58 protein-coding genes (2 of these 58 only partly in view) are annotated in these 56792 nt (G+C 66.8%); 47 read left to right on the top strand and 11 right to left on the bottom strand.

Going from position 1 to position 56792, the window contains the following annotated elements; genetic code table 11:
• The 8 genes from KVS71_RS03065 to KVS71_RS03100 form a co-directional block, all read left to right on the top strand.
• Positions 1–541, top strand: the 3' portion of a protein-coding gene (locus KVS71_RS03065; protein WP_217583733.1) for a glutamine synthetase family protein. 848 nt of this gene lie to the left of the window's left edge; the window shows 541 of its 1389 coding nt (coding positions 849–1389); its start codon lies off the left edge, out of view; it ends in the stop codon at positions 539–541.
• Between the two features lie 29 nt (positions 542–570).
• On the top strand, positions 571–1335 hold the full coding sequence (locus KVS71_RS03070; protein ID WP_193599337.1) for an SDR family NAD(P)-dependent oxidoreductase: 765 nt from the start codon (positions 571–573) through the stop codon (positions 1333–1335).
• Positions 1335–2051, top strand: a complete 717-nt coding sequence (locus KVS71_RS03075; RefSeq protein ID WP_193599419.1) for a gamma-glutamyl-gamma-aminobutyrate hydrolase family protein — start codon at positions 1335–1337, stop codon at positions 2049–2051. Before KVS71_RS03070 ends, KVS71_RS03075 begins: the two co-directional genes overlap by 1 nt.
• Positions 2044–3219, top strand: a complete 1176-nt coding sequence (locus KVS71_RS03080; protein ID WP_193599336.1) for a cytochrome P450 — start codon at positions 2044–2046, stop codon at positions 3217–3219. The genes KVS71_RS03075 and KVS71_RS03080 overlap by 8 nt, the downstream gene beginning before the upstream one ends.
• Before the next feature lies 1 nt (position 3220).
• The gene (locus KVS71_RS03085) at positions 3221–3427 is read left to right on the top strand and encodes a ferredoxin (protein WP_193599335.1); all 207 of its coding nucleotides are present in this window, start codon (positions 3221–3223) and stop codon (positions 3425–3427) included.
• Positions 3424–4572: an NAD(P)/FAD-dependent oxidoreductase gene (locus KVS71_RS03090; RefSeq protein WP_193599334.1), complete on the top strand. Its 1149-nt coding sequence runs from the start codon at positions 3424–3426 to the stop codon at positions 4570–4572. Before KVS71_RS03085 ends, KVS71_RS03090 begins: the two co-directional genes overlap by 4 nt.
• A 150-nt stretch (positions 4573–4722) precedes the next feature.
• The gene (locus tag KVS71_RS03095; protein ID WP_193599333.1) at positions 4723–6093 is read left to right on the top strand and encodes an aldehyde dehydrogenase; all 1371 of its coding nucleotides are present in this window, start codon (positions 4723–4725) and stop codon (positions 6091–6093) included.
• 35 nt (positions 6094–6128) lie between these two features.
• On the top strand, positions 6129–7748 hold the full coding sequence (locus KVS71_RS03100) for a sulfite reductase flavoprotein subunit alpha (protein WP_217583735.1): 1620 nt from the start codon (positions 6129–6131) through the stop codon (positions 7746–7748).
• Here KVS71_RS03100 and KVS71_RS03105 read toward each other — a convergent pair.
• Complete coding sequence (locus KVS71_RS03105; RefSeq protein ID WP_217583737.1) at positions 7742–9412, bottom strand: GAF domain-containing protein; 1671 nt, start codon at positions 9410–9412, stop codon at positions 7742–7744. The genes KVS71_RS03100 and KVS71_RS03105 overlap by 7 nt on opposite strands.
• 195 nt (positions 9413–9607) lie before the next feature.
• On the opposite strand from KVS71_RS03105, the gene KVS71_RS03110 reads away from it, so the two are divergent.
• Together KVS71_RS03110 and KVS71_RS03115 are read left to right on the top strand one after the other, a co-directional pair.
• Positions 9608–11050 carry an aminotransferase class III-fold pyridoxal phosphate-dependent enzyme gene (locus KVS71_RS03110; RefSeq protein ID WP_193599330.1) on the top strand — a complete coding sequence of 481 codons (1443 nt, stop codon included), beginning with the start codon at positions 9608–9610 and terminating at the stop codon, positions 11048–11050.
• 21 nt (positions 11051–11071) lie between these two features.
• On the top strand, positions 11072–11773 hold the full coding sequence (locus KVS71_RS03115) for a helix-turn-helix domain-containing protein (protein WP_193599329.1): 702 nt from the start codon (positions 11072–11074) through the stop codon (positions 11771–11773).
• A 47-nt stretch (positions 11774–11820) separates the two neighbouring features.
• On the opposite strand, the gene ppsA is transcribed toward KVS71_RS03115, so the two are convergent.
• Both ppsA and KVS71_RS03125 read right to left on the bottom strand, forming a co-directional pair.
• Positions 11821–14205, bottom strand: coding sequence for a phosphoenolpyruvate synthase (gene ppsA / locus KVS71_RS03120; protein WP_217583739.1), 2385 nt, complete (start codon positions 14203–14205; stop codon positions 11821–11823).
• 22 nt (positions 14206–14227) lie between these two features.
• Positions 14228–15046, bottom strand: a complete 819-nt coding sequence (locus KVS71_RS03125; RefSeq protein WP_193599327.1) for a pyruvate, water dikinase regulatory protein — start codon at positions 15044–15046, stop codon at positions 14228–14230.
• A 198-nt stretch (positions 15047–15244) separates the two neighbouring features.
• Here KVS71_RS03125 and KVS71_RS03130 point away from each other — a divergent pair, with 198 nt between their 5' ends.
• The 12 genes from KVS71_RS03130 to KVS71_RS03185 all read left to right on the top strand — a co-directional run bounded on the left by KVS71_RS03130 (position 15245) and on the right by KVS71_RS03185 (position 25486).
• Entirely contained in the window at positions 15245–15670 is a 426-nt protein-coding gene (locus tag KVS71_RS03130; RefSeq protein WP_193599326.1) for a PAS domain-containing protein, read from the top strand.
• Between the two features lie 17 nt (positions 15671–15687).
• A complete protein-coding gene (locus KVS71_RS03135) occupies positions 15688–16461 on the top strand; it encodes an MBL fold metallo-hydrolase (protein WP_193599325.1) in 774 nt (257 codons plus the stop codon).
• Between the two features lie 31 nt (positions 16462–16492).
• Entirely contained in the window at positions 16493–16915 is a 423-nt protein-coding gene (locus KVS71_RS03140) for a hypothetical protein (protein WP_193599324.1), read from the top strand.
• A 745-nt stretch (positions 16916–17660) separates the two neighbouring features.
• Complete coding sequence (locus KVS71_RS03145; protein ID WP_193599323.1) at positions 17661–19061, top strand: RNA-guided endonuclease TnpB family protein; 1401 nt, start codon at positions 17661–17663, stop codon at positions 19059–19061.
• A 163-nt stretch (positions 19062–19224) separates the two neighbouring features.
• Entirely contained in the window at positions 19225–19545 is a 321-nt protein-coding gene (locus KVS71_RS03150; RefSeq protein WP_217583741.1) for a helix-turn-helix transcriptional regulator, read from the top strand.
• Complete coding sequence (locus tag KVS71_RS03155; protein ID WP_217583743.1) at positions 19535–20896, top strand: type II toxin-antitoxin system HipA family toxin; 1362 nt, start codon at positions 19535–19537, stop codon at positions 20894–20896. Before KVS71_RS03150 ends, KVS71_RS03155 begins: the two co-directional genes overlap by 11 nt.
• A gap of 360 nt (positions 20897–21256) precedes the next feature.
• Entirely contained in the window at positions 21257–21403 is a 147-nt protein-coding gene (locus KVS71_RS03160) for a hypothetical protein (protein WP_193599320.1), read from the top strand.
• Between the two features lie 61 nt (positions 21404–21464).
• Positions 21465–21605, top strand: a complete 141-nt coding sequence (locus KVS71_RS03165; RefSeq protein ID WP_217583745.1) for a hypothetical protein — start codon at positions 21465–21467, stop codon at positions 21603–21605.
• A 760-nt stretch (positions 21606–22365) separates the two neighbouring features.
• Positions 22366–23229: a helix-turn-helix domain-containing protein gene (locus tag KVS71_RS03170; RefSeq protein WP_217583748.1), complete on the top strand. Its 864-nt coding sequence runs from the start codon at positions 22366–22368 to the stop codon at positions 23227–23229.
• Positions 23226–23753, top strand: coding sequence for a hypothetical protein (locus KVS71_RS03175; protein WP_217583750.1), 528 nt, complete (start codon positions 23226–23228; stop codon positions 23751–23753). The genes KVS71_RS03170 and KVS71_RS03175 overlap by 4 nt, the downstream gene beginning before the upstream one ends.
• A 223-nt stretch (positions 23754–23976) precedes the next feature.
• Positions 23977–24477 carry an ImmA/IrrE family metallo-endopeptidase gene (locus KVS71_RS03180; RefSeq protein ID WP_217583752.1) on the top strand — a complete coding sequence of 167 codons (501 nt, stop codon included), beginning with the start codon at positions 23977–23979 and terminating at the stop codon, positions 24475–24477.
• A gap of 4 nt (positions 24478–24481) precedes the next feature.
• Positions 24482–25486, top strand: a complete 1005-nt coding sequence (locus KVS71_RS03185) for a hypothetical protein (protein ID WP_217583754.1) — start codon at positions 24482–24484, stop codon at positions 25484–25486.
• On the opposite strand, the gene KVS71_RS03190 is transcribed toward KVS71_RS03185, so the two are convergent.
• Positions 25483–26061: a hypothetical protein gene (locus KVS71_RS03190; protein ID WP_217583756.1), complete on the bottom strand. Its 579-nt coding sequence runs from the start codon at positions 26059–26061 to the stop codon at positions 25483–25485. The two genes, KVS71_RS03185 and KVS71_RS03190, sit on opposite strands and share 4 nt — an antisense overlap.
• A 281-nt stretch (positions 26062–26342) precedes the next feature.
• Here KVS71_RS03190 and KVS71_RS03195 point away from each other — a divergent pair, with 281 nt between their 5' ends.
• A complete protein-coding gene (locus tag KVS71_RS03195; RefSeq protein ID WP_217583758.1) occupies positions 26343–27128 on the top strand; it encodes a hypothetical protein in 786 nt (261 codons plus the stop codon).
• 179 nt (positions 27129–27307) lie between these two features.
• A complete protein-coding gene (locus tag KVS71_RS03200) occupies positions 27308–27775 on the top strand; it encodes a hypothetical protein (RefSeq protein WP_217583760.1) in 468 nt (155 codons plus the stop codon).
• A gap of 697 nt (positions 27776–28472) precedes the next feature.
• On the opposite strand, the gene KVS71_RS03205 is transcribed toward KVS71_RS03200, so the two are convergent.
• The gene (locus KVS71_RS03205; RefSeq protein WP_217583762.1) at positions 28473–28856 is read right to left on the bottom strand and encodes a hypothetical protein; all 384 of its coding nucleotides are present in this window, start codon (positions 28854–28856) and stop codon (positions 28473–28475) included.
• Between the two features lie 716 nt (positions 28857–29572).
• On the opposite strand from KVS71_RS03205, the gene KVS71_RS03210 reads away from it, so the two are divergent.
• The gene (locus tag KVS71_RS03210) at positions 29573–30196 is read left to right on the top strand and encodes a flavin reductase family protein (protein ID WP_217583764.1); all 624 of its coding nucleotides are present in this window, start codon (positions 29573–29575) and stop codon (positions 30194–30196) included.
• A complete protein-coding gene (locus tag KVS71_RS03215) occupies positions 30193–30885 on the top strand; it encodes a helix-turn-helix transcriptional regulator (protein WP_199399126.1) in 693 nt (230 codons plus the stop codon). The genes KVS71_RS03210 and KVS71_RS03215 overlap by 4 nt, the downstream gene beginning before the upstream one ends.
• 234 nt (positions 30886–31119) lie before the next feature.
• Here KVS71_RS03215 and KVS71_RS03220 read toward each other — a convergent pair whose 3' ends face one another.
• Positions 31120–32334 carry an ROK family protein gene (locus tag KVS71_RS03220; RefSeq protein WP_217583766.1) on the bottom strand — a complete coding sequence of 405 codons (1215 nt, stop codon included), beginning with the start codon at positions 32332–32334 and terminating at the stop codon, positions 31120–31122.
• Positions 32335–32430: 96 nt separating this feature from the next.
• Here KVS71_RS03220 and KVS71_RS03225 point away from each other — a divergent pair, with 96 nt between their 5' ends.
• The 17 genes from KVS71_RS03225 to KVS71_RS03305 all read left to right on the top strand — a co-directional run bounded on the left by KVS71_RS03225 (position 32431) and on the right by KVS71_RS03305 (position 48648).
• Complete coding sequence (locus KVS71_RS03225) at positions 32431–33756, top strand: ABC transporter substrate-binding protein (RefSeq protein WP_259980945.1); 1326 nt, start codon at positions 32431–32433, stop codon at positions 33754–33756.
• A complete protein-coding gene (locus KVS71_RS03230) occupies positions 33753–34697 on the top strand; it encodes a carbohydrate ABC transporter permease (RefSeq protein ID WP_217583770.1) in 945 nt (314 codons plus the stop codon). The genes KVS71_RS03225 and KVS71_RS03230 overlap by 4 nt, the downstream gene beginning before the upstream one ends.
• On the top strand, positions 34697–35575 hold the full coding sequence (locus tag KVS71_RS03235) for a carbohydrate ABC transporter permease (protein ID WP_085605188.1): 879 nt from the start codon (positions 34697–34699) through the stop codon (positions 35573–35575). The genes KVS71_RS03230 and KVS71_RS03235 overlap by 1 nt, the downstream gene beginning before the upstream one ends.
• A gap of 37 nt (positions 35576–35612) precedes the next feature.
• On the top strand, positions 35613–37304 hold the full coding sequence (locus KVS71_RS03240) for a glycoside hydrolase family 13 protein (protein WP_083370948.1): 1692 nt from the start codon (positions 35613–35615) through the stop codon (positions 37302–37304).
• A gap of 64 nt (positions 37305–37368) precedes the next feature.
• Complete coding sequence (locus KVS71_RS03245) at positions 37369–38376, top strand: metal ABC transporter solute-binding protein, Zn/Mn family (protein ID WP_217583772.1); 1008 nt, start codon at positions 37369–37371, stop codon at positions 38374–38376.
• Positions 38377–38432: 56 nt separating this feature from the next.
• Positions 38433–39224 (top strand): metal ABC transporter ATP-binding protein, encoded by a 792-nt coding sequence (locus KVS71_RS03250; RefSeq protein ID WP_157547091.1) that lies wholly within the window; start codon positions 38433–38435, stop codon positions 39222–39224.
• A gap of 23 nt (positions 39225–39247) precedes the next feature.
• A complete protein-coding gene (locus KVS71_RS03255) occupies positions 39248–40093 on the top strand; it encodes a metal ABC transporter permease (protein WP_060923448.1) in 846 nt (281 codons plus the stop codon).
• A gap of 119 nt (positions 40094–40212) precedes the next feature.
• Positions 40213–40629, top strand: a complete 417-nt coding sequence (locus KVS71_RS03260) for a Fur family transcriptional regulator (RefSeq protein ID WP_025102734.1) — start codon at positions 40213–40215, stop codon at positions 40627–40629.
• Positions 40626–41666 (top strand): permease, encoded by a 1041-nt coding sequence (locus KVS71_RS03265; protein WP_217583774.1) that lies wholly within the window; start codon positions 40626–40628, stop codon positions 41664–41666. Before KVS71_RS03260 ends, KVS71_RS03265 begins: the two co-directional genes overlap by 4 nt.
• Complete coding sequence (locus KVS71_RS03270; RefSeq protein WP_217583776.1) at positions 41659–42471, top strand: TIGR03943 family protein; 813 nt, start codon at positions 41659–41661, stop codon at positions 42469–42471. Before KVS71_RS03265 ends, KVS71_RS03270 begins: the two co-directional genes overlap by 8 nt.
• Entirely contained in the window at positions 42461–44308 is a 1848-nt protein-coding gene (locus tag KVS71_RS03275) for a hypothetical protein (RefSeq protein ID WP_254635356.1), read from the top strand. The genes KVS71_RS03270 and KVS71_RS03275 overlap by 11 nt, the downstream gene beginning before the upstream one ends.
• 1 nt (position 44309) lies before the next feature.
• Entirely contained in the window at positions 44310–45032 is a 723-nt protein-coding gene (locus KVS71_RS03280; RefSeq protein WP_368874541.1) for a DNA-3-methyladenine glycosylase, read from the top strand.
• Positions 45033–45223: 191 nt separating this feature from the next.
• Complete coding sequence (gene rpmB, locus KVS71_RS03285; RefSeq protein WP_025102729.1) at positions 45224–45460, top strand: 50S ribosomal protein L28; 237 nt, start codon at positions 45224–45226, stop codon at positions 45458–45460.
• A complete protein-coding gene (gene rpmG / locus KVS71_RS03290; protein WP_017203558.1) occupies positions 45460–45630 on the top strand; it encodes a 50S ribosomal protein L33 in 171 nt (56 codons plus the stop codon). Before rpmB ends, rpmG begins: the two co-directional genes overlap by 1 nt.
• Before the next feature lie 3 nt (positions 45631–45633).
• Entirely contained in the window at positions 45634–45939 is a 306-nt protein-coding gene (gene rpsN, locus KVS71_RS03295; protein ID WP_017829734.1) for a 30S ribosomal protein S14, read from the top strand.
• 326 nt (positions 45940–46265) lie between these two features.
• On the top strand, positions 46266–46553 hold the full coding sequence (locus KVS71_RS03300; protein ID WP_017203554.1) for an HU family DNA-binding protein: 288 nt from the start codon (positions 46266–46268) through the stop codon (positions 46551–46553).
• A gap of 82 nt (positions 46554–46635) precedes the next feature.
• Positions 46636–48648, top strand: coding sequence for a cytochrome c oxidase assembly protein (locus KVS71_RS03305; protein ID WP_144881747.1), 2013 nt, complete (start codon positions 46636–46638; stop codon positions 48646–48648).
• Positions 48649–48661: 13 nt separating this feature from the next.
• Here KVS71_RS03305 and KVS71_RS03310 read toward each other — a convergent pair whose 3' ends face one another.
• A complete protein-coding gene (locus KVS71_RS03310) occupies positions 48662–49732 on the bottom strand; it encodes a hypothetical protein (protein WP_144881749.1) in 1071 nt (356 codons plus the stop codon).
• Positions 49733–49849: 117 nt separating this feature from the next.
• Here KVS71_RS03310 and KVS71_RS03315 point away from each other — a divergent pair, with 117 nt between their 5' ends.
• Entirely contained in the window at positions 49850–51247 is a 1398-nt protein-coding gene (locus KVS71_RS03315) for an AAA family ATPase (protein ID WP_217583780.1), read from the top strand.
• A gap of 12 nt (positions 51248–51259) precedes the next feature.
• Here KVS71_RS03315 and KVS71_RS03320 read toward each other — a convergent pair whose 3' ends face one another.
• A complete protein-coding gene (locus tag KVS71_RS03320; protein WP_060922936.1) occupies positions 51260–51907 on the bottom strand; it encodes a heme oxygenase (biliverdin-producing) in 648 nt (215 codons plus the stop codon).
• A gap of 57 nt (positions 51908–51964) precedes the next feature.
• On the bottom strand, positions 51965–52279 hold the full coding sequence (locus tag KVS71_RS03325; RefSeq protein ID WP_217583782.1) for a DUF2470 domain-containing protein: 315 nt from the start codon (positions 52277–52279) through the stop codon (positions 51965–51967).
• 85 nt (positions 52280–52364) lie between these two features.
• Here KVS71_RS03325 and KVS71_RS03330 point away from each other — a divergent pair, with 85 nt between their 5' ends.
• Together KVS71_RS03330 and corA are read left to right on the top strand one after the other, a co-directional pair.
• The gene (locus tag KVS71_RS03330) at positions 52365–53645 is read left to right on the top strand and encodes a serine hydrolase domain-containing protein (RefSeq protein WP_217583783.1); all 1281 of its coding nucleotides are present in this window, start codon (positions 52365–52367) and stop codon (positions 53643–53645) included.
• Between the two features lie 28 nt (positions 53646–53673).
• The gene (gene corA / locus KVS71_RS03335) at positions 53674–54690 is read left to right on the top strand and encodes a magnesium/cobalt transporter CorA (protein WP_144881756.1); all 1017 of its coding nucleotides are present in this window, start codon (positions 53674–53676) and stop codon (positions 54688–54690) included.
• A gap of 16 nt (positions 54691–54706) precedes the next feature.
• Here the strand turns inward: corA and KVS71_RS03340 are convergent, their stop codons facing one another.
• Together KVS71_RS03340 and KVS71_RS03345 are read right to left on the bottom strand one after the other, a co-directional pair.
• Positions 54707–54916: a hypothetical protein gene (locus KVS71_RS03340; protein WP_062637928.1), complete on the bottom strand. Its 210-nt coding sequence runs from the start codon at positions 54914–54916 to the stop codon at positions 54707–54709.
• The gene (locus KVS71_RS03345; protein ID WP_060922932.1) at positions 54903–56258 is read right to left on the bottom strand and encodes an APC family permease; all 1356 of its coding nucleotides are present in this window, start codon (positions 56256–56258) and stop codon (positions 54903–54905) included. The genes KVS71_RS03340 and KVS71_RS03345 overlap by 14 nt, the downstream gene beginning before the upstream one ends.
• Positions 56259–56429: 171 nt before the next feature.
• Here KVS71_RS03345 and KVS71_RS03350 point away from each other — a divergent pair, with 171 nt between their 5' ends.
• Positions 56430–56792: the 5' portion of an MIP/aquaporin family protein gene (locus KVS71_RS03350; protein WP_144881757.1), read on the top strand. The gene runs 291 nt beyond the window's last position; the window shows 363 of its 654 coding nt (coding positions 1–363); its start codon is at positions 56430–56432; its stop codon lies off the right edge, out of view.

Here is a 56792-nt window from a genome sequence, read left to right on the forward strand (position 1 = left end):
CCCCACCACTCCCGGCGAGCTCAGCAGCATCGGAAACGCCTACCTCGCCGGGCTCGTCGCCGGCTCCCGCGACTTCACCGCTCTGTACCTTCCGACCGTCAACTCCTACAAGCGAGTCGAAGGCGGACAATGGGCAGGATCCAGCGCCACATGGGGTGTCGACAACCGCACCGTGGCCATCCGCAGCATCCCATCGGCGGGGGCTGCAGCACGTGTGGAGAACCGTATCGCGGGAGCGGACGCCAACCCGTACCTGGTCCTCGCCGCCAACATCGCGTCGGGTCTGAGTGGCTTGGAGAAATCGCTCACCCCGCCGGAGGCCGTGACCGGCAACGCGTACGAGCAGGACGGCGATGCCGCTGTTCGTCTGCCGCACACGCTGGAAGCAGCCATCGCTGTGTTTGCGGACAGCGACCTGGCGAAGGAGTACTTCGGTGAGGAATTCGTCCGCCACTACACGGAGACCCGCCAGTGGGAGGTGCAGCAGTTCCACAAGGCTGTCACCGACTGGGAGACGTCCCGCTACCTCGAACACATCTGACCCCCGACAAGCCAAGAAAGAGAACGAATATGGGAAATCGACTTGAAGGACGTTTCGCCGCGGTCACCGGAGCCGCGTCCGGAAACGGTCGTGCTATCGCTGAGAAGCTGCTCGATGAGGGAGCATCGCTCGCTGCCATCGACCTGAACCCGGATGCCCTCGAATCGGTGTTCGGCGGCCGCGACAACGTCATCAACATCCGGGCGAACGTCGCCGATGAGGACAGCGTCCGTGCCGGCTTCGCGAAGGTCGCCGACGAGTTCGGACGCCTCGACGTGCTGGTCAACAACGCCGGCATCGTGAAGTTCGGCACTTTCGAGGACCTTTCCGTCGCGGAATGGGATCAGGTGTTCGCCGTGAACTCCACCGGTCCGTTCATCGTGTCTCGCGAGGCATACGGCCTCCTGCGAGCTGGTGACGGTGATCACACGCGCTCCATCGTGAACATCACCTCGGTCGAAGCGCACATCGTGATCTCTTCGAGCGGCCACCCCCAGATCCACTACAACGCTTCCAAGGGTGCCCTGCTGCAGCTCACCCGCGCTCTGGCTGTCGAGGCCGCTTCCTCCGGCATTCGAGTCAACGCGGTCGCGCCCGGATTCATCGAAACGCCATTCACGGCCGAGGCACTCGGGAAGGAAGAGGTCCGCAACTGGCTGCTCGAGCGCACCCCGATGGGACGCATCGGCAAGCCCGAGGACGTCGCCAACGGCGTGGCATTCCTCGCCTCGGACGAGTCGAGCTGGGTGACCGGGACGACGCTGTTCGTCGACGGTGGTTGGACGATCTACTGATGCCTCGTCCACTTATCGCAGTCACCGCCGACCGGAGCGTGCAGCAGTCCGCTTTCGGTCCGCGGGACTCCACACTTCAGGTGCTCAGCTACGCCGAAGCCGTTGTCTCTGCGGGCGGCCGACCGGCGATCCTCCCGGCCACGGAGACGATCCCGGAGGACCTGCTCGACGGTTTCGACGCGCTTCTCCTCACCGGTGGCGGCGACCTGTCCCCGGAGATGTACGGGCAGGCGCCGGACGAGGCCGTATACGGTGTCAGCCCCTTCCGTGACCGTTTCGAGACGGCCCTTGTGCGTGACGCCCGTGAGCGAGGACTGCCGATCCTGGCGATCTGCCGGGGGCTGCAGCTCATCAATGTCCTGCGCGGGGGCACGCTCATCCAGCACCTCGACGGGCACTGGCAGACCCGCCCGTCGAACGAAGCGGACCACGAGATCGCCGTCGAACCGACATCACTTCTTGCGGGCATCGTCGGAGAGCGGATGGCGGTGAACAGTTACCACCACCAGGCCGTAGCGCGTCTGGGCGAGGGGCTGACCGTCACCGCACGCGCAGGGGAAGTGGTCGAAGCGTTCGAGGACCCGTCCGCCAACCTCATCGCAGTGCAATGGCACCCGGAGCACCTGTACCTGACCTCACCAGACAACCATGCTCTGTTCGACGACCTTGTTCGCCGGGCGAGCGCGTACACCGAAAGGAAACCGGCTCATGTCTGACAACGAAACCCTCGCCGAGTTCGACTTCCACGGCAAGGCACTCGACACGATCTTCGACGACTACGCGCAGATGCACGAGTCGAAGCCTGTCGGCCACAGCTCGAAGTACGGCGGGTTCTGGTACATCTCCAAGAGCGAGGACATCTTCGACGCGGAGCAGGACCCGGAGACATGGTCGGTGGGTCCGTCGATGCTGCTGCCGTCCTTCGGCACGGAGATGCCGCTGATCCCCATCGACATCGACCCGCCCACGCACGCCGGCTTCCGCAAGCTGCTGCTTCCGATGTTCACTCCGATGGCGATCAACAAGCTCGAACCGGGCATGCACTCCACGGCCATCGAACTGTCGGATCAGGTGAAAACCGCGTTCGAGGACAGCGAAGTCGTCGACGTGTCGGCACTCTTCGCCCGTCCCTACCCGACGATCATCTTCAGCCGACTCGCCGGATACCCGGAGAAGGACTGGCCTCTGTTCGACCAGTGGATCGACGACATCATCTACGAGCGGACCAAGTCTCCCGAGAAGGCGAAAGCCGCCGGAGACGACCTCATCGCCTACGTGCAGCGCCTCATCGACGACGGGCGCGCAGGGAAGGCACTCGAGGGCATCACCGGCGAGCTGCTCAACGCGACAATCGACGGACGCCCGCTGACTGATGACGAGTTGGTCTCCTACGGATACCTGCTGTTCCTCGCAGGCTTGGACACCACCGCATGGGCGATCCGCTCCTCACTGTGGTACCTCGCCCGCAACAAGGAAGCGCAGGCACTTCTGCGCCGCGAGCCCGACCGGATCGTGGATGCGGCTGAGGAGTTCCTGCGTACGCTGTCGCCCGTCCAGGCGATGGCGCGCACCGCGAAGCAGGACACCACGGTCCGCGGGCAGGAGATCAAGGCGGGCGAGCGTGTGGTGCTGGTGTTCGGAGCCGGCAACCGAGACCCCGAGATCTACGACAACCCGAACGACATCGACATCACTCGCGAGAACAACCGGCACCTCGCGTTCGGCGGCGGTATCCACCGGTGCCTGGGCTCAAACCTCGGACGCAAAGAGCTCGTGATCTCCCTCGAGCACTTCCTGGCCACCATCCCGGAATTCGAGCTGGCCCAGGAGGAGCCCTGGCATGGTGTCGGGTCGCTGCGGCTGCGTCTGACAGGAGGCGAGTGACATGACGAAGATCTGGGTGGACCCGGCACGGTGCCAGGGACACGCACGGTGCTTCATGATCGCCCCCGAGACCTTCTACATCGACGATGAAGGATACGGGCATGTGGTGGAAGGACGTGAGGGCGCCTTCGAAGAGGAGAACACGCGAAGAGCCATCAGAAACTGCCCTGAGCGTGCCATCAAGCTCGTCGAGACGGAGGACGCGTGAGCGAGTCGCTGGTCGTGGTCGGCGCTTCCGTCGCGACCACGGCGTTTATCGAGCGGCTGCGGGAACTCGGCAACAGTGCGCAGGTCACGGTCATCGACTGTGACCCCGACGCCCCATATGACAGGCCCCCGCTGTCGAAGCACTACCTTGTCGAGGGTGAGGCGGACGATATCGCCGTTGACTGGAGCGACCTGAATGCCGAGCTCGTCCGTGCACGTGCCACGAGCGTGGACACGTCGGCGTCGGTCGTCAGAGTCGAGTACCCCGATGGGCGGATGGGCGCTGTGCCGTTCGACCAACTTGTGATCGCCACGGGTGCGAGCGCCGCGCGGCTGCCTATCGAACCGGAGGACACCACGGTACTGCGGAGCGCCGCGGATGCCCGAAGGCTGCGCGAGCGCACGGCGAACGGCGAGTCTGCCGTGGTCATCGGCGCGGGAGCCATCGGCGTGGAGCTCGCCTCCTCGCTCGCCGCCCGCGGATCGAAGGTCGCGCTCCTGGACCGAGCCGCAGGGCCCCTCGAGCGACTGTTGGCCGGCCACCTGGGCCAGGAGACGTCTGCCTGGCTCGCGGATGCGGGCGTTGCCTGTCATTGGGAAGCCGATATCGCTCGCATCAGCACCACTGACCGCGGCTGGGAGGTGGAGCTCCGAGACGGGCCTGTGCTTGTCGGTGACGTCCTCATCAGCGCCGTGGGCGCCCGCCCTGCCGTCGGGTGGCTGGAAGAGAGCGGCCTCCTCACCCAGGGTGCGTTGCTCGTCGACGACGACGGTCGTGTCGTTCAGGAAGGGGCCGTCGTCCCGCACCTGTTCGGTATCGGTGACGCGGTCACGCGCATGCGCGACGGCGGTCCGGGCCAGCGCACGGAGAGCTGGGCCGAAGCGCGACAGCAGGGTGCACACCTTGCGGAGATGCTCACCGGCGTGAACAGGCAGCCGGCGCCCCCGTCATACTTCTGGACGGAAGTCGCAGGACGCAAAGTCCAAGTGGTCGGGGCGCTGCATCCGGACGCCGTGCCGGTGCTGGAGTTCGAGAACCCAGAGCGCGGAGCGACGCTTCACCGCTATGACGCGCCGGACGGCACAAGCGCGTGGATCGGCGTCAACGCGCAGCCGCGCATTGCGAGGCTGCTGACGGCGGCGTGAGAGGGACACCGCTCGAAGAAAGGGGGCATGTGCATGACGCACATGCCCCCTTTCACTTTCGTACTCCGTGCACGCTGGCTCCGTCCCCGCGTGAGCCAAGGTAAGACAACTGAAGCGGGCGAGCGACCCGTAGACGGCGGAAGAGGAGCGATGACGAACCTGACAATTCCCGTATGGAACCCGGCGACCGAAGAGCAGATCGACGAGGTGCGGGCGTTCACCCGCGCTGACGTTGACATCGCTGTAGAGCGAGCGGTCGCTGCGCAGAGAAGCTGGGCACGCCTTCCTATCGCGCAGCGCCAGCAGTTCCTGTTCGACCTCGCTGATGCGGTGTCTCGCCATCGGGAGGAGCTGGCCAGTCTCGAGTCACGCGATGTGGGAAAGCCGATGACGGCGGCGCTCGCTGAGGCAGACAGCGTCGCTGGGGTGTTCCGCTACTACGCCGGCACCATCGACAAGCTGACCGGTGAGACCATTCCCGTCGACGGGGGCGTAGCACTGACCTTCCGCGAGGCAATCGGTGTCGTCGGGGTCATCACACCCTGGAACTTCCCCCTGCCCATCGCCAGCTGGAGCATCGCGCCCGCCCTCGCGGCCGGTAACGCCGTCATCGTCAAGCCGGCGAGCATGACCCCGCTGTCCACCGTCCGGCTTGGCGAGCTCGCCGCGGAGGTCTCCCCGATTCCGCACCTCCTGCAAGTGGTCACGGGCGGCGGCGCAGAAGTGGGCTCAACTCTCATCGAGGACTCGAGGGTCGGGAAGATCAGCTTCACCGGGTCCACCGAGGTGGGGCGATCCATCCTCCGCTCCAGCGCTGACACCATGAAGCGGGTCACCCTCGAACTCGGCGGAAAGTCCGCGAACATCGTCTTCGCTGACGCCGACATCGCCAAGGCGGCAGCATCCGCGCCATGGGCGGTGTTCGACAACACCGGTCAGGACTGCTGCGCACGAAGCCGCATCCTCGTGCAGCGGCCCGCTCTTGACGAATTCCTTGAGAAGTTCGTCGCCGCCACGAGTGCTCTGCGGATCGGAGACCCGTCGCGGCTGGACACTGACCTCGGCCCCCTGGTGTCACAGGAGCACCGTACGACCGTCGAGTCCTTCCTCGACGACAAGCTCGATGTGGTCTTCAAGGGATCCGCCCCGGACGGCCCCGGCTACTGGATGGCCCCCCACATCGCCGTCGACCAGGACGGATCCACCCGCGCAGCCCGGGACGAGATCTTCGGCCCCGTCGCCGTGGTCATTCCCTTCGACACGGAGGAGGAGGCGGTCCGGCTCGCCAACGAGACGATCTACGGTCTCAGCGGCTCCATCTGGACCAGCAACGTCGGCCGCGCGCTTCGCGTTGCGAGGGGTGTGGAGAGCGGGACCTTGTCCGTGAACTCGAACTCCTCCATCCGTGTGCAGGTCCCGTTCGGTGGCTTCAAACAGTCCGGCATCGGACGCGAGCTGGGGATGGAGGGCGTGCGCGGCTTCACAGAGCCGAAGTCGGTCTTCATCAACACCGAATCATGACCATACAGTTGAGCGTCGCTGAGGGGGAAGCGAAGATGGCCGCGTCAGATGCTGCGGAACTCACCATCCTTTTCGGGAGCCAGACCGGCAACGCGGAGTACCTGGCATTCCAGATCCACGGGAAGGTGGAGAAGGCCGGCAACAACGCGCAATTGGCGTCCCTTGAGGACTGGCTGCACTCCGGAGACCGGCAGCTCCAGCGACTTCTGGTTGTGACCTCCACGCACGATAACGGCCACATGCCGGACAACGCGGCAGAGTTCTGGGACTGGCTGCAACAGCTCCCCGCCGGAGCCTTCGAAGGACTGCCCTATGCGGTCCTCTCCATCGGCGATTCCATGTACGAGGACTTCTGCAAAGCCGGCCACGACATCGACCAGCGGCTCGAAGAACTCGGAGCCGCTCGAATCGTCGAGAGCATCGACTGCGACATCGACTTCGAGTTCAGTGCCGAGCGATGGGCGAAGCCGGCAGTTCAGCAACTGCTCGACACCCAGCCCTGGGACGGTGCGGTCTCTGCCGACTCTGAGGATCCGGGTCAGGCCGTTGCAGAGAAGCACACGGCCTCGGACCGGGACCGGACCGCCAGGGTGGTGGCAACCCAGCAGCTGTCCAAGCCCGGTTCCGCGAAGTACGTCGCTCACTACGAACTCGCGTTCGATGAGCCGTTCACCTACGCGCCCGGTGACTCGCTCTCGGTGTTCCCGAAGAACTCCGACCGTCTCGTCTCTCAGTGGATTGACGTCTTCGGGGAGCAGACCATTGACGGGCGGGCTTTCCGGGACATCCTCAAGCACGACGTCGAACTGCGTCTGCCGCACCCCGGTCTCATCGTCGGTCTGTCGCGGCTGCAACCGGACAACAACTCCGTGAAAGAGATCATCGACCTCATCCAGTCAGGCTCCCGGGAGCGCCTGGACGCATGGCTCTGGGGTCGTGACGTGCTGGACGTCATCACGGACCTCGGCTGCGAGAGCATCCCTGCGGCGGACGTCCTGGCGGAGCTTCGACCTCTCCAGCATCGGGACTATTCGATCTCATCCAGCCCGCTCCTCGATGACGGCAGACTGCACATCACCGTCGCGGGGGTCAAATATGAGCGGGATCGTGGCGAACATCAAGGAACCGCAACCGAGTTCCTGCGCGAACGTGCTGAGGACGGAGCGGCGTTCACCGTCCGCCGCGTACCCGCACACGAGTTCACTCTCCCCGCTGACGACCAGCCGGTGATCATGATCGGGCCGGGTGTGGGGGTCGCACCGTTCCGAGCATTCCTTCGGCATCGCGATGCCTCCGGCGCCTCCGGCAGCAACTGGCTGTTCTTCGGGGATCAGCACCGCGCCTTCGACTGGCTGTACGAGGACGAGTTCGAGGACCTGCGAGCACGCGGCGTGCTTGACCGGCTCGACGTGGCTTTCTCGCGTGACCAGGCGGAGAAGCTCTACGTGCAGCACGTCATGCTCGATCACGCAGATCAGCTGAGGGAGTGGGTGGACGGCGGAGCGTACATCTTCGTGTGTGGGGATAAGACACGCATGGCCGCAGACGTCGACCGGGCGCTGGTCGACATCCTCGGCGCAGGTGACTCGTCCGCCGGAGAGCAGCGTGTGGCCGACCTGAAGGCGGCAGGGCGCTACGTCAAAGACGTCTACTGAGCCGCGACTGAACTGCTCACCCTGGCGCTCGCAACCCGAGCCGCGAGCGCCAGGGGCGACCACGCGGTGCCGGGACCCAGCACGATGCCGAGCACATGCTCGATACGCTGCATCCGCTGCCGCAACGTGTTGCGGTGGATGAGCAGCTCCTTCGCGGTCTCTTGCACAGAACCACCCCATCCCGCGAGAACAGCTAGAGTCTTCACGAGCTGCGTTCCCTGCTTGATGTCGTACTGAACCAAAGGCTCGAGCATGCCGACGAGCGACACGACGGTAGGAGCCAGCTCCCGGACGACATCACTCAACGGCAGCATGCCGCGGACATCCTGATATATCGCCAAAGACACCGGAGATATCTGGCCGTACACGCCGGCCCATTCCAGAGCGCTCCGGGCATTGTCGATTGCTTGACGGATGTCGTCAGGGGTGGAAGTGACCGAACCGACGCCAATCGAGGCTCGCAGCCCCGCCCCTTCAGCGAGTCGCTGGGTGGCCTGGAACACGTGCGAGCTCAACTCAGGTGCCAGCCGGCCTCCGGGCGCATCGGCGAGGACCAAGCCCCACGTGGAGTGCAGGAGCACGACCGCGCGGTTTCCGGCAGCCACGCTGAGAGCATCCTTCAACGCCCGGCTGGCTGTCTCCCAATCGCTCTGCACGCTGTGCACACGGACAAGAATGGGACAGACCGGGCCATCCAACCCCAGCTCACCGAGGATGCTGGCCGCTTCCCTATCGTCCTGCGTGAACCGCAGCCTGGTCGCCAGAGAGGAGCCCACCGAGTTCAGGTCGACAGCTTCGAGAAGTACTCCAAGTTGCATGGCGAGCGCGCTCAGCCGCTCGACGTCTCGGGAGCGGAACCGTGCGGGCCGGTAGCAGGTGAGGATGCCACGAGAGGCGCCGACACCGAGCGCGACAGACATGTGCTCGAGGCCCCCGCAGTGCTGGTCGATGCTGCTTTGAGCAGCGGAACGGGAGTGCGTCGACCATACACGTTGACCTGTGTCAGTTCGCGACGCGAACATGATCGGGGTCGCGGCGTTTTCACGTCTGCTCATGTACTCGAGCATGCACACCTGCCCGTCGATGAGCTCCAGCACACGTTGCGCGGCGAAGTCCAAGGCGGGAACCAAGGACGTCCGGGAAGCGGTCGGAAAATCCAGCAGGAAGTGCGCGATTGCGGACTGATGGTTGAGGTCGTTCACGGTCTCAGCGCGCACGAGGCCCGTGGCTAGTAGGCGGCCGACCTCAACGGCGATGGCCAACTCATCCTCACCGAAGGCGCTCTCCTCTGTGGAGTACAAGGCGAACACACCGCGAAGATTGTTCGACTCGTCCGCAATAGGCGCGGCGAGCACCGAGTGGAACTCCTCCTCCTCGATGCTTGCGAACGGGACGAATCGGGGGTCCTCGGCGGGCGCGCGGTTGATGATGACGGACTCCTGACGCATCGCCGCCCATCCCGCGATTCCTTCGCCGAGACGCAACCGGATCTCATCTATTCCCGTCTGTTGCGGGACTTGGGTCGCCACCCGGAGAACGAGGCGTTCGTCTTCCTCATCCCACAAGTACACGAACACGGCTTTCGTGTCGGTGGCGCGCGCAACCAGCTGCACCGCGTCCTCGGCAAGCTCGACGGGATCACGACCCTGAGCGAACAGCAGCACGAGCTGCGAGAGAACCGCTGCGCGGCGCTCTGCGAGAACATCCTTACGATCCGATGACAACTGCGACACCTTCCCTGATTGGCGCAGACTCCTTCGCCTCGCCCCGCGACTCTAAGACGCCGAAGGCATCATCGCTTGTGCGTGACACACTCCGAGGACGCAGTGAGTGTGCCTGATGCACATAGTAGACCTTCGGTGAACTGGCAGAGTTCTGCTGTTGTCGCCGATGCGGGCGCAACGAGGAGGGTGACCCGGATGCCAACCGATTTGCTGACTAGCGACGCTTCGCACCCACATCTGTGGCGGCATTTCTCCGACATGGGTGGCGCGGCGCCCCAGGTGTTCGTCGAAGGACGGGGCAGCTACCTCATCGACGAGTCAGGCGAGAGCTATCTCGACGCGCTGTCGAACTTGTATTGCGTCAACCTGGGATATTCCTACGGCGCAGAGATGGGCCGTGCGGCCTTCGCTCAGTACTGTCAGCTGGGGTATCACTCGTCATGGGGTTCCACGCACCCGCGGGCGTTGGAGCTCGCGGACCGGTTGGCGAAATTGGCACCGGTTGGCCTGAACCATGTGTTCTTCACCCCGAGCGGTGGGGAATCGGTCGAAGCGGCGTGGAAACTCGCCCGCGCGTTCGCCTTGGCGAACGGCGAGGACCGGTGGAAAGTCATCTCCCGGCAGTCGGCGTATCACGGTACGACGTTGGGTGCGCTCTCGTTGAACGGACTTGACCATCTGAGGGAACAGTTCGCACCGATGCTGGTTCCGAGCATTCGAACGTCGAACACCAGGCGGCTGTTCGGTACCGGCGCGGACTCTGTCGATGACGGCGTGCGTGAGTTGCTCGACGAGCTCGAACAGCAGATCATCGAGAACGATCCGTCCACGATTGCGGCCTTGATCGTTGAGCCAGTGCAGAACCACGGCGGCATGCTCTCTGCCCCGCCGAGCTACTTCGCGGGTCTGCGGAGGCTGTGCGATGCCTACGGCCTGCTGCTGGTGGCGGACGAGACGATCACCGCTTTCGGTCGCTGCGGTGTATGGTTCGCCAGCGCGAGATTCGGACTGGACCCGGACATCATTGTGACAGCGAAAGGGCTGTCCTCTGCGCACGCTGTGATGGGGGCGGTGATCGCCTCAGACCGGGTGTTTGCTCCCTTCCTACGTCCGGGTTCGTCGTTCCTCCACGGGAACACCTTCGGCGGTCATCCGGTGATGGCGGCTGTCGCCCTCAAGAACCTCGAAATCATGGAGCGGATAGACCTCCCCGGCCAGGTTAGGGCACGGCAGACCGCCCTGGAGAAGGAGCTGCGTTCGCTGTTGGATCTCGATGTGGTCCACGATGTGAGAGGCGCCGGGTACTTGTGGGCCATCGAGCTTGTTTCGGCGTCAGCGGACGCCCCGCACGGGAAGCGCATCTGGGGTCCGCTCGACCTTGAGAAGAGATTGCATCAGTTGGGCGTGCTCACTCGGGTAGCGTTCGACGACGACATCGCGATTATCAACGTTGCCCCGCCGCTCGTGGCGGAGCAGACTGAATTTGACATCATCGTCGATGCCTTGCGGTCTGTTCTCAGCACCGTGAGCGCGCAAGCTCAGGAACGGCGCGACCAAGCGGTCTCTACGACGATGTAGGGGCGTACTCGAAGGAGGATCATGCCTGACACAAATAGCGCGCTGCCGCGGTTGACTGGGGCTCGCGATGGCTGGGTGCCTCCGACGGACTACTGCCCCGTCTCCATCGGTGCCCGTCTGATCGCTGACCGTTGGACGCTCCTCATCGTCCGCGAGATGCTTGTAGGAGCGACGCGGTTCAATGCCATTCACCGGGCACTGCCTACGATGTCCCGCACGTTGTTCGCGACGCGACTGCGCTACCTCGTACGAATCGGTGTCGCGGAGCACTCATCGGACACCGGCGAATACCATCTCACGGCGGCCGGCGTTGCCCTGCGTCCGGTTCTCGAAGCGTTGGGTGCGTGGACCCTCGACTGGAGGGTCTCTCCGTCGACGGACGCCGATCTCAATGTCGGCGCGCTTCTGTGGCAGATGCATCTCGGGCTGCAGCGGGACCGTCTTCCCAGCGGAGGTATCGTCCTTGCCTTCCGGTTCCCCGACCAGAACCCGGGCGAAGCGTGGATGTACGCCGACGACCAAGGATCCGGTGCCTGCATCGGAACGCCAGAGAGGGAACCAGATCTGACGGTCATCGTCGACCTGCGCGTGCTCAATGAGCTCTGGTGGGGCAAACGACAGTGCGCGGTGGCTATCGCCGAAGGCGACGTCGGGTTTCGTGGAGCGGAGGCGTTGGCCCGCGCGTACCCCACGTGGTTCCGGCCGCAGAGCCTCACAGCGTGAGCTCGTGATGGACGCCGGCTGTGCCGGCATCCACCACGACATCAGATTCAGGCGGGGACCCACTGCAAGTCGGACATCTTCAACCAGGTTTGCACCACCGTGTCCGGGTTGAGGGACATGGAGTCGACCCCCTGCTCCACCAGCCATTGGGCGAGCTCGGGGTGGTCGCTGGGGCCCTGCCCGCACACTCCGACGTACTTGCCCCGAGCCTTGCACGCCGTGATCGCGAGCGACAGCATCTTCAACACGGCGGGGTCGCGCTCATCGAAGGATGCAGCGACGATGCCGCTGTCTCGGTCCAGCCCCAACGTCAGCTGCGTCATGTCGTTAGATCCGATGGAGAAGCCGTCGAAGAACTCGAGGAAGTCATCGGCGAGTACAGCGTTCGAAGGCAGCTCGCACATCATCATGACCTTCAGGTCGTTCTCACCCCGGCGGAGCCCGTTGCTTGCGAGAAGGTCCGTGACCGTAGCAGCCTCCTCGAGTGTTCGCACGAACGGCACCATCACCTGCACGTTTCGCAGACCCATCTCGTCACGAACGAACCGCAGGGCTTCGCATTCCATGGCGAAGCAGTCGCGGAAGTCGTCTGAGATGTACCGGGACGCCCCGCGGTACCCCAGCATCGGGTTCTCCTCCTTCGGTTCGTAGAGTTCACCGCCGAGGAGGTTGGCGTACTCGTTGGACTTGAAGTCCGACAGCCGCACGATCACGGGTTCCGGAGCGAATGCCGCGGCGATGGTCGCGACACCCTCGGCGACCCGCCGGATGAAGAACTCCCTCGGGGAGGGGTAGGCCGCGATGCGTTCGTCGACCTCCTGCCGGAGAACAGAAGGCAGGGTCTTGTGATCCAACAACGCCTTCGGGTGGATGCCGATTTGACGGTTGATGATGAACTCCAACCGGGCAAGCCCTACACCATGGTGGGGCAGCCGCGAGAACGCGAAGGCCTGGTCGGGTGTGCCGACGTTCATCATGATGCGAGTCGGAGTCGGCGGCATGTGATCGAGTTCTGTCACCTCCTCGTCGAAGTCGATGATACCGGCGTACACGAAACCGGTGTCCCCTTCCGCGCAACTGACCGTCACATCTGTGCCGTCATTGAGCACGGTGGTGGCGTTTCCTGTCCCGACAACGGCGGGGATTCCGAGTTCGCGCGCGATGATCGCGGCGTGGCATGTGCGGCCACCACGATTTGTCACGATGGCCGCAGCTCGCTTCATGATGGGCTCCCAGTCAGGATCAGTCATGTCCGCGACGAGGACATCTCCGGCCTGGAAGTCCTGCATGTCGTCCACGCTGTCGAGCACACGCGTCGTTCCCGCACCGATCCGCTGGCCGATGGCGCGACCCTCGGTGAGGATCTCACCAGGCCCCTGGAGCGTGAAGCGGGTGAGCACGTTACCCGTGGCACGCGACACCACAGTCTCCGGTCGCGCTTGCAGGATGTAAAGGTGACCGTCGATGCCGGCTTTCGCCCATTCGATGTCCATCGGGCGCCCGTAGTGCTCCTCGATGGTCAGGGCGAGGCGCGCGAGCTCTTTGACCTCGGTATCAGTGATCGAGAACTCACGTCGCGCCCACTCCGGAACCGGGACGAACGCCGTGCTCTTACCGGCATCGACCCGGTCGGTGTAGCGCATCGCCGTGGCCTTCTCGCCGACGGAACGTCGCAGGATCGCTGGGCGTCCCTCGCGCAGCACCGGTTTCGACACGAAGAACTCGTCCGGGTTCACAGCCCCCTGGACGACTGCCTCACCCAGGCCGTAGGAACTGGTGATGAAAACGGCCTCGTCGAAGCCCGACTCGGTGTCGACAGTGAACATCACCCCGGATGCACCGAGGTCAGAGCGGACCATACGTTGCACGCCTGCAGAGATGGCCACGTCCGCGCTGTCGAATCCGTGGTGAGCCCGGTAGGCAATGGCCCGGTCGTTGTACAGGGACGCGAACACTGCCCGGATCGCATCGAGGATGTTGTCGATTCCGCCGACATTCAGGTACGTCTCCTGCTGACCAGCGAATGACGCGTCGGGGAGATCCTCCGCGGTCGCGCTGGACCGGACAGCCCAGGTCACCGATCTCGGTTCGGGGTCGGAGGTGACGAGTTCTTCGTACGCTCCCCGGATGTCGTTCTCGAGCTTCTGAGGGAGCGGGTGGGCAAGGACGAGACGGCGGATGTCCGCCCCGATTCGCGCGAGCTCCGTGACGTTGTCGACGTCGGTTCGAGCGATGACATCCGCGATGGTGGCCCCGAGCGATCCGTGAGCGATGAACTCCCGGTAGGCGTCAGCAGTCGTGGCGAAACCGCGGGGCACCCGAACTCCCAGATCGGTGAGGTGCGACACCATCTCGCCGAGTGAGGCGTTTTTCCCTCCCACTCGGCCCAGGTCGGACATCCCGACCTGATGGAACCACAGAACATTGGTCATGCTTGTCTCCTTTGACGGGCTGCTAACGCAGGTTGAGGGTTTGGATCACGACGGCGGACATCTCTTCGACGCTCTTCGCGGAAGAGTTGAGAAAAGGGATGCCCGCGCTGCGGTAAAGGTGCTCCGCTCTGCGAATCTCTGTGGTGCACTGGGTGAGGCTGGCGTAATGAGATTCCGGTCGACGCTCGTGTCGGACCTGACTGAGCCGTTGGGGTGTGGTGGTGAGGCCGAAGCACTTCAAGGCGTATGGGCGGATCTCGGGCGGCAGCTCGTCGCCTGGCAAGTCGTCGTCAGTGAGCGGATAGTTGGCGACGTGGACCCCGTGCTGCAGCGCAAGGTACAACGAGGTGGGGGTTTTCCCGCACCGGCTCGGCGCGATGATGATGACGTCCGCGCGGTCAAGCCTGCGGAAGCTCTGGCCGTCGTCGTGCTCGATGGTGTATTCGATGGCTTTGATCCGAGTGAAGTACCGGTCGGTGTCGGCAAGGGAGTGATACCGGCCTGATTCCGGAGATGCTGACGCCCCGAGCGTTGCTTCGATGCTGGTCAGGTGCCCGCGGAGCAGATCGATGAGAACTGCGGGAACGCTCGCGAAAGCCAGACCGATCTCAGGATTCTTCGCGGTGACGAAGACGATGGGCGGCGGGCCCGACGCGGCGGCCGCTTCTACGAGTTCAACAACGGCTGCGGCTTCCTGCAGGGTCTCCACGAAGGACACCGTCCTTCGCGTGAAAGCAAAGCCAGGGAAGTTCGACAACAGCGCGTTTCCCAGTGTCTCCGCGGTGATCCCAGTGCTGTCGGACACGAAGAACACCGCCCGGGGAGCGGAGGACTCAAGCATGGGATCACCTCGCCACTACCGTCGCTGAACGGCAATCCACGGGTATGTGCGCCGGGCACGCGTTTGTGATGTGCCTTGTGCATCGCAGCCACTTAGGTCGAGTGGTACGAAATCTGCACTGGAGGCGGTGACGCGTTCCGTATTGACTTTCGACACCGCCACACCGATGTGGCCCCTGCCATGACAGAAAGGCACAGCATGACAACGTCCGTCCAGCCGCCTGACTTCGAGCGTCTGTTCAACGCCATCAACGCGCAGTACATCGCCGTCGACCCGGACTTGCGGGTGGTCGCGGCGACCGACTCATTCCTCGCCGCAACGTTGAAGGAGCGCGCGAGTTCCATCGGGAAGCACATTCTCGATGTCTTCCCCGACAACCCGGACGACCCCACCGCGAACGGCACGGAGGTGCTCCGTCGCTCCCTCGAGGAGGTTCTGCACACCGGTCAGTCGCTGGTGCTCCAACCGCAGAGGTATGACATGAAGCGCTCGGACGGCTCGTATGAGGAGCGCTATTGGCAGCCCCACAACGAGCCGGTACTCGATGACGAAGGAAACGTCATCTACGTCCTCCACGGTGCGGAGGATGTCACCGCCCAGACCCTGTCCGCACGCAACAGCTGACCCCCGAGGAGCATCACATGTCCACTTCAGTCACTCTTGTTGGCGGGCCTACCGCCGTTCTCAACATCGGTGGAGTTCGAATCATCACCGACCCGACGTTCGATGCGCCTCAGACCTATCATCACCCCATCGCCGGGCCGGTTGTGAAGAACGCCGCTCCCGCCTTCACGCCAGAGGAGCTCGGGCAGATCGACATCGCACTGGCATCTCACGAGCACATCGATAACCTCGATGTCAGCGGCCGCGGATTCCTCACGATGGTGCCGCTCGCGTATACGACGGAGGAGGTTGCGTCGAACTTCGGGCCGAACGTTGTCGGCTTGGCGGAGCATGAGGCGCGCACCGTGCCACTCCCGGACGGCGGGGAATTGACCATTACTGCCCTGCCGGCCAAGCACGGCCCGGAGGGGGTGTGGGAGGCGCTCGGCCCGGTCATCGGTTTTCATCTGGCCGGCCCTGGGCTTCCGTCCGTGTACGTCAGCGGTGACAACTCGCAGATGGATGTCGTGGACGACATCGTCGACCGGTACGGGCCTGTGGACATCGCTGTGCTGTTCGTCGGCGGGGCAAAGTTCGACGTCATCGCCGACGGGAGCTACATCACACTCAGTAACGAGCTGGCGTTGGAGGCAGCTCAGCGGCTTCAGGCGAAGAAGGTAGTGGCCATCCACGAGGACTCCTGGGCTCACTTCAGCCAGAACGCCGAGCAGATCCGTGAGGTTTTCGCGGCCGCCGGCCTAGGCGATGCCATCGTCGCTCTCCACCCCGGCGATACCGTCAGCCTCGATTGACGCCCATAGGGAAACGATTGAAAGGAATGCCATGAACGCTCACTCGAACGACAACATCGAGGAAGCCCCAATGACGGACATGCAGAAGGGGAACTTCTCCGACCCCTCCGGATACGAACTGATCACCATCGGGCGAATCACCAAGCGCCTAGTGACGCTCGATGGGGCGAGCGCGCTGCTCATCAGGTTCCCCGTCGGATCATCGGTAACCGAAGACGCGGTAAAGACGGGATTCCTCGACACCGACATGTGTCCTCAGCCCCACGTCGCCTACATCCTCAGCGGCACGCTCGGAGTACGCCAGCGAGACGGCGCCGAGCAGACGTTCACTGTCGGCGACGTCATGATGCTCCCTCCGAATCATGAGGCATGGACAATCGGTGACGAGGACTGCGTGTTCATCGAGTTCATGCGCGGCACGAGCGATGTGTACGACTACTGGCCGGAGCACTAGTAGCACCCGACCTCACCTCCTGTGCGGTGTCAGACTCCGATGCGCTGTACGTGCCGGTCGCCGTGGCCGTCAGTCGAAGAGACGACGGCCATCGGGCCTCAGTATTCTCCATGACTCGGTGGAGGTTGACGAAGAACGCTCCGCTCGCAGGGAGCACGAAAGGAGGGGCGTGACGTCCGGTGACGTCAAGGCCACCGTCACCCGTGACCTCACTGACGCCGATGTTCAGGCCCGTATCAAAGGTGAAAGTAAGCCCAGTTCGCCCGTAGCCACTCAGGACGCCGTCCAAGGATCGGCTCGCCGACGTTGTCGCCGCAGGATTCCCGAGAAGCGCCTTGCGCCGCGTACATGGCCATCATGGCCGTCGAGACCGCGCATAGAGGAGGGGTGACCTACCCGGACCTGCCCGATGGCTATGAGCATGGCACCACCCGTGCCTACTCTCATTGCCGTCCTACGTGCGATGCGTGCCGTGCCGCGAACAGTGCCGCGGCCGCCGCGCGTCGTGCGGCTCGGTTGGCCGAGGGCATGCCGGAGAAGGCGCCCGGAACGCCGAGCGGGTACACGTTCTGGAGTTGTCGCTGCAGGCGCTGCAACAAGGTCGCCCGAGCACGGTCGAAGGCCCGCACTCGCGCCGCGCGGGTGAAGCCCGATCTCGGGGTCATGCCCGACGAAGTTCACGGCACGCCGCGGCTACAATCGCTGGAACTGTCCGTGCGCTCCCTGCCGCGCTGCCGGAACCGAGATGCGCGCTGACGCGCGTGCCCGGAAGCGCGGCAAACACGACGGCCCCGTCGCTGTCCGCCGATACAGCTATCGGATCTACCCAGAGCTCGAGGCGGCCGAGAACCTTCGACGTGTGTTCGGATCGTGCCGCTTCGTCTACAACTCGTACATCGCGCTCGCCCGAGAGCGGTACGCCGCAGGCGGAAAGCACCCGAGCGGCTACGACGCGGCGAAGACCCTCGTCACCGAGGCACGGAAGAGCCCGAACACTGCCTGGCTTGCCGAGGTGTCCCACACAGCCCTGTCGGCAGCCGTGCATGACGCCGCCGATGCGTACCGGCGCTTCTTCGATTCGGCAGCCGGCAAGATCCAGGGCCGACGCGTCGGACGCCTGCGGTTCAAGTCGCGGCGCACCTCGCGCAAGTCTGCTCGCTTTGCCGAGGATTCGTTCACGATCCGAGGCGGATGGCAGAACACCCGTCGCGGAGGAGGCGCGCTTCACCTCGCGAACATCGACCAGGACATCCCTGTCAACTGGCATCGCCCGCTTCCCGGGTACCCGAGCGCCGTGACCGTGCGCGAGGATCCCGACGGGGAGTTCTGGGTGTCGTTCATCGTCCGCGTTCCGGTCGAAGCCTCGAAGCAGCCGACCCGTCGTCCTCGGGCGGCCGGCATTGACGTCGGCCTGAACGACTACGCCGCGATCTCCTACTCCGACGGCACCCGCGAGAAGATCGCGAACCCCCGTCATTACCGTGCCGCGGAAGCGACACTGCGTCGCGCCGACAAGTACCTCTCCCGGAAGACTCCCGGGAGCCACAACTACGCGAAGGCGAAGCGAGCGCGAGCTCGTGCACATCGTCGCGTGGCAAACCTCCGTGAGGACCATGCCCGTCAGCTCGCCTCGAAGCTCAGCCGTGAGAACCAAACGGTCGTCATCGAGACACTGAACATCGCAGGCATGGCGAACACGAACATGGCCAAGAGCATCAACGATGCCGGCTGGGGACAGTTCCTCCGGTTCCTCGAAGAGGCGTGCACCCGCAAGGGGGTCGACCTCATCAAGGCTCCAAGGTTCTATGCCTCGACACAGATCTGCTCGGTCTGCTGTGAGAGCGGCGGTAAGAAACCGCTCAACATCCGCACCTGGCAGTGCGACTCCTGTGGGGTCAGCCTGGACCGCGACTACAACGCCGCGACCAACATCCTTGCCGCGGGGCCCGCGGTCTACGCCTGTGGACGAGACGTCAGACTTCAGCTCGCTGAAGCAGTCCCGGATGAAGCAGGAAGCCACCGATCCGAGGCGTCCACGGGCGTATCTCGCAGGCGGAAACGTGCCGCTGGCCGGCGCGTGCAGGCAAGTTCAGATCCGCGGAAAATCAAGGGTTTCCGGGGTGTCGTGGAAAGTCGGGGAGCTTAGCGTGGAATCGCCAGCAATCCTGTTTCACGAGCCCTACTCCCGACTGGAATCGCGGGTTTAGTGAACGACCCAAGCAGACTTTTAGAACTTGCGGATGTCTTTACTTTGACTTTGAAGTGGGTTCAATGCGAAAGTAATGAGTATGAGTAGGAAGAAAATTGTGATGACGGTGCAGGCCGCTGACGCTGCTCGTATCCTCGGGCAACAGATCCGACTCGGTCGGCATGCTCGCCGCATGACAGCGGCTCAGCTTGCGGAGCTCATCGATGTGTCCCCGCGGACAATGACGCTTATCGAGCGTGGCGACGCTGCCGTCTCGCTCGGACATGTCCTCAATGCCGCCGTGGCGGCCGGGGTGCCACTCTTCGACATCACGGACCCGAGGACCCTTGCTCGCACCCGCCAACAGGGCGAGCAGGCCCTTACGCTCATTCCTTCCAACGTCCGAAACCGACGAGAACAGGCAATCGACGATGACTTCTGATGGTCGGGCCTACGTCTGGATGTTCCCCCAGGGGAGCGCCGAACCCGTCGTCGCGGGGGTAGTGTTCCCATCCACCACTACGAAAGGCATGTCGTTTCAGTACGCCCGGTCGTACGTCGAACGCGGAGGAGTAGACCTCGGACCCGACCTTCCCGTCGAGCGGGGCGTCGCTTACCCGCCGGTGCCAATCCTCGATATGCCGTTCACCATTCGTGACGCCATGCCCGACAACTGGGGGCGTCAAGTCATCAATCGGCAGCTCGGGGTCGACCTCGAACACGTTCTTCCCGACCTGAGATACATGCTCGAGTCCGGCTCCGACCGCGTCGGTGCACTTGACTTTCAGGCAAGCGCCACAGACTACGTCCCACGACTCGGCGGCGGCAGGCTCAAGACCGTCGCCGAGACCGCCGTAGCCATCGATGACGACGCCCCCGCCGGGCCGGATCTGGACGCCGCAGTCCGGAACACGCTCACCGCGGCGGGAGGGTCCCAGCCGAAGGCGTTCGTTCGGTTGGACGGTCGGTCGTGGCTCGCGAAGTTCACGACAAACTACGACCGGGTGAGCCCGCTCATTAAGGCGGAACGCGCTGCGATCTACATCGCCGACAAGGCGGGTCTCGACGTGCCCGACGCGCGACTGGTGGACATCGGGGGTCGGGGGCTCACACTCCTCATCGAACGATTCGACCGCGTCGGTGACGAGCGGCGGATGGTCCTCTCCGGTAACACCGTCACCGAGTACGCGTCACCGGACGGGGCGTCTTATCCTCACCTTGTCGAGCGGCTAAGCCGCCTCAGTGCGAGGCCTGCGGAGGTAGGGCCCGAACTCTTCCGACGGTTGGCGTTCCGCATGGCGATGAGAATCGACGATGACCACCTGCGTAACGTCGCCGTGTTCTGGGACGGGACCAACGCTGAATTCACGCCCGCCTTCGACCTCTCGCCCGACCTGAATGCAACACCCGGAGGACTCACCGACATCGGCGGCGGAAGCCGCGAGTTCAGTCTCGAAGCGCTCGTGCGGCGCCACAGCTTCTACCGGGTGAGCCACGCGGACGCCCTGTCCACCGCACGTCACATGATTGACGCCGTCAGAGAACACCGTGAGGACGCGGCAGAGGTAGCTCAGATGACAGCGAGCGAGACACAGCTGCTGGTGCAGCGCACAGCCACCCCGGAGATCATCGGCGCCGTCGAGAGCACACATATCGCCACCCCTGGGCGCCCGTCTGCGGGACAAAGACGCCGAGGAGACCTCCAGCAAGGGACGACTCCGGCTGGAGGGAATCGTGGCAGCTTCGCCTCATCGGAGCATTCGCCGCCCGAGGTTGGGCTCTACGGCGAATAGGCCCTTCCGTGACGTTGCCGGCAGTGTTGTTCGCCGGCGGTGTTGACGGCGTGTTCAGCTCTTCCGCCGGCCCGAGATCCATCGCGGCCTTCGCGACGCCGCTGCGGGGTGGGGTTGTCCGGGGGTAGTGGGCGACGGGCCTGAGCCGGATCGGCTGCATGATGAGGATCATGGACCTTCCCTCGCTCTTGAGCGGCACAATTGACGTGTTCATCACCCTTGCTGAGTTGCTGCGAGCTCCTCCTGGATTCCGACCCGCTTCCGTGTCGTGAACGCATGTCGTCGTGAGCGCATGACGCTGCTTGACGACGCAATTGAACAGGCACCCGACGGTGACGCCGCCACGATGCCCGAAAGCTCATGATCGTCGCGCATCGCCTCGGCGCTGACTCCTTGCTCGCCTGGGTGAAGGCAGAGCTCAACGGCTATAGCGACGTCGCCAGCATTCCCGATTACCGCAGGCCGTTCACCGTCAACGCGCAGGCCGTCATCACTGGTCCGGGCTGAGCAAGGGCACAACCACCCCCGCGAGCAAGGGATCTCGGATGGATTCGACGGGCTGTCCGAAATGAGTTTCAAGGATCCTGTCGCGACGCTGGAAGCGTTCGCCGCATCTGAGTCGGGGATCGCGGTGCCCTGGGATCCCGCCTTCATCCCGTTGTACAACGGGTGGATCGAGGAGGGGTTGGTTCCCTTCATCGAGTATTGAGGGGTGTACAGCGCTCAGAGGGCTTTCCCAAAGGGAGCGCTTCGCGGGATCATCGACGTTGTCAGGACGAGGGCGCTCGAACTGGCGCTGGGCTAAGAGGAGTGGGCTTCTTCATCAAGGCGTTCGTGGTGAGGTTTCGTCAGCTCGGGGTCATCGACGATGCACAGGCGCGGAGTCTCTGCAAACAGATCTCCGCTCGGAAGCGGAACAAGTCTGAACCGTTGGAGGTCGGGAACGAGTCGGCTGTATGGTTCGCCAAGGTCATCGGCAACTCGACCAGGCGCGTCACTAGTGAGACGGGCCTCGGTGAGGCCTACTTCCGGAGATGGGTGGACTGGTCGCCGCGGGAGTTGAAGAGCGCAGGGGCAGTGATGAGCGTGATGCCTCCGTTTCGTCACACTCGGGATGAAACAGTGGAGGGCTCACTCGCCCCCGTGACGCAACTGCCCGTCGCCAACGGCCGATAGCCCGCTAACGGGAGCTCTTGCACGCAGGCCCCCTATCGCTCTCCGCCTGCGCCACGCCGAGACGCCGGGCCACGGACTTGGGCGAGTGCGGGTCTGAGAAAGCAACGGCCTGCGAGCGAGCCCGCCGGCGGATGGCTCTATCCTGGGATCGGGCAATACTAGGCGTCGCATGGCATAGCACCTGGCATCGCATCGGTGAATCGAACGGAGCGTCGCATTATCTGGTGCAAAACGGCAATCCAGGCCACCAGCGCTCTGGGACGAACGCTGACGCTCTGTGGCATGATGAGTCCATGACCACGGAATCGACCGAAGCGGCATCCGGCGAGGAGATCGCAGCCACGTCTGCGGAGACTCGCGCTGAGATGACTCGCCTTGCTGCACGCGGGTACACGCAGCTTCGTCACGTTCTGGTGCAACTCCCCGATGCGAAGAAGCCCCGCGCCTCTACCGCCGCCCGGGCCCTGAGTGCGCGTAAGCATCGAGCGCTTCTTCTCTACATTCTCCTCCTCACCTGCTGGCCTTGGCTCAAGAAGCGTACCTATCCGCTCGAAGCAGACGTCTGGGTGAGGGCGCTCGAATCGAAGACCGGACACACGTGGTCGACGTCTACGCTGTCTCGCGCTTGGGCGGACCTCGTCGAGATGGGGCTTGTGACGAAGGAACGCGAAGGTCGTCTGGTCCGCGTGACGCCCAGGCGAGAGGACGGCGCCGCGGAATATGCCGAGCCCGGCGGAAGAACGGATCGGTGGAACACATACTTCGTTCTCCCCGACGAGTTCTGGAATGAGGAGTGGTTCGCCAAGCTGAGCATGCCGGCCCTGGTCATGTTTCTCGTCATCGCGAAGGAGACGAACAACAAGGACGAGGTGTGGCTGAACTACGACCGGGCTGATGAGTGGTACGGCATCAAGGCGAAGTCCGCGCAGAACGGGTTGACGGAGCTCGTGGCGCTCGGCCTCGCCCACCGGCGTACTGAGCGCATCAAGGCGAAGCTCTCGCCAACCGGCGAGACGGTGCGCATGTGGTACTCGCTGACGGGGGTGTTCGGACACACGTCGAGAGCCGCTCTCCAAACTCGGGCCAAGAAGGCAACCCGCAAGCGTCACGCCGCGGCAAGCAAGAAGGTCTCCGGGGGCGGGAGCGCAGCGCCATGACGTCTCTGTTCATCGACGAGAGCAAGTCGAACGGCTACCGGCTCGCTGTCGCTGTCGTTGACGACAGCGACGTCACCCGGATCAGGGCGGGGGTTGCGTCGCTCCGGCTCGCGAATCAGCAGCGCATCCACTTCACCAAGGAGAGCGATCAGCGGCGTAGACACATTCTGAAGGAGATGCAGAAGCTCGGCATCCGGGCCTACGTCTTCCTCGTTGAGGGCCGTCTGGAGGCGTACGCGCGCGCCTGGGGGCTCGAACAGGTCGCTGAGCTGTGCACCACGGAGCCCGTCCAGAGGATTGTTCTCGAGACGGACGATTCCTTGGTCCGGTCCGACCGCCGGACGCTCTATGAACATCTGGATAAGCGCGGCCTGCGCGGGACGGTTAGTTATGGGCATCAGAGGGCAAGCGCCGAACCGTTGTTGTGGGCGCCTGATGCTGTCGCATGGTCAGATGCGAAAGGTGGGGAGTGGCGTCGCCTCGCGAGGCCGCTGATCGCGGCGGTTCACACACACGGGAGGTAAGAAACGCGAAACTCGGCACGCCGACCGTCCGGAAGGCTGCCGACCTCACTTCGCACCGCTACTGCAGTACGCGTTTCCAGAGTAATGCGTCCGACAATCCAGAGACAATCGGAGGGGAGGACTGTCGAGCGTCCGGGATACACCTTCTCCTACACATACGGCTTGCCGTGCGGCGGAGTGTCGTAGTTTCGGTCTAAACTGGCGATCAGAGGGGAGGGGCGCCATGACACAGAATTCTCAACTATCTACCGCTGCGATCCAGAAGTACGCAGAGAAGATCGCTGAGTTTCATGACATCTTCCCAGCGGAAGGGCAGCCGGCGGACCTCAACACGCTTCTCTTCAAACTCGGCGGGCGAACGGTGGTCTCGGAGAGCTTCTCCGGCGTGGAGGCACTCACTGTGCACGACACAGGCAGCTTCGTCGTGCACCTCCCGCCGATGACGTCTGGGCGCCGCGACCGCTTCACCATCGCGCACGAGCTCGGCCACTACTTCCTCCACTATCGGGAGCCCGGCCACACGGGGTATGCCACGTTCGGCCGTGGTAACCGCAACCCGATGGAAACGCAGGCGAACTACTTCGCTGCGGCATTGCTGATGCCATCAGAGCGGTTCACGCGTGCGTTCCGGCGCCTCGCGGGGGACGTGTGGGCGCTCGCCGACGCTTTCGAGGTTTCTCCGCGCGCCGTCGAGGTTCGCGCACAGTCCCTCGGGCTGAGCTAGACCGGTGGCTGCGGGGGCCAAGGGACGCTCCGTCCTGTTCTTGTCTGCGGACCTCGTCGGGTCGACGAGTTACAAGCAGAAAGAGAAGGGTGTCTGGCAGGGTGTCTTCCTCAGCTTCTACCGGCAGTTCCCCCAGTACCTCAGCGCGTCGTCGCGAGAACACGATCAAGAAGCGGTTGAAGCCCCCGATTTTCGCCTATGGAAGGCGGTGGGTGACGAACTCATCTACGAGGTAACCGTCACGCACGAGCAAGAGGTCAGCCGTGCGATCCGAATCTGGCTGATGGCTCTCGAGCTTTGCGAGACCGACATCCTTCAAGAGGCGAGCCTTGGCCTCAAGGGCAGCGCCTTCATCGCAACATTTCCGGGACCGGACAGCGAAGCGACCATTCCTCGTAATCCGAAGACCGAGAAGTCCGACCTCGGCGTGGTGACTCTCAACGATGCCGCGCTGAAGCCCAAAGGCGGCGTCCGTTCCCACTCGCGCTACCAGTTCGACTACTTCGGCCCGAGCATCGACACCGGCTTCCGGGTCAGCTCGCACGCGAGTCACCGCTATTTCACCATGTCGGTGGAAGCTTCCTGGGCCTTGGCTCTTGCCGCCGCCGGAAACAACACCAATTCCGGGCGGGATGACCATCTTCATGTTAAGGATGTTGTCTTCCGTGGGAACGTACTCTTGAAGGGCGTATGGGATGGCCGCGAGTATCCGCTGTTTGCCATCGACCGGCACTTCCACGACGGTGTGAACAAGAGCGTCGCGAAGCTCGTGCAGACCCCGCCCGAGGCCCAGGACATCATCGACGTTTGTCACGCCTGCAACAGTGATGACAACTGGCCGTGCGCCATCTACCTGCCAGCCTCAAGTAACGTGCACATGCAGGTGGAGCCTGAGGACGCTATGGCCACCCTCCGTGCATCAGAGCAGACCTCGGCAGGCTTCGAGAAACTGACGAAGGGCGCTTCTGGCGGCGGCAAGGATCTGAAAGCAGATCCGCCTCTCAGCTAGCTCAGAGCGTTGAATGCGACAGAGACGGCCACCGAAATGATGGCCGACGACAACAGTCCCGCGAAACCTCCGGTTGCGCGTCGCACCGCGGTGAACTTCGACTCCGCGACGGCCGAGAGCTGGATGGCCTGCTCGTAGGCGTCGATGTATGACGGTGTGGCCGCCGCGTGATCGAGCAGGGCTGCATGATCACTGGTTGACAGGCTGGGCCAGGAGAACCGGTTAAGTTCGAACGAGCGACTCCCGCGAGGATAGATCGCGATGAGTAGCCAGCTCAGAGTGAAGATGAACGTCCCAATGCCAGCGAGGACGAAGATGCCCACCACCAGCGTGTGCACCTCGCCCTTGGTCATCGCAGTCACGATCACTGACGCGTTCGTGACGTACATGGTCGCAACGACTCCGAGCGCGGCCGTGAGAATAGTCGCCTTCGTGTCAGCGAACTTCACCCACTCGGCGGCCTGGGTGAGTGCAAGATAGCTGCCTTCGCGCGAGTGGTCGACGACATGCTCGGGTGCGGGTGTTGTGCTGCGGCGTAGCTTCGCCAGCTGGTTGAGTAGCCGCATGTCGATCATCCGTCCTCACCCCGGTCGTAGGAGGGGCGCGCTCTGAGAGTACCGGGACGACCGCGTCGCTCGCGCACTAGCCTGACAGCATGCCCGATGTCTCTTCCGCACCGAAACCCTCCCGTCGTTCGACCGGCCGGGCGAACGGAGACTAGTAGCAACGAGCGAGCGAAAGAGGTCCGCGGCTCGCAAGCAGTAGCCCGTCGCCGCCTTACGCTGAGATCGTACGCCCAGACGACTTCCTACGAGACGAAGTTACGACCGAGGACGGCTGGACTAGCCGTTCCATCGTGCTCGACATTGACCTCCTGCGTCAGATCCGCGGCGGATCGATCCCCCAGCACCCCGATGAGGAAGTGGGGCTTGCGCTCACGCTCCTCGCCCGCCGGGAGTTCACCGCCTACGGGACCGACTCCGGCAACCTGATCACTGACGAGGGGTCAAGGGACCTGGTCAGGACTCTCGCGGCCGTCGCCCGGCGACTTGGCGTGGAGGAGTTCATGCCTCCTTTCCTCGACTTCCCCGCCTTCCGCACCTACTGGAATCAGCACGAGGGATACGGAAGTTGGCAGGCGCGACGCGACATGGTTGTCACCTGGTTCGAGCCGCTGCAAGAGCGACTTGAAGCCCTGGAAGACGCGAGCGTCGCCGGGGAGCTGGTCGACCCTATTACCGCTGCGCCGCGGATGGGCTGGCCCGCCGTCGATGCGGAGGTGCAAGAGCTTCGACGACACTTCCACACCGCGCGAACCGTGCAGGACTACCGGAACATCGGCAACGACTGCGTGGCCGTGCTCGAAGCCCTCAGTGCAACGGTCTACGACCCGGCGCGACACCTTCGGGAAGGCGAGCTCGAGCCCGCCGTGGCACAGACGAAGCAGCGACTAGAGCGATATGCAGATGTCGCATTCCCAGAGCCCGGGAACGTCGAGATTCGGGCGCTCGTCAGGAAAACCATTGAGTTCGCCCAGGCTGTCAAGCACATTCCGGATGGAACGCGTGTGCGCGCTGGCATCGCTGCCGACTCGGTGATTCAGCTCGCCAACATTCTGCGGCGAATTGCCGACAACGGCTAGCGATATCGAAGAGCGCCCTGTGTCGCGTAGTGACGCGAAGGTAACTCTCGCTCAGCGCGGGAGTGGGGAGTGGCTTGGTGAAACGTTTGAGCGCCTCAGGGCCCCGACCCGCTGAAGGTCAGGGCACCTCCGAGTCTCGAGCGAGCTCGAGGGTAGTTATGCGCAGATAGGGTCAGAGCGTGAGACGCAAGTGGGATTCGAGCACGAGGCGGTACGCGTGGGCCCTCGGCATCGTGTGGGCCCTCATCATCGTCGGGATCTATGTCTACACCGAGGTCCCGAGTGCCGAGCGCGGCACCCAGGCCCTGACGACGACCGTCGTCGCCGGCGACTATACAGAACCGGTGGTGACCATCACTGGTGGCACGCTAGTCTCCTCGCGCCCCTCCGGCATGAGGGGAGAATTGGAGACCTTTGTCGAGTACCAGATGGCAGGTGCCACGAACGCATGGAGGGGACCTCAACTCGTCGCGCGCGTCGTGCATGACTCCGGGGCTGTCATGGTTTGCCGGATGGGGAAGACCTACCTTCTCGACTCCAGCCCGTCCACGTACACGTTGCGGTGCGACCGGACGGTCGACGTCGACAAATTGGGGGAGTGGACAATGGCGGAGCTGTCGCCAATGCGACGGTACCCCGTTCCCTGACTCTGCGGTCGGGCCGCGCGTTACACGACCACAGGCTCGTAGAGCGCAACGGTTGCGGTCTCCCGGCGGGCCGCGACGGAGCCCGCGCCCGGGACGGCGCGCTTAGCCGCGCTGGTGCTGTCGGGGAGCCGCTCCTCGGTGAACCCGGACGCGTTGCGCGCGGAGCTGAGGCGGTACCGTAGCGGTGCTAGTGCTCAGGCGGGCGTCGCGCAGCACGCGGCCGGCGTCCTCGAAAGACATCGGTCCGCCACTCGTGTCCAGCACTGCGTCGGAGATGACGCGTGCGGCATGGCTTCGACGCTTCATCGACAGAGAAGCAACGCCGGGGAAACGCCCAATGGCCCTGAAGAAGTAGGCCTGTGCGGAGAGCCTGTGCCCTGTCACAATTACCACCTACTTCCAAGTCGGGCGAGGAACCCTAAGGGCTGTTTTCTCAATCTTACCGGGCAAAACTTGCATCGGGAACCTTTTCTCATCTCAACCATCAGCCACCGCTGTGCCGTGACCTCGGCCTCTGCGATGAGCTTGTTGCCAGACAAGTGAGCGAGCTCGCGGAGCTCCGTGATCTCGAGTACGTACTTGAGCCAGTGCTCTTCCGCTCGTCCCCACGAACTATGCGACCGTGTCCAGCGTTCGACGAAATCAGCCCAGATCGGACCCTGGGTGCGCAGATCGGCTAGTCGCTGAGCTGGTCGGGTCACGACTGATCTCCGCTGATGATGTCCGGCTTCGTCTTCGCGCGAAATGCTGCCAGCTGCGTGGTGACGATGTAGCCGACGACGCCACCCACTGTGGCAGGAACGGCAAGCCAGCCGACGGCCGTGAGAACCACTGCGCTCAGATACTTGTACCAAACCCTGATCTCTTCTGACGGAGCGCGCACGCCCGCGAGGTAGTCGAAACCATATGCGGGACCCACGACGATCCCCGCGATGATAATGACCACGGCGAGCGGCACGAGGTACTTCCACCCTTTCGAGAGCAGCCACTGCACGAGTGGACTGCGGGCGCTCCGTTGAATCCTCTTCTGAATATCCGCCTCGGTGGCGGATGGCGGTGTCGGATCGAGCGGCTCTGGCATGGTTCGGATGATAGCGGGCATCCTACGTTTGGCCAGAAACTGTCGACATCGCTCACCCTCTCCGTGCTCCAGAGCGCCCGGACCGTCGCGCGGGGTCGGCGACCTCGGAGCGTCGACTCATCGCGGGCGCTACGCCACGAACGAGCATCCGCCGCCAGACATACCTGTCTGAGCGATCATGCCCTCATGAGCGGGTGACGCTCCGCGACGACGTGATCAAACAGGCCTCAAACGGCGACGAGGCTACGCACCCCAAGTTCATCGCCTATCGCTCGGCCCTGGCTCTCTGCTGGCCTGGGTAAAGGCCGAGCTGAGCGGCTACGACGGCGTGCATGACCTCCTTCCTGCCGAGGGCCCTTTCCAGTGACGCGGTACGACGGGTACTTCGCGCCGGTTCCCTGAGCACGGTGGGAACCGCTCACTGCTCGGCAGGTCAATTACGTGCGGGCGCACCTCGCGTCGCGTCGCTGAGCGCCGTTTCGTGGAGCAGCATCCTAAGGAGCAGTGACGGCGTTCGTGGACCCGAGGTCCAGTGTTTCCGGGGGCGCTGCACCGGATCACATAGTTTGACGATCCCGGTCCGACGCGCTCCTCAGCGACTCCAGTGTTTGCCTGGATCAACAACAGCGCATCTGGATCATGTGTCGTCGACGGGTCATACTGAGGGAGTCCACACTTCGGCGCGGCCCGAACGATCGGGTGGCGAGAATGGACGGATGAGAACCACGCGGAGCGTCGACCTGCCGGTGTTGTACTTCGGGACTCCCGTCGCGCTGATCACCACGGTCAACCCCGACGGGTCGTCGAACATCAGCCCGATCTCGTCCGCATGGGCGCTGGGGACGCGGTACATGCTCGGGCTCGGTGCCGAAGGACAGGCGGCCGCGAACATCGAACGGGTCAGGGACCTCGTCATCAACCTCCCCTCCGCCGACCTCGTGCACGCCGTGGAGGCGATCGCGCCGACCACCGGCCGCTCGCCGGTTCCCGCCGAGAAGGTTCCCGCGTACCGGCATGAGCCGGACAAATGGAGTCTCGGGGGTTTCACCCCTGTCCCGTCGGAGGCGGTGATCCCCTTCCGGATCGCAGAATGTCCGGTGCAGATCGAAGCGCGCGTGGCGCAGATCATCCCGATCGACGGCGGCGACGCACTGGCGGTCGAAGCGGAGGTCCTGCAGGTCCACGTGCACGAGGACATCCTGAAGGCGCACGGACCGGACCGCATCGACACGGACAAGTGGGACCCTCTCTCCTACGCCTTCCGCCACTACTTCGCCCAGGGGCCTCGGGTCGGCTCCAACTTCCGCGCGCCGCTCCTCGACGACACCGTCGTGGCGTGATCGTCGATCCCTCATCCGTGTCCCAGCTGGGACACGCGCTCAGCAGCCCGACCCGGGTGCAGATGTGTCTGGCGCTCCTCGACGGCCGGGCATGGACGTCCGGCGAGCTCGCGCGTGCCGCCGGGGTGTCGAGGTCGACGGCGTCGGAGCACCTGACGACGCTCCTCGACGTCCGGCTCGTCGCACTGCGCCGACAGGGGCGGCACTCCTACGTCACCCTCGCGTCTCCCGACGCTGCGCACATCATCGAGGCCGCGACGGCATACGCCGGGAAGGCGGCTCCCGTCTCGAGCCTTCGTTCAGCGACGGCGCGAGACGGCATGGCCCTGGCCCGCACCTGCTACGACCACCTCGCCGGTCGCCTGGGGGTCGCCCTCTTCGACGCGCTCGTCGAGCGGGGGCACCTCACGCCGGACCTCGCGGTGACCGCGACGGGGCGCGACCTGTTCGAGAGCATCGCGGGGCCGGATGCTCTGGTGCCGTCGTCTCGTCGTCCTCTTGTGCGGAGCTGCCTCGACTGGACCGAACGGCGCTCGCATCTCTCGGGCCACCTCGGAGCCGTCCTCCTCCGCGCCGCGCGTGACAGGGGCTGGATCCACGCTCAGCAGACCTCGCGCGCCGTGACGATCTCTCCCGCCGGCACGGCCGCCTTCCACAGCCTCTTCGGTATTCCGCCGACACTGTCCTGACCGCGACCACCCCGTCCGTGCGACGCGTGACACAGGCGTTCGCGCGGGAACAGGCTGCTAGGGGTGGGAGAGCCTGAACTCCCGCGTTCGCCTGAGTGCGCGCGGGGGCCTGTTCTCGCGACAGGGGACCGCGACACAGGCGTTCGCGCGGGAACAGGCTGTCAGGGGTGGAGGGGCCTGAACTCGCGTGCTTGCCTGTTCTGGAGAGGGAGAGGGAGAGGGAGAGGGAGAGGGTCAGGCGGTGAGACGCTGCTCGGCGAGGCGGGGAACGGCCCGTTCCCGGGCGGCCTTCCGGGCGGTCGCGACGGCCCCGGCTGACACGACCTCCGCGCCGAGCGTCGAGGCGAGGATCTCGGGTGCGGGCAGGTGCAGCTCGTCCGGGAGGATCCGGCGGGCGGCGGCCAGCACGGGTTCGATGCTCTCCGCCACGGCGCCGCAGATGATCACGCGCGCGGGGTCGTACATGCTGCCGAGCACCCCGACGACGCGGGCGAGGGTGGCGCCCACGCGCTCGGCGACGCGGAGGGCGTCGGCGTCTCCGGAGGCGGCGAGCGTCAGCACCAACCGGGGATCGACCGGCCCATCCGCCACAAGCCGGCCGATGGGTCCGTCGGCGGCAGCCTCGCCGTCCGCGACGGCGGCCCGGGCGTGCTCCTCCAGCGCGTGCCGCAGCCCCACCGCCGAGCCGACGCCGACGATGTGGTCGAACACCACGCCCTCGCCGACGCCGCCGTGGGCGCCGTGCAGTACATGCCCGTCGACGACGACGCCGCCGCCGAAGCGCTCGCTGGCGAGCAGGGCCACGTAGTCGCGGCAGTCGACGGCGACCCCGAGCGTCCCCTCGGCGATCGCGGCCAGCTGGGCGTCGTTCTTGACCTCGACCACCGGTGCCCAGTCGCGCAGAGCGTCCGCGAGGCCGGGGTTCGTGCGTTCCCAGAAGCCGTCGGGGTGCGGGGGTGAGATGCCGTCGCGGTTCACGGGGGCGGCGACACCGGCGCACACGGCGAGCACGCGATCCGGGGGCACCCCGGCCTCGTCGCGCGCGGTGGCGAGGTGCCGCAGGATCGTCGCCCGGCGGTCGTCGGCGCTCTGCGCGGGATCGACCTCCACGCGATGATGCACGAGCGTGCGGTCGAGCAGATCCGCGACGGTGACCGCGAGGTGCGTGTCGCCGGCGTCGATGCCCATCACCACGCCGAGGTCCGCCGCGAGGGCGAAGCGGCGCGCGGGGCGTCCGGAGCGGTAGTCGCCGATGGCGCGCGCGTTCGGCAGCTCGCGCAGCACCTCGGCGGTGACGAGCGTGTCGATGGCGTCGATGGCCGTGGAGCGGGTGAGCGAGGTGCCGGCCATCGCCTCGGTGGCGGTGAACTCGCCGGCCGTCCAGGCGAAGTCGAGCACCGCGCTCACACTCGCGCGGCCGGTGCCGAGTCCTGTCGAGACCTCTGCCACTCCCCTTGACCTTTCTGTCGCCCAGATGAGACAGTACCTCTAGACGGACTAAATTCGCTCACTAGATTTACTCCGCGGATCTACGAAAGGACGATGGTGTCTGCCACACGATCACGGGCGGTGCGCTGGGCCGCCGGAGCGCTCGGCCTCGTGCTGACCGGCACGGCGCTCACGAGCTGCGCCGCCGGAGGTGGAGCGGAGACCATCCGCTTCACGTTCAGCAAGCGCGAGGCCATCCCGTTCATGACGGAGCTCGTCGCCGAGTACAACGCGTCGCAGGACGACGTGCGGGTGGAGATCGACACGTCCGGCGTCGACGTCGTCTCCGCGAGCTTCGTCCGGGGCAATCCGCCGGACATCATGCTTGCCAACTACAACTACGAGGTCGCCCGGTTCGTGCAGCGCTGCGCGCTCACCGACCTCTCCGACACCGAGGCCGCCGCCGGGATCCGCGACGACCTGCAGCCGCTCATGGACCAGTACGGCTCCTGCGCGGGCCGCACCAGCGCCCTGCCGTACTCGGTCATGGCCGCCTCGGTCATCTACAACAAGCAGATCTTCGCCGAGCAGGGCCTGGAGGTGCCGCAGACGTGGGACGAGCTCCTCGCCGTCAGCGACAGCCTCCGTGAGGCCGGGATCGACCCGTTCTACGCCACCTTCAAGGACGACTGGACGGTCGGGCAGGGGTGGTACGACTACGCCGTCGGCGGCTCGCTCGACGTGCTGGCGTTCTTCGATGCGCTCGCCGCCGAGGGCACCGATGTCGGCCCGGACTCGGAGGTCTCCTTCGAGAAGGACTTCGCGGAGCCGATGGACAAGATGATGGTGCTCGCGGACGAGTACACGAACGAGGACGCCGCGAGCCGGGCGTACGGAGACGGGAACCTCGCCTTCGCGAAGGGCGAGGCCGCGATGTACCTGCAGGGGCCGTGGGCGTTCAGCGAGATCGCGAAGACCGACCCCGACCTCGACCTCGGCACCTTCCCGCTGCCCATGACGGACGACCCCGCCGACCTCGCGGTCCGCGTGAACATGGACCTCGCGGTCATGATCCCGGAGGAGTCGAAGCACCAAGAGGCCGCACGCGACTTCCTGGAGTACCTCTACCTTCCCGAGAACATCGAGGAGTACAACGCGTCGCAGCTCGGGTTCACCCCGACGACCGACGCGGCGCCGCCGGACGACCCGCGCATCGAGGGCATGATCCCGTACTACGACGAGGGCCGGATCTACCAGGGCCCCTCGGTGCTCGTCCCGAAGACCCTCCCGATCTTCAACTACGCGCAGGCCATGGTCCTCGGCGCCGCCCCGTCGTCCATCCTCCGCACCATGGACGCCGACTGGGCTCGCATCGCCTTCCGCGCCCCCATCCCGAGTTCCGAGGATTCCGCATCGGGCGAGACAGAGGAGTCCGCGCCATGAGCACGACCACGACCACCGGCGCCGACGCCGGGACGAGCACCACCGCGATCCTCACCGGCGGGCCGCGGAAGATCCGCCGTCACACCCGCCGCGTCGAGCCGATCTACTACCTGTTCCTCCTGCCGACCCTCGTGATCTTCACGCTCGCGATCACCGTCCCCGGTGTCCTCGGCATCTTCTTCAGCTTCACCGACTCCATCGGCATCGGCGAATGGAGCTTCAACGGGCTGACGAACTACATCGCGCTGTTCAGCGACCCGGCCATCCTGCAGAGCTACCTCTTCACCTTCGGGTTCTCGATCGCGACCGTGATCGTCGTCAACGTCATCGCTTTCCTGCTGGCGGTCGGCCTCACGTCCCGCATCCGGTTCAAGACGGGCCTGCGGACGATCTTCGTGATCCCGATGGTGATCTCGGGCATCATCATCGCCTACGTCTTCAACTTCCTGTTCTCGAACTCGATCCCCGCGGCGGGCGCGGCCACCGGCATCCCCTGGCTGGAGACGAGCCTGCTCGCCAATCCCGACCTCGCCTGGGTCGCGATCGTCATCGTCACCGCCTGGCAGGCGGTCCCCGGCACGCTCCTCATCTACATCGCCGGGCTCCTATCGGTACCGGGTGAGGTGTACGAGGCGGCGAGCATCGACGGCGCCAGCCGCACGCAGCAGCTCACCCGCATCACCATCCCCCTCGTCGCCGGATACGTCGTCATCAACGTGATCCTCGGCTTCAAGGGCTTCCTCAACGCCTACGACATCATCGTCGGCCTCACCAACGGCGGCCCGGGCACCGCCACCCGCAGCGTCGCGATGACGATCATCGCGGGCTTCAACGGCGGCGACTACGCCTACCAGATGGCCAACGCCACGATCTTCTTCATCGTGGCCGTGCTCATCTCCGTCCTCCAGCTCTCGCTGACCCGCGGAAGGAACACGTTCTGATGTCGACGGAGACCCTCACCACCATCCCCGCGGACGGACGCCGGAAGCGCCAGAAGATGGAGCGCGTCAACTGGTCGGGCACCATCATCCTGATCCTGTGCACGGCGACCATCCTCATCCCGCTGTATGTGACGATCTCGATGGCGTTCAAGACCACCGGCCAGGCGGTCGACGGCAACGCGTTCTCGCTGCCGGCGCCGTTCAGCATCGACGGCTTCGTGCAGGCGTGGACGTTGACGAAGTTCCCGGTCGGCGCCGCGATCTCGCTGCTCGTCACGGCGGGGACGGTCATCGCGACGATCGTCCTCGCGGCCTTCGCGTCGTACGCGATCGTGCGCAACTGGGACCGCCGGCTGTTCCGGTACTCCTTCTTCTACCTGCTCGCGGCGATGTTCATCCCGTTCCCCGTCGTGGCGCTTCCGCAGATCCAGCTCACCGGGCGCGTCGGTCTCGACAACCCGTTCGGCGTGATCATCCTCGCCACCATGTTCCAGCTCAGCTTCAGCGTGCTGCTGTTCACGGCGTTCCTGCGCTCGATCCCGATCGAGCTGGAGGAGAGCGCGCGGATCGACGGTGCCACGACCTGGCAGACGTTCTGGCGGCTCATCTTCCCGTTGCTCGCGCCGATGAGCGCCACGGTCGGCATCTTCGCCTTCCTCTACGCCTGGAACGACTTCATGATGCCGTCCTTGATCATCTCCGACCCGGCGCTGCAGACGCTGCCGGTGCGGCAGAACCTCTTCCAGAACCAGTTCAGCAACAACTACAACGTCGCCTTCGCCTCGTACCTGATGGCCATGGCGCCCGCGATCGTCGCCTACCTCTTCACTCAGCGCTGGGTGATGGAGGGCGTCACGCAGGGTGCCGTCAAGGGCTGACCCGACCCCCGCAAGAAACAAGGAGAGCCTCTTCCTCATGACCGATTCGCTGCTCACCGCGACCCGCGAAGACGACAAGACCGCGACCTGGTGGCGCCAGGCCGCCGTGTACCAGATCTATCCGCGGAGCTTCGCGGACGCCGACGGCGATGGCCTGGGCGACATCCCCGGCATCGTGTCTCGCGCCGACTACCTCGCCGAGCTCGGCATCGACGCGGTGTGGCTGAGCCCGTTCTACCCGTCGGAGCTCGCCGACGGCGGGTACGACGTGGCGGACTACCGGAACGTGGATCCCCGTCTCGGCACGCTCGACGACTTCGACGCCATGGTCGAGGCACTGCACGCGCGGGGCATCCGCGTCGTCGTCGACATCGTCCCCAACCACACCTCCGACCAGCACGCCTGGTTCCAGGAGGCGCTCGCCGCCGGCCGCGGTTCCGCCGCACGGGAGCGTTACATCTTCCGTGAGGGCACCGGCCGCGACGGCGCGGAGCCGCCCACCGACTGGGTGTCGGTCTTCGGCGGCAGCGCCTGGGAGCGCGTCGAGGACGGCCAGTGGTACCTGCACAACTTCGCCGTCGAGCAGCCCGACCTGAACTGGGACCACCCGGAGGTGCGCGAGGACTTCCTCACGACGCTCCGCTTCTGGTCGGACCGCGGCGTGGACGGGTTCCGCATCGACGTGGCCCACATGCTGACGAAGGACCTCACCGAGCCGCTGCCGTCGCGCGCCGAGCTCGACGCGATGGACCGCACCTCCGGCACGCATCCGATGATCGACCGCGACGACGTGCACGAGATCTACGCCCAGTGGCGCGCGGTCTTCAACGAGTACGACCCGCCGCGCACCGCGGTCGCCGAGGCGTGGGTGGAGACCCCGGAGCGCCGCGCGAAGTACGCCTCCGCGGAGGGACTCGGGCAGGCGTTCAACTTCGACCTGCTCGTCGCCGACTTCGATGCGGCGGACTTCCAGCGCATCATCGCCGACAACCTCGCCCAGGCGCAGGCCGCCGGCTCGTCGACCACCTGGGTGCTCTCGAACCACGACGTGACGCGGCACGCCACACGTTACGGCCTGCCGCCGCTGCGCGGCCGCGCGGTCAAGCAGGGCACCGAGTGGGTGCGCGCCGGGGGCCCGGAGGAGGGCCTCGACCGCGAGGGCGGCCTGCGCCGGGCGCACGCCGCGACGCTGCTGCTGCTCGGCCTGCCCGGCAGCGCCTACCTCTATCAGGGCGAGGAGCTGGGCCTGCACGAGGTCGCGGACATCGCGCCCGACCAGCGTCAGGACCCCGGGTTCTTCCGCGGCGCGGACTTCGACGGCCTCGGCCGCGACGGCTGCCGCGTGCCTCTGCCATGGACGGCGTCCGGCAGCTCGTACGGCTTCGGAGCCGCCGGCGCGCACCTGCCGCAGCCCGGCTGGTTCGCGGAGCATGCCGTCGAGGTGGAGGACGCCGACCCCGGCTCGACCCTCAACCTGTACCGCGAGGCGCTGCGGCTGCGGCGACTGCTGCAGACCGGGGAGACGCTCGAGTGGATCGACACGGGTCGGGAGGACGTGCTGCGGTTCCGCCGCCCGAACGGGTGGGAGGTCGTGACGAACTTCGGTACCGCGCCGTTCGATCTGGGCGCTGCGGCCGACGACGCCGTGCTGTCGACCGTCGCGTTGGACGGATCCGAGCTGCCGGGCGAGGCCACGGTGTGGGTCGCCCCGGTGGCGCTCGCGAGCTGAGGCAGGATCGATGGGGCGAGGGCCGGTTTGATAATGGTTCTCATTAGCGTTTAGAGTGGGACCCATGAAAAAGCCCGCCCTCGCCCTCACGCTCGCCTCGGTCGCCGCCCTCTCCCTGGCCGGATGCTCGTCGACCTCGGGCGCGGCGGAGGACGACGGCGCGGTGACGGTCGTCGCCAGCACCAACGTCTACGGCGACATCGCCGCGCAGGTCGGCGGAGACCGGGTCGACGTCACCTCGATCATCGACTCGGCCACCCAGGACCCGCACTCCTACGAGGCGAGCGCTCGCGACCGCCTGACGCTGCAGAAGGCCGACCTCGTGGTGGAGAACGGCGGCGGCTACGACGCGTTCATCGACAGCCTCCTGCAGGATGCGCAGGACCCGCACGTCGTCACCGCGGTGGAGTTCTCGCACGACTACCCGGGCAACGAGGGTCACGACGAGGGCGAGGACCACGATCACGCCGATGACGAGTCCGCGACGGACGAGGCGCACGATCACGAGGCCGAGGGGGAGGACCACGCCGGCCACGATCACATCGAGGGCTTCAACGAGCACGTGTGGTTCGACCCGCACACGATGATCCACGTCGTCGAGGCGATCGCCGACGAGCTCACCGATATCGACCCCGACGGCGCCGACACGTTCCGCACGAACGCGGACGAGCTCGTCGCGGAGCTGGAGGGCTTCGAGGGCGACCTCGAGGCGATCAAGGCGGACGCCGCCGGTGCGACGGTGTTCATGACCGAGCCGTTGCCCGGATACCTGGCCACGGCCGCCGGGCTCACCGACGTCACCCCCGAGGGCTTCGCGGAGTCGGTGGAGGAGGGCAGTGATGTCGCGCCCGCCGTGCTGCTCGAGGCGCTGCAGGTCGTCGGGTCCGGCGATGTGACCGCCGTGCTCACCAACGCCCAGACCGGCGGCGCGGAGACGGAGCGCGTGGAGAAGGCCGCGGAGGACGCCGGGGTGCCCGTGGTCGCGTTCACGGAGCTGCTCGAGGACGGATCGTCGTACTCTGAGTGGATGAGTGACGCGATCCAGAGCCTCGCCGCCGCCGTCCAGTCGTGAGCGGAGCCCGTTCACAGGCTCAGCGACCCGCGAGGGAGACCGGTCCGGTCCTCGAGATCGCCGACGGTGCCCTGCAGCGGGGAGACCGCGAGCTCTGGTCGGGACTCGACCTCACGGTGCGGCCCGGCGAGTTCATCGCGGTCCTCGGTCCGTCGGGATCCGGGAAGACGACGCTCCTCCGCAGCATCCTGGGACTCCAGCCCCTGTCCCGCGGCAGCATCCGCGTGGCCGGCGAGCCCGTGCACCGCGGCAACGCCCGCATCGGGTACATCCCGCAGCAGCGCGCGCTCGCGCCCGACACGAGCATGCGGGCCCGTGACCTCGTCGCCCTCGGCGTGCAGGGCAGCCGCTTCGGCTTCCCGGTCCCGCACCGCGGCGACCGGGCGAAGGTCGACGCGCTGCTGGCCGCGGTCGGGGCGACATCGTATGCGGATCGCCGGGTGGGCCTGCTCTCCGGCGGGGAGCAGCAGCGCCTCCGGGTCGGACAGGCGCTCGCCGACGAGCCCGCGCTGCTCCTCTGCGACGAGCCGCTGTCGAACCTCGACCTCGCCAACCAGGTCGCCGTCACCGACATCATCGACAGGCAGCGTCGGGAGCGCGGGGCCGCCGTGCTCTTCGTCACGCACGACGTCAACCCGATCCTGAACCGCGTCGACCGCATCCTCTACATCGCCGGGGGCCGGTTCCTCCTCGGGACTCCGGAGGAGGTGCTGCAGACCCGCGTGCTGACGGACCTCTACGGCACCCCCGTGTTCGTGCTCCGCGCCGGCGACCGGCTCGTCGTGGTCGGCGTCCCCGATGCGGAGCCGCACCATGACCATGACCACGAGCACGGGGGCGCCGCATGACCGCCGCGTCCGCCCTCGTCCCGATGGTCGGCTGGGACGACATCTTCTCGTTCCAGGACTACGGCGAGCTCGTCGCCCTGCTCTCGAACTCGATCATCGCGGGTGCCGTGCTCGGCCTCGTCGGCGGCCTCATCGGGGTCTTCGTCATGCAGCGCGATCTGGCCTTCGCGGTGCACGGGGTGAGCGAGCTCTCCTTCGCGGGAGCGGCGGCGGCGCTGCTGTTCGGCGGCAGCGTCGTGCTCGGATCCCTCGGCGGAGCCCTCGTGGCGGCGATCCTCATCGGGGTCCTCGGCGCCAAGGCCAGGGACCGCAACTCGATCGTGGGCGTGCTCATGCCGTTCGGGCTCGGTCTCGGCATCCTGTTCCTGTCGCTGTACGACGGCCGCAGCGCCAACCGGTTCAGCCTCCTGACGGGGCAGATCGTGTCGGTCTCGAGCCCCGACCTCGGCTGGCTCATCGGCATCAGCCTCGTGGTGCTGCTCGGTCTGCTCGTGATGTGGAACCCGTTGCGCTTCGACTCGCTCGACCCGGAGTCGGCGGCCGCCCGCGGGGTGCCCACCCGCACCGTGAGCCTGCTGTTCATGGTGCTGCTGGGGCTCATCGTCGCGGTGAGCGTGCACATCATCGGCGCGCTGCTGGTGATGGCGCTGCTGGTGACGCCGGCGGCCGCGGCCATGCGGATCACGGCCGGCCCTGTCGCGGTGCCGGTGCTGGCGGCTGTGTTCGGGTTCGTGTCGGCTGTCGGCGGGATCCTGCTCGCGCTCGCCGGGACCCTCCCGGTGAGCCCCTACATCACGACCCTGTCCTTCACGATCTACGTCGTGTGCTGGATCGTGCAGCGCGTCCGTTCCCGCGTCACCCGGGTCTGACCCTGCTTCACATCGCGCACTTTGCTCCATCTCGGCCGCAGATGCCGCCAATCGGGCGATTCGAAGCGGGGAGGGCCGCTCCCAGCCCTCGCCAACCGTCCCGGCCTAGAATCGAAGGCATGGCTCAACGGAACACCTGGCAGCGCGAACGCGTGCGCGAAGCGCTCGCCGACGCGCGCGGTTTCGTGAGCGCACAGAGCCTCCACGCGACGCTCCGCGACGACAACACCGGGATCGGCCTGGCCACGGTCTACCGCGCTCTCGCCGGGCTCGCGGCCGCCGGCGACGCCGACTCGCTGCAGAGTCCTGAGGGCGAGGCGCTCTACCGGGCGTGCACCACTCAGGGCCACCACCACCACCTCATCTGCCGATCCTGCGGCCTCACGGTCGAGATCGAGGCGAAGGACGTGGAGCAGTGGGCGCATCGCACGGCCGCCCTGCACGGGTTCACTGAAGCCGCCCACGTGGTCGACATCTTCGGGCTCTGCACCCCCTGCGCGAACAAGCGCGACGCGGAGAGGGCTGCGACAGCGTGACCGCCCCGGCACGAACGGCCACCCGTCCGGGCCACACGCACCGTCGAGCGCCCTCACCGCGCTCGACGTGGATCACCGTCGGCATCGGCGCCGTGATCGTCGCGGCGCTGTTCCTCATCGACGCCTTCCTCCCCACCCTCTTCCCCGCCTCGCTGCCGACCCGGGCACAGGACGGTCTGACGCTCGCCCTCAGCGTGCTCATCGAGGCGCTGCCGTTCGTCGTGCTCGGCGTGCTGCTGTCGATCGTCGTGCAGGTCTGGCTCCCGGCGGACGTCATCCACCGCTGGCTCCCGCGACGGGCGTGGGCTCGCCGGGCCGTGCTCTCCCTGCTCGGCATGCTCATCCCGGTCTGCGAGTGCGGAAACGTCCCGTTCGCCCGCGGGCTCATGATGCGCGGACTCGCCCCCGCGGAGGCGCTGACCTTCCTCATCGCGGCGCCGATCGTCAACCCGATCGTGATCCTCACGACGCACGCCGCGTTCGGCTGGGACGGCGGCATCCTCGTCGCGCGTCTCGTCGGCGGCTACCTCATCGCGAACCTCATCGGGTGGATCTACAGCCGCCACCCCTCGCCGGAGTCGCTGCTCACACAGCGCTTCGTCGACACGTGCGAGCGCGTCACGCACGAACCGGGGACCCCCGTGCGCCGCAGTCTCACGCAGTTCCTCGTGGAGTTGCGGGCCGTGATGCCGGCGCTCGTGATCGGCTCCGCGCTCGCCGGGGCCGTACAGGTGCTCATCCCGCGCGACGTCCTGCTCACGATCGGCGCCAACCCCGTGCTGTCCATCGTCGCGATGATGCTGCTCGCGATCGTCGTGGCGATCTGCTCCAACGTCGACGCCTTCTTCGCGCTGTCGTTCGCGTCCACCTTCTCCTCGGGGGCGCTGGTCGCGTTCCTCCTCGTGGGGCCTCTCGTCGACATCAAGATGCTCGCGCTGATGCGCACGACCTTCACCACCAGGACGCTCGTCGGCATCACCGCCGTCGTGCTGGCATCGGCCTTCGCGATCGGGATCGGGGTGAACGTCCTTGCCTGAGCTCTCCGCCCGCTCCCGCGCCCTCGCCACCCGGTGGCTGGGGATCGGTCTCGCCTCGGTCGTCGCCGTCGTCACCCTCGGCCTCGCGGTGACCGACCGCCTCAGCCTCTACATCAGCCCGGAGTCGGTGTGGTTCGCATCCGCCGCCGCCGTCGTGACGCTCGCCGGGGCCATCTGGTCGTGCACACTGCCGCTGGGTGCCGAGGAGGACCACGGGCACGACCATGGCCCCGCGGCCTCGCGCTCCGCCGAGCCGGAGGCGTCCTCGTCCGACGAGACCGCGCACTCCTCCGGGCCGTCTCGCCGGCGTCTCGCGGGAGCCGGTGCGCTGGCCGGCGGTGTGGTCGCGACCGGCGTCGTCGTCTCCGCGCTCGTCCTGCCTCCCGCCTCGCTCTCGGTGGAACTCGCGATGTCCCGAGCCGGGGAGGAGAGCGCGCTGTTCGCCGGCGCCGACACCGTCGCCCTCGGGGTCGCGGACACGTCGACGTTCGGTGTGGGCGACTGGGCGAGCGTCTTCGCCGCCGCGACCAACACCACGGCGTACGACGGAGCCGCCGTCACGCTGCAGGGCTTCGTCACGCCCGGCGAGGGGGACGACGTCAACCTCACACGCCTCGTGATCACCCATTGCGTCATCGACGCCCAGACGGCGGCGCTGCCGGTGAGTGTGGATGCCGACGCGTACAAGACGGGTCAGTGGGTCGAGGTCACCGGGACGGTGCGGGCGGACGAAGACGGCTCCCTGCACATCGAGCCGACCGACGTCGTGGCGATCGACGAGCCGAAGGACCCGTATGAGTACTGACGACGAGCGGCCGGAGTCGCCCGACGTCCCACGCACCCGCGCCGAGCTGCGTGCTGCCAGGGAGGCCGCGGAGCGCGCTGCGGAGGAGCAGACCGCGGCGGAGCGCGCGGCAGCCGAACAGGCCGACGCGGAGCTGGTCGCAGAGGAGCGAGCGGCCGTGGAGCGCATGGCGGCGGAGGTCGCCGCCGAGCAGGCAGCCGTCGACCGGGAAGCCGCAGCGGAGCGCGAAGCGGCCGAGCGCGAAGCGGCCGAGCGTGCGGCAGCGGAGCGCGAAGCCGCCGCACGTGCTCCGGAGGAGCCGGCCGCCGGCATCCCCGCGATCCCGCAGGCGCCCGAACCGGTGTTCACCTCCGCGGGCCCGACGTCCGCTTCCCGAGCAGACGGCGTCGTCGAAGACGCGGCGGAGCCGGGCTGGACGCCCACGACCGACCTCCCCGCCGACGACGAGGCGCCGCGGAGCGCCCCATGGTCCCGCCGCCGGTTCCTCGTCACGATCGGCGCCGTCGTCGGAGTGCTCGTGCTCGTCGGCACCGGCCTCGGAATCGTGAGCCTCCTCCAGGGCCCCCGGGTCACCGACGTGCAGGTCGACGCCGCACAGGCCATCGAGTCGTCAGGGAGCCGCGTCATCCTCACGGCGAATCAGCCGCTCTCCGCGATCGATCCCGAACAGGTCACGGTCGAACCGTCGGTGCCGTTCACGGTCGATGCCGCCGGTCGCGGCGTGGGCGTGCGGTTCACGGTGCCGCTGGACGACGACACGACCTATACGGTGACCGTCGCCGGAGTCACGGGCGCCGGCGGAGGCCCGACCGCAGACCTGACGACGTCCTTCGAGACGCCGGCGTCGTCGATCTTCCTCCTGCGCCGCGACCCGGATGGCGACGACATCATCTTCCGCACCGACCTGAGCGGCGAGAACGCGCAGCCGGTGTTCTCCCACCCCCGCATCGACGACTTCCGGGCCACGTCCACGCAGCTCGTGGCCGCTGTCGAGGACGACGACCAGTCGCGGCTCCTCGTGATGGACAGGGACGGCTCCGACCAGCGCGAGCTCGCGTTGCCCGGCGAGGGCTACGTCGGCGCGATCCAGGTGTCCGAGCGCGGCAACCTCGTCGGCTACAGCTACTCCGATCGCGAGCTCAGCGACACCGAGGGGCGCGCGAGCGTGCTCGTCACCCAGTCGCTGAGCGGCGACGACGAACCCCGCATCGTCGAGGTCGGCGACAAGGAGGTGAGCGTCTTCGTGTGGCAGTTCGTGCCCGACAGTGCGGCCGTCCTCTTCATCGACTTCGACGGCGCACTGTCCCTCGTCGACCAGTCGACCGATTCCGGTGTGCAGTCCCTCGGCCTCGCGACGACCATCCAGGGCATCTCCCGCGGCACCTACACCGCCATCGTGGAGCGGCTGGACGGGTCGGTCGTCGAGCTCGACCTCGCGGACGGATCCGAGGAGCCGCTCGCCGCGTCCGAGCCGGATTACGGCACCGCCACCTCCATCACCCCGTTCCCCGGCGGGACGCTGCGCCACGTCGTCGCCCGGGATGAGGGTGGCCTCCCGGTGGGGCAGGCCGTGATCCGCGTCGACGACTCCGGAGCCGCCACGCCGCTGGTGGAAGTGAGTGCGGCCGACTCGATCCTCCAGGCCTGCGCGTCACCGAGCGGGCAGTACGCCGCCGTGGTGATCGCGCCGGACATGGCGGACAACCCGTACGACGGCATGCTGTTGCCGCTGCCGGAGAATCTTGAGACCCACCTCATCGACATGAAGACCGGGGACGAGATCGTCGCGCTGACCGGTTTCGATGCGTCCTGGTGCCAGACGGCGCCGCGGTTCTGACGTGACGGAGCCCGTGACGCTGCGGCGCGCGAACCGCGACGACGTGATGAGTTCCGCCGTCGAGGTGGCGCCGACCCTCCTCGGCGCAGAGCTGCGGATCGTGGTCATCGAGGACGGCCTCCCGGTGGAGGTGCGCGTGCGCATCACCGAGGTCGAGGCGTATCACGGGCAGGGCACGGGGGCGGTGGCCGACCCGGGGTCCCACGCCCGCATGGGGCGCACCGCCCGGAACGCGACCATGTGGGGCGAGCCCGGGCATCTGTACGTGTACCTGAGCCACGGCATCCATTCCTGCGTCAACGTGGCCTGCGGCCCCGAGGGGCAGGGCGACGGGGTGCTGCTGCGTGCCGGGGAGATCGTGTCCGGCGTGGAGGCGGCGGCCCGGCGACGACGTGCGGTCCCGCCGCTCGGCCGCACCGCTCTCCGGGACCTCGCGCGCGGACCAGGGCGGCTCGGACAGGCCGCGGGGCTGCGGCACTCCCTGCACGATGGCCTGGACGCCATCACGGGCGAGGAGCAGAACGGCGCCAGGGCGGAGTTGTGGCTCGCCTCTCCCATGGCGGACGTCGCCCAGGGTCCGCGGGTGGGGGTGGCGGGCATCGCCGGGACGGACGCCTTCCCCTGGCGCTTCTGGATCCCCGGCGACCCCACGGTCTCGGCCTTCCGGTGGGGGCGGGGCGCCGCCGACGCTTCGAATCGCGCGAATGGCGGCTTTTCGGCCTGAGATGGGGCCATTCAGGCGATTCGAACGGCCGGCCGAGGCCGTGCTAGACTGACTCTTCGTCTGCGCACGCTCCTGTGCGCAGTTCGTGTGCTCCCCCTTCTTCCGCCGAGAGATCGGTATGCGGGGCGGCGTGCAGACAAGGGATCTTGGGTGAGGCCGTCCGGTCTCACGGTAATGAAGGAGTCATCATCATGGCAGCAGTGTGCCAGGTGACCGGAGCTGTTCCCGGCTTCGGTCACAACGTCTCGCACTCGCACCGCCGGACGAAGCGTCGCTTCGACCCGAACGTGCAGAAGAAGACCTATTTCGTGCCCTCGCTCGGTCGTAAGATCACGCTCAACGTGTCCGCCAAGGGCATCAAGGTGATCGACGCGCGCGGCATCGAGAACGTCGTCAAGGACCTCCAGGCGAAGGGTGTGAAGCTCTAATGGCCAAGAAGGCTCAGGACGTCCGTCCGATCATCAAGCTGCGTTCGACGGCGGGTACGGGTTACACGTACGTGACCAAGAAGAACCGCCGCAACACCCCCGACCGCCTCGTGCTCAAGAAGTACGACCCGGTCATCCGTCAGCACGTCGAATTCCGAGAGGAGCGTTGATCCATGGCTAAGAAGAGCAAGATCGCGCGCAACGAGCAGCGCAAGGTCATCGTCGAGCGCTACGCCGAGCGTCGTGCCGAACTGAAGAAGACCCTGGTCGACCCGAACGCCACCGACGAGGCCCGCGAGGCCGCCCGCGTCGGCCTGCAGAAGCTGCCCCGCAACGCGTCGCCGGCTCGCGTGCGTTCGCGCGACGTCATCGACGGCCGCCCCCGTGGTGTCCTCACGAAGTTCGGCATCTCGCGTGTCCGCTTCCGTGACATGGCGCACCGTGGCGAGCTGCCCGGCGTGACCAAGTCGAGCTGGTAAGCACCCAGCGAGAAGGGGCGGGGATCTTCGGATCCTCGCCCCTTTTGCATGCCCGGGAACGCAGGCGATCACGCCGGATCAGGCGCATATGTCAGGGAGTGCCTGATCCCGCGCGGGGGCCTGAACCGGCGAGCGTGCGGCCGAAAACCTGTGGCACGAGTGGCCAATGTGACGCGACACGCCGGGAAATAGGTCGAAACCCGCGAAATGACGCGGAAATCCGGGTGGCCGTTGGTACATTCGAGGCGGTCACACGACCAAAGGGGAGCACCCGCTCCTCGTACCCACACACACGATGCGACGGTCCTTCGTCGCTGGAGGATGACATGGCTGACAAGTCCATCACCAAGACCGAGCTCGTCGCGAGCATCGCTTCCGCCACCGGCCAGAGCCAGGCCACCGTCTCCGGTGTCCTCGACTCGCTGTTCGCCACGGTCTCCGACGCCGTCGCCAAGGGCAGCAAGGTCTCCATCCCGGGCTGGATCTCGTTCGAGCAGGTCGACACGGCCGCCCGCACGGGCCGCAACCCGCAGACCGGCGCCGAGATCAAGATCCCGGCCGGCAAGCGCGTCAAGGTGACCGCCGGTTCCAAGCTCAAGGCTGCCGTCAAGTAAGACCGCACCCTTTCGAAGGCCGCCCCCGCTCCGGGGGCGGCCTTCGTGCATCCTCCCTGCTGCGCGCGCCTAGGCTGGAGGGGTGAGTTCCCGCACCGAGACGCCGCGCTCGACGTCGGCGTACCGTCTCGCCGGCCTCGTCATCCTCCTCGCCGCCGCCGGCGTCGCCCTCGTCTGGGCGCTGCTCGTCGGAGGAGGGGCGAACCCGCCGCTGCTGCAGGACCCCGGACCCGTGGTGCTGTGGGGCACACCGCTCGCGAAGCTCGTCATGAACCTCGCCGGCGCACTCATGCTCGGATCGCTGGTGCTCGCCCTGTTCGGACTGCGAGCGGGAGAGCGCACGTTCGACACGGCCCTGAACATCGCCTCGGTCGGCGCCGCCATCTTCACGGTTGCCGCGGGACTCGCCGGGTTCTTCTCCTTCATGGCCGCCTTCAACCCGCAGCTCAGCATCGAGCGCGAGTTCGGCTCGCAGCTCGGGCGCTTCCTGCTCGAGCTCCCGCTGGGGCAGTCCTGGCTGATCACGACGATCCTGGGCGCGGTCATCACGGTGCTCGCGTTCGCCTGGCGCACCTGGACGCCCACGCTGCTCACCGCCCTGCTGGCCGCGGTGTCGTTCCTGCCGCTCGCGACGCAGGGGCACGCAGGCGACCTCGACGGGCACAACATGGCCGTCAACTCGATCCTCCTGCACACGATCGGCGCGGCGGTGTGGCTGGGCGGGCTGCTCCTCCTCGTGCTCCTCCGCGGGCAGCAGGGCCTCGATCTGCCCACGCTCGTCCGCCGGTACTCCTCCCTCGCGATCGCGGCCTTCGCGGTCGTCGCGGTCTCCGGCTTCACCCGGTCGATCGTTGCTGTCGGGAGCTGGGAGGCCGTGTGGACGACCCCCTACGGGCTCATCGTCGTCGTCAAGGCCATCCTGCTCCTCGGAATGGGGCTGCTCGGCGCCTGGTACCGCGCACGTCTCATTCCGAAGCTGAGCGGAGCGCGCGCGTCCCGCTGGTTCTGGGCCCTGGTCCTCGGCGAGGTGACGCTGATGGGACTCGCCTCCGGTGCCGCGGCCGCGCTCGCGCGCACGCCCCCGCCCACCGGCGAGGTCGCGGCGTTCGCGCAGACCCCGGCGCAGATCCTCACGGGATCGCTGCTGCCGCCCGAGCTCACGCTGGAGCGCTGGTTCACGGCCTGGGACATCGACGTGCTGTGGCTCGTCGCGGCGGGCTTCGGACTCTTCTTCTATCTCGCGGGTGTGCGCCGGCTCCGGCTGCGCGGCGACCGCTGGCCGATCCACCGCACGGTGTTCTGGGTGCTCGGCCTGCTGCTGCTGGTGTGGGTGACCGGCGGTCCCATCAACGCGTACCAGGAGTACCTCTTCAGCGTGCACATGCTCGGGCACATGATGCTCTCGATGGCGATCCCGCTGCTGCTCGTCTCCGGGGCGCCGATCACCCTCGCCCTACGCGCCATCCACAAACGCGACGACGGCACGCGCGGCGGTCGCGAATGGATCATGTGGGCCGTCCACTCGCCGTTCGCGCGGGTGGTCACGCACCCGATCGTGGCGGCGGCGATCTTCATCCTCTCGCTCTGGGCGTTCTACTTCACCGACCTCGTGCGCTGGTCGATGTTCGAGCACCTCGGGCACGAGTGGATGGTCGCCCACTTCCTGATCTCGGGCTACCTGTTCGTGATGAGTCTGATCGGCGCCGACCCGGTGCCCTACCGTCTGCCGTATCCCGGCCGGCTCATCACCCTCATCGCCGTGATGGCCATGCACGCGTTCTTCGGGATGGCGATCATGATGCAGGAGGGGCTCATGGTCGCCGACTGGTTCGGCGCGATGGGTCGCGACTGGGGTGCCGACCCGATGACCGACCAGTACGTGGGCGGTGGCATCGCGTGGTCGATCGGAGAGATCCCGACCCTCATCCTGGCCATCACCGTCGCGATCCAGTGGAGCCGGAGCGACACCAAGCTCCAGCGACGCCGAGACCGGCACGCCGATCGCACCGGCGATGCCGAGCTGGAGGAGTACAACGCGCGGCTCGCCGACCTCGCCGCCCGGGATCAGCGCGCGGCGGAGCGCCAGCGCCGCTGACCCGCCCCCGGGTTCACTGCACCGGGTCGTCCGGGGAGCCGACCCGGATCGAGGCCGAGCCGTCCGGGAGGATGGCGATGGAGCCGTTGAGCCGGAAGGGCACGTCTTCGGAGACCGGCTCCACGGACCCGTCGAAGAGAGACTGGATCTCGACCTCGACGTGCGCCATGGCTGCGGTGGTCGGGATCTGCCAGTGGCCGTCGTCGGACGGCGCGACCATGATCTCCGGCTGCTGGGCGATGGACCATTTCGGTGGCGCAGCGATCCTGTTCTCGACACGCAGGCCGAACGGACACGCGGTGGGCTGCAGGACCTCCTGCGTGGTGCACGCGGTCAGGAACTCCTCGACCCGCTCCTGGACCACGTCGACGAACTCCTCCGTCGGCTCGGCCTGCACATCGAGAGGGGTCACGGCGAGCGGCTCGTCGGCGAGCACGCCGTGCCCGGAGGATTCCGCGATCGCGGTGTCGACCGTGACGGAGTAGAGCCCCGGGGTGAAGACCAGCAGGGGCAGAGGTTCGAGGGGTTGCGCCGCGGCCCCGGCGGCGGAGATCTGGCGGCGGTCGACCTCGAACCCGTTCACGGCGAACCGGTCGGCCCCGCGCACCGTGAGCTCGACGACCGCGAGGGGGCTGGTCGTGAACCGCCAGTTCGGTGTGATGCCGGCCCAGCCGTCCTGCGCGACGTGGAAGGTGCTCGTGCCGGAGTGGCCGCCGGCGCGGTAGCTGACGGTCACCGCTGTGCCGTCGCCGGAGGGCTCCTCCGATTTGACCTCGACGTCGCTGAGCGGACCGAGGGCCGAGCGTCGCAGCATCGCCTCGGACGCGGCGGGGTCGATGCCCGCCTCATCGAGGGTCTCCCGGTCGATCGCGACGCCGGGCACGCGGAGGGCGTCGGCGGCCCGCCCCTCAGCGAGCAGATCGAGATAACGGACCACGAACGCCGACGGGCCGTAGAACTGCCGGTAGAGGGTCGCACCTCCCGCGCCGATCGCGGCCAGGAGGAGGACGCCGATGAGCCCGAGGATCGCCAGATCGGCGCCCAGGCGCGACCGCCGGGGCGCGCGCGTCCCGGCCCGCTCCATGCCGGTCAGTCTAGGAGGGCGTCCTGGGGGGACGCCGAGCGTCGGCGGACCCGTGCCCGACGGGGCACGTAGCATGGGGGAGCATCCCGTGTCCGCCCCGCCAGCCCTGTGAGAACCGTGTCCCTTCCCGCCCTGTCCGAGGAGCAGCAGGAGCTGTTCCGGCTCATCGAGGACACCGCGGAGCACGTCTTCATCACCGGACGCGCGGGCACCGGCAAGTCCACGCTGCTGCAGCATTTCGCCTGGAACACGAAGAAGCAGATCGCGATCTGCGCCCCTACCGGCGTGGCCGCGCTGAACGTGGAGGGGCAGACGATCCACTCCCTGTTCCGCCTCCCGATCGGGCTCATCGGGGACGGCGACATCGATCAGAACGACGCGACCCGCCGCATCCTCAACGCCATCGAGACTCTCGTCATCGATGAGATCTCGATGGTCAACGCCGACCTCATGGACGCCATCGACCGGTCGCTGCGCCAAGCGCGCGGACGGCGGGGCGAGCCGTTCGGCGGCGTGCAGATCGTCATGTTCGGCGACCCGTACCAGCTGGCTCCGGTCCCTCCGCGCGGGGATGAGGCACGGTACGTGAAGGACCACTACCGGTCGTTCTGGTTCTTCGATGCGAAGGTGTGGGCAGGTCCTTCGACAGGCTCAGGGGCCCAAGGGGGCGAAGGGGCGCTGTTCGAGGTCGACACCCGGGCCGAGCTGCACGTGCGGGAGCTCGTGCAGATCCACCGCCAGTCGGACGACGGCTTCAAGTCCATGCTCAACGCCGTCCGCTATGGACGCGTCACGGCGGACATCGCCGGGATCCTCAACGCTCAGGGCGCGCGCACCCCTCCGGACCCCGAGCCGGGCGAGGTGCCGATGATCACCCTCGCCACCCGCAACGACATCGTCAACAGCATCAACAGCCGGCATCTCGCCGCGCTTCCGGGCAAGGAGCAGACGGCACGCGCGGAGGTCAACGGCGACTTCGGCCGCGGCGAGGCCTCCCTTCCGGCCGAGTCCGAGCTGAAGCTCAAGGTGGGTGCGCAGGTGATGTTCCTGCGCAACGACACGGCGATGACCGGAGAGCCGCCGCGCTGGGTGAACGGCACCATCGGCACGGTGACCCGCATCCTCGGGGGGACAGTGCGCGTGGAGATCGACGGCGAGGAGGTCGACGTCGAGCCGGCCGTCTGGGAGCGGTTCCGGTACGCCTACGACCCGAACACGAAGAAGCTCTCCCGTGATGTCGTCGCCGAGTTCACCCAGTTCCCGCTGCGGCTGGCCTGGGCCGTGACGATCCACAAGTCGCAGGGCAAGACCTACGATCGAGCGGTGATCGACCTGGGCTCCGGGGCGTTCGCGCCGGGGCAGACCTACGTCGCGCTGAGCCGCCTCACGTCGCTGGACGGCTTGTACCTCTCGCGTCCGCTGCGGCCGAGCGACATCCGCGTGGACGAGGACGTGCGGCGGTTCATGCGCGATGCGTGGCTCGCCGCCTCGACGCCTGAGCTGCCGAGGACCTGAGGTGCTACCGCGTCAGGCGGCGGCGCGGGCGCGGTCGAGGTCTTCGAACAGCTCGGTGTTGAAGCGGTACGCGAGGAGCACCTCGTCGATGACGCGCTCGCGTTCGGCCTCGTCCCACGGGGCGGCGTCGAGCTGCTCGCGATAGACGTCCTTGAAGGCGGAGGGGTCGGCGATGTCGTCGAACAGGTAGAAGCCGATGCCGTTCGTCTCGAAGCCGAAGCGCCGCGCCATCACCCGACCGATGAAGATGCCGCCGGAGAGGTCGCCGAGGTAACGCGTGTAGTGGTGCGCCACGAAGCCACCCGCCCAGGTCGCGCCGACCTGACGGATGCGGTCGACATAGCGCTGTGTGGTGGGCAGCGGGGCGATCCGCTCGCGCCACTCGGGCCCGAGGAGGAAGGCGAGGTCGGCCTCGAGCGCGGGGAGGCGCGTGAGCTTGTCGCTGAGGAACACGGAAGCCACCGGGTCCTGGCGCATGCGCTCGCCGGCGCCCTCGAGCGCGTCGTAGATGAAATAGTGCTGCGCGACCAGCGCGATGTAGTCCTCGCGCGACCCCTCGCCCTTGAGGAGATCGGACATGAAGCCCGCCGTCTCGCTGCGGGAATGCGAACCGGAGGAGCGCTCGCGGAGGGCGGCGGAGAAGGACAGGATCTCGGGCATGGCTTCAGTGTAAGGGCAGCCTAACCTTCGATGGAAGTCCGAGCTCCGCAGGGCGACTCAGTCGTGCGGCCGCGGTTCGACGCCCAGACGCTCGCAGGCCGCGTCGTACAGCGCCACGACCTCGCGGCGCACTTCGCGGCGCTCGGTGATCGAGCCGCCGGGCCACGGGACACGGAGCTCTGACGTCATCCCGCCACGGGAGATCTCCCAGACCCCGACCTCTCCGTCGAAGCCGGTCATCACGGACGCGTCGATCGCCTCCGCGGACGGTTCGGCGAAGGCGCGCGCGATGAGGAGGTTGTCGTCGGTGTGGTCGCCGTTCATGTGGTGGAGGACGGCGGTGATCACATCGGCATCGAAATCATGGGGCACAGGGACACCCTACGATGCCGCGCGGGGCCGACTTTCAGCATCCGCGTTCTAGACTCAGGAGACACGTCTTCGGGGGTTCCCACACATGCAGCTTCTCTCGTCGCGCCGGTGGCGCGCCGCAGCGGCCACGGCGGCCGTTCTCGGTCTCGTCCTCACCGGATGCTCCTCCGAGGGCTCCTTCAGCTATACGCCGCCCGCGCAGGTCGACGCCACGCTTCCCGACGACACGGTCACGGCGCTGCAGGGCGCGGTCGACAACGCGCTCGCGGCCTCCGGGGCCAGCGGGGCGATCGTCGGGGTCTGGGTGCCGTGGAGCGGCACCTGGGTCGCCGCCACGGGCACGCAGGACAAGGCGGAGGGTGGCGAGCTCTCGACCGACATGTCCTTCCGCATCGCGGACATCACGCGACTGATGACCTGCGACGTCCTCTACGCGCTCGCGGATGAGGGCACCGTCGAGCTCGACGCGACGGTGCCGGAGTACGTCTCTGGTGTCGCCGACATGTCCGACGTCACCCTGGTCGACCTGTGCAACGGCACCAGTGGCGCCGGCTCCTCCGAGGCGACGGTCAAGAGCGCGTGGCTGAACACCCCGGAGCGGGTCTGGGCGCCCCTCGAACTCGCGGGTTACGGTCTCGGCCGCTCGCGCATCGCTCCGCAGACCACGTTCCGCGACTCCGACGCCGGGTACCTTCTCCTCGGCCTCGCGTTGGAACGCGCCTCGGGGATGAGTGCGCGCGAGCTGATCGCCGAGTACGTCACCGAGCCGCTGGAGCTCGCCGACACCTCGCTGCCGTCGCCCGCCGCGGCGCCGCCGTCGGAGGCGTCGTCGCTCAGCGGGCACTACATGGGAGCGGTCGAGGGCGGCTTCAACTGCGCAGCGCCTGTCGACATCACGACGATGTCCTCCAGCACCGGGTTCACCGACTCGGGAGCGGTGTCGACGATCACCGACCTCGGCCGGTACATGCAGGCCGAGGCCAAGCAGGTGCTGCGCACCAAGGACGAGCCGGATCGATTCGGGGCGCCGCTGCCCGCCTACGACAAGGCGCCGTCGTGGTACCAGGCGACCGGTGGTGCCTACATCGTCGGTTCGATGATCGGTCAGCATGGCTGGACGCCCGGCTACGCGACGGCGGCATACTCGGACCCGACGACCGGTTTCACCGTGGCCGTCGTGCTGAACGACTCCACCGGTGGGTCGCGCTTCGCCCAGCATCTCGCCTGGGAGCTGGCGGCGATCGCGTCCAAGGCTCCCGCGGCATCCGGCGAGACGGCCCCGGAGTTCGGTCTGCCCTACACGGCCGAGCAGTATCACAAGGCCACCACGGACGCCGCGCTCGTGTGCGTCCCTCCGGCCGGCTGAGCGGAGCCCGGACGAGCAGGAGGGCCGTATGGCGATCGTGGACAACGCCGTCTACGTCGGCGGCGTGCGCGCCGAAGATCCCGACAGCCTGAACGACACGTTCGAGCGGATCCGGGAGCGACAGGGCATGGGGTGGATCGGCCTCTACCGGCCGAGTGCCGAGGAGGTCAGAGCCGTGGCCGACGAGTTCGGCATCCATGAGCTTGTTGTCGAGGATGCACTCTCCGGGCATCAGCGCGCCAAGCTGGAGCGGTACGGCGACATCCTGTTCATGGTCCTCCGGCCCGCCCGCTACCTCGACGAGCGCGAGGAGGTCGAGTTCGGCGAAGTGCACGTCCTGGTCGGTCCGGATTTCGTCGTGACGATCCGTCATGCGGAGTCACCCGACCTCGGCCGCGTGCGTCGCCGGCTCGAGGCCGATCCCGCTCTGCTCGCCCATGGCCCCGAGGCGGTGCTCTACGCGATCCTCGACGAGGTGGTCGACGAGTACTCTCCGGTCCTGGCCGGCCTCGAGAACGACATCGACGAGATCGAGGGCCAGCTCTTCGAGGAGGACGCCGACGCGACCCAGCGAATCTACGACCTCGGCCGCGAGGTGATCGACTTCCAACGGGCGACCCAGCCGCTGGCCGGCATGCTGGAGGCATTGCTGCGCGGATCCGAGAAGTACCGCGTGAGCGAGGAGCTCCAGCGGTACCTGCGGGATGTCCTCGACCACACGCTGCGCGTGAGCGACAAGGCGGCCACCTTCCGCTCCGTGCTCGACAACGCCCTCACGGTCGAGTCGACCATCGTCGCGCGGCGGCAGAACGACGAGATGCGCCGGATGACGGAGCTGAGCATCCGCCAGAACGACGAGGTGAAGAAGATCTCCGGCTGGGCGGCGATCCTGTTCGCCCCGACACTGGTCGGCACGGTCTACGGCATGAACTTCGACCACATGCCCGAGCTCCACTGGGCGTTCGGGTACCCGATGGCGGTGCTGCTCATGGTCGCGATGGGGGTCGGGCTGTACGCGGCCTTCAAGCGCAAGGGCTGGCTGTAGCGCCCGACGGCGACGGTCAGTCCTCGCCGTCGGCCTCGGGCATGCCGGGCCCGGGCCCCGGACGCACCTCGGCGTCGTCCCGGATGTCGATGCGCGTGTTGCCGTCGTGCTCCGAGACGTCCACGCGCGGCGCGGCGTCGGCCTCCGTGGCATCGGGCGCCGAGGTCAGCTGGTCGTGACGGTTCTCCTCGAACGTCTCGTCGGCGGTGTCGTCAGGCGTGCTCATGGCTCTCCTTCGTGTCGGCGGTCTTCGAGCGGTTGCGGGTCCACCGGGCGACAGCGTAGAGCACGCCGCCGACGGCGAGCAGGATGGCGCCGAACAGCCACACCTGCGGGCGCTGCTGGGTGAGCAGCAGGATGCACGACGCGATGCCGAGCACCGGGACGAACGTCCACACGCGGAAGTGGTCGTGCTCGACCTTGTCGCGGCGCAGGACCAGCACCGAGATGTTGACGCTGAGGAACACGACGAGCAGCAGCAGCACGACGGTCTCGGCGAGGGTCGCGAGGTCTCCGACCAGCGTGAGGCCCATCGCCACGAGCGTCGTGGTGAGGATCGCCACCCACGGGGTCTTCCGCTTCGGCAGCACGCGCCCGAGCACCGACGGCAGGAGGTTCTGCTCGGCCATGCCGTAGGTGAGGCGGCTGACCATGATCATCGTCAGCAGGGCTCCGTTGGCGACGGCGATGAGCGCGATGAGGCTGAACAGCCAGGACGGGACGCTGACCCCGGTGGCCTCGACGACCGCGAGCAGCGGACCGCTGGACTCCTGCAGCTCGGATGCCGGCAGGGCGACGGCGCTGGCGATGCCGACGAGCACGTACACGACACCGGCGGTGAGGAGCGCGCCGAACAATGCGCGCGGGTAGGTCCGCCGCGGGTTCTTGACCTCTTCGATCATGTTGGCTGAGGTCTCGAAGCCGACGAACGAGTAGTACGCGATCACCGCGCCGGAGAGCACCGCCAGGGCGACGTTGGCCCCCTCCGGCACCTGCGTCGCCCGGGACAGGTCGCCGCCCCCGCCGCCGACGAACACCGCGACGACGACGATCACGATGACGAGGCCGCTGAGCTCGATCGCCGTCATCACGAGGTTCGCGCCCATCGACTCGCGGATGCCGCGGGCGTTGAGCAGGCCGACGATCGCGAGGAAGACGATCGCGACCGGGATGGTCGGCAGGTCGATGAAGGTGCTGAGGTAGTCGCCGGCGAAGGCGATGGCCAACCCGGCCGCGCTCGTCACGCCGGCCGCGAGCATGCTGAAGCCGACGAGGAAGGACACCAGCGGGCTGCGGAACGCCCGCTCGGCGAACACGGCGGCCCCGCCCGCGCGCGGGTACTTGGTGACGAGCTCGGCATACGACCCTGCGGTGAGCATGGCGAGGAGGAGCGCGAGGACGAGGGGCGCCCAGAGGAGGCCGCCCACGTCCTCCGACAGCACGCCCATCAGCGCGTAGATCCCGGCGCCGAGGACGTCGCCGAGGATGAACGCGAACAGCAGGGGGCCGGTGATGGCGCGGCGCAGCCGGGTGGGGGTCTCGGCGCGCGGCTCGGTCTGGACGGTCATCCTTGCACGGTAGGGGCCGGAACTCCGGCGGGCGACGGGCTTGACAGTTCCGCCGCCAATGAGCCAGCGAGAGCCGACCGCGCGCTATCCTCGGTGCCGCAAGGCGGGTCGTCGCCCGGGCCGTTCCGGGGAGACGGGGGGCCGCCTGCGATCCCACAGAAGGACATCATCATGATCGGTACACCTCGCAAGGCGCTCGCGGAAGCGGTCGCCACGTTCCTCTTCGTCCTCGCGATCATCGCGGCGGTGAACAGCGGAAGCCCGCTCACCCCGCTCGCGATCGGCTTCACACTGATGGTGCTCGTGTACTCCACGGGCCACATCTCGGGCGCCCACCTCAACCCGGCGGTCTCGCTGGGCGTGTTCCTGCGCGGCGGGCTCAGCGTCGCCGACTTCGTCTCCTACCTCGTCGCGCAGTTCGCCGGCGGGGCGCTCGCCGCTCTCGTGGCCCTCGCCGTGTGGCCGGCGGGGGAGAAGGCGATGGTCATCGAGGTCGGTCCGGCGTTCCTCGTCGAGGCGCTGTTCACCCTGATC

The sequence above is a fragment of the Microbacterium sp. GbtcB4 genome (assembly GCF_019091465.1).
GTDB classification, from domain to species: domain Bacteria; phylum Actinomycetota; class Actinomycetes; order Actinomycetales; family Microbacteriaceae; genus Microbacterium; species Microbacterium paraoxydans.

Coding starts and splice junctions, on each gene's coding strand:
- KVS71_RS03260 (WP_025102734.1), top strand. CDS start 40,213: ATGGCTCAACGGAACACCTGGCAGCGCGAACGCGTGCGCGAAGCGCTC.
- KVS71_RS03230 (WP_217583770.1), top strand. CDS start 33,753: ATGAGCACGACCACGACCACCGGCGCCGACGCCGGGACGAGCACCACC.
- KVS71_RS03075 (WP_193599419.1), top strand. CDS start 1,335: ATGCCTCGTCCACTTATCGCAGTCACCGCCGACCGGAGCGTGCAGCAG.
- KVS71_RS03160 (WP_193599320.1), top strand. CDS start 21,257: ATGATCGTCGCGCATCGCCTCGGCGCTGACTCCTTGCTCGCCTGGGTG.
- KVS71_RS03165 (WP_217583745.1), top strand. CDS start 21,465: ATGAGTTTCAAGGATCCTGTCGCGACGCTGGAAGCGTTCGCCGCATCT.
- rpmG (WP_017203558.1), top strand. CDS start 45,460: ATGGCCAAGAAGGCTCAGGACGTCCGTCCGATCATCAAGCTGCGTTCG.
- KVS71_RS03170 (WP_217583748.1), top strand. CDS start 22,366: ATGACCACGGAATCGACCGAAGCGGCATCCGGCGAGGAGATCGCAGCC.
- KVS71_RS03095 (WP_193599333.1), top strand. CDS start 4,723: ATGACGAACCTGACAATTCCCGTATGGAACCCGGCGACCGAAGAGCAG.
- KVS71_RS03330 (WP_217583783.1), top strand. CDS start 52,365: ATGCAGCTTCTCTCGTCGCGCCGGTGGCGCGCCGCAGCGGCCACGGCG.
- KVS71_RS03300 (WP_017203554.1), top strand. CDS start 46,266: ATGGCTGACAAGTCCATCACCAAGACCGAGCTCGTCGCGAGCATCGCT.
- KVS71_RS03205 (WP_217583762.1), bottom strand. CDS start 28,856: ATGCCAGAGCCGCTCGATCCGACACCGCCATCCGCCACCGAGGCGGAT.
- KVS71_RS03210 (WP_217583764.1), top strand. CDS start 29,573: ATGAGAACCACGCGGAGCGTCGACCTGCCGGTGTTGTACTTCGGGACT.
- KVS71_RS03320 (WP_060922936.1), bottom strand. CDS start 51,907: ATGCCCGAGATCCTGTCCTTCTCCGCCGCCCTCCGCGAGCGCTCCTCC.
- KVS71_RS03150 (WP_217583741.1), top strand. CDS start 19,225: ATGACGGTGCAGGCCGCTGACGCTGCTCGTATCCTCGGGCAACAGATC.
- KVS71_RS03155 (WP_217583743.1), top strand. CDS start 19,535: ATGACTTCTGATGGTCGGGCCTACGTCTGGATGTTCCCCCAGGGGAGC.
- KVS71_RS03190 (WP_217583756.1), bottom strand. CDS start 26,061: ATGATCGACATGCGGCTACTCAACCAGCTGGCGAAGCTACGCCGCAGC.
- KVS71_RS03180 (WP_217583752.1), top strand. CDS start 23,977: ATGACACAGAATTCTCAACTATCTACCGCTGCGATCCAGAAGTACGCA.
- KVS71_RS03275 (WP_254635356.1), top strand. CDS start 42,461: ATGAGTACTGACGACGAGCGGCCGGAGTCGCCCGACGTCCCACGCACC.
- KVS71_RS03130 (WP_193599326.1), top strand. CDS start 15,245: ATGACAACGTCCGTCCAGCCGCCTGACTTCGAGCGTCTGTTCAACGCC.
- rpsN (WP_017829734.1), top strand. CDS start 45,634: ATGGCTAAGAAGAGCAAGATCGCGCGCAACGAGCAGCGCAAGGTCATC.
- KVS71_RS03310 (WP_144881749.1), bottom strand. CDS start 49,732: ATGGAGCGGGCCGGGACGCGCGCGCCCCGGCGGTCGCGCCTGGGCGCC.
- KVS71_RS03125 (WP_193599327.1), bottom strand. CDS start 15,046: ATGCTTGAGTCCTCCGCTCCCCGGGCGGTGTTCTTCGTGTCCGACAGC.
- KVS71_RS03140 (WP_193599324.1), top strand. CDS start 16,493: ATGAACGCTCACTCGAACGACAACATCGAGGAAGCCCCAATGACGGAC.
- KVS71_RS03175 (WP_217583750.1), top strand. CDS start 23,226: ATGACGTCTCTGTTCATCGACGAGAGCAAGTCGAACGGCTACCGGCTC.
- KVS71_RS03085 (WP_193599335.1), top strand. CDS start 3,221: ATGACGAAGATCTGGGTGGACCCGGCACGGTGCCAGGGACACGCACGG.
- KVS71_RS03245 (WP_217583772.1), top strand. CDS start 37,369: ATGAAAAAGCCCGCCCTCGCCCTCACGCTCGCCTCGGTCGCCGCCCTC.
- KVS71_RS03145 (WP_193599323.1), top strand. CDS start 17,661: ATGCGCGCTGACGCGCGTGCCCGGAAGCGCGGCAAACACGACGGCCCC.
- KVS71_RS03100 (WP_217583735.1), top strand. CDS start 6,129: ATGGCCGCGTCAGATGCTGCGGAACTCACCATCCTTTTCGGGAGCCAG.
- corA (WP_144881756.1), top strand. CDS start 53,674: ATGGCGATCGTGGACAACGCCGTCTACGTCGGCGGCGTGCGCGCCGAA.
- KVS71_RS03135 (WP_193599325.1), top strand. CDS start 15,688: ATGTCCACTTCAGTCACTCTTGTTGGCGGGCCTACCGCCGTTCTCAAC.
- KVS71_RS03115 (WP_193599329.1), top strand. CDS start 11,072: ATGCCTGACACAAATAGCGCGCTGCCGCGGTTGACTGGGGCTCGCGAT.
- KVS71_RS03345 (WP_060922932.1), bottom strand. CDS start 56,258: ATGACCGTCCAGACCGAGCCGCGCGCCGAGACCCCCACCCGGCTGCGC.
- ppsA (WP_217583739.1), bottom strand. CDS start 14,205: ATGACCAATGTTCTGTGGTTCCATCAGGTCGGGATGTCCGACCTGGGC.
- KVS71_RS03235 (WP_085605188.1), top strand. CDS start 34,697: ATGTCGACGGAGACCCTCACCACCATCCCCGCGGACGGACGCCGGAAG.
- KVS71_RS03340 (WP_062637928.1), bottom strand. CDS start 54,916: ATGAGCACGCCTGACGACACCGCCGACGAGACGTTCGAGGAGAACCGT.
- rpmB (WP_025102729.1), top strand. CDS start 45,224: ATGGCAGCAGTGTGCCAGGTGACCGGAGCTGTTCCCGGCTTCGGTCAC.
- KVS71_RS03240 (WP_083370948.1), top strand. CDS start 35,613: ATGACCGATTCGCTGCTCACCGCGACCCGCGAAGACGACAAGACCGCG.
- KVS71_RS03255 (WP_060923448.1), top strand. CDS start 39,248: ATGGTCGGCTGGGACGACATCTTCTCGTTCCAGGACTACGGCGAGCTC.
- KVS71_RS03070 (WP_193599337.1), top strand. CDS start 571: ATGGGAAATCGACTTGAAGGACGTTTCGCCGCGGTCACCGGAGCCGCG.
- KVS71_RS03080 (WP_193599336.1), top strand. CDS start 2,044: ATGTCTGACAACGAAACCCTCGCCGAGTTCGACTTCCACGGCAAGGCA.